Origin of the sequence: Thermococcus paralvinellae (assembly GCF_000517445.1) — an archaeon.
Taxonomy (GTDB): Archaea; Methanobacteriota_B; Thermococci; order Thermococcales; family Thermococcaceae; genus Thermococcus_B; species Thermococcus_B paralvinellae.
The window spans coordinates 1,064,851-1,120,519 of record NZ_CP006965.1; the positions used below are offsets into that span (position 1 = coordinate 1,064,851).

Genomic DNA, 55,669 nt, shown 5'->3' on the forward strand with positions numbered 1-55,669 from the left:
TCCATAAACTCCTGGGATATTTGCTTTCTTCAAAGCTTCAATTGCACTATTTCTGCTGACTTCCTTTTGAGCCTCCGCTTTTATCAACTCTTGCTTAGCTTTCTCCAGCTCAGGAACAACTTTTTGAAGTTTCTGCTGTTTTTCCTCAAGTTCTCTCTCAGCCTTTCTAAGTCTCGCTTCACTTTTCTGCATTTTGCTCTCTATCTCCCCAAGTTCAGCTTTTTTCTCATCAATCTTTGTCTTAAGCTCTTCTATTTTGTTCTTTAGGGTTAGTCTTCTTGCGTTATTTTGGACAATTTTACTTTTCAGTCTTTCTATTTCTTCCTCAAACTTTCTTATATCACTTTCTTTCATGTAAAAGTCACGCTTTGCATTTTCAAGCTCTTCTGTAACCTTATCGAACTCCTGCTTTGCTATAGTAAAGTTCTTATCAATCTCACCAAGCTTTATAATCAGCTCATTTCTTTCTTTCTCTTTCTCCTCTATTTCCTTGAGCAGCTTTTCCTTCCTCTTGCTCCATCTCTGTATTGCAGATTTGCTTTTTTCAATTTCCTCTGAAATCTTCTTGAGTTCCTCTTTACTTTTAATGAGTCTTCTCTGGCTTTCCTCAATTTCCTTCTTAGCCAGCTCAATGTTCCTTTTTGCCATCTCAATCTTTGATCTTACATCACTTATCTTTCTCGTAAGCTCTAAAATGCCATCTTCACTTTTTTCCTCCAGCTCCTTTTCTATTTTAGCTAATAGGTTCTCTTTTTCAATTATCTCCTTTACAATTTCTTTCAATCTACTCTCGACCTCTTTAGTTTCCTCTTCTATCTGCTTGTCTCTCTCTTCACTTTCTTTAATGAGCTTTTCAAGTCTCTTAATTTCTCCTACAAGGAGGGTAACCTTGGCTTTTTCTAGCTTCTCCTTCAAATCTAAGTAGCGTAATGCATCGTTTCTTTCCTTCTCTAATTTGTCCAACTGCCTTTTGACTTCATGTATAAGCAGATCCACCCTTGCAAGATTTTCTTCTGCCTGCTTGAGCTCCTCCATAGCCTTCTTTTTCTTTGCATCATACTCGGCAATTCCAGATATCTCATCAATTATCATTCTCCTCTCAAGCGGAGACATTTTGATGAACTTTGTAATATCACCCTGAAGAACCAAGTTGTATCCCTCAGGCGATATCATTGCAGCGCTCAAGATATCGAGAATATCACTTCTACTTGTTCTTTTACCATTAAGCCAGTATGTACTCCTTCCATCAGGATAGACTCTCCTCTTTATTACAACCTCATCCTCATCTACTGGAAATCCTCTATCTTCATTGTTAAAATAAATTGCAACTTCAGCATATTTAGCTGGAGGTTCCTTTTTAGTCCCTGCAAAAATTAGATCGCTTATCCTTGTGGCACGCATTGCTTTAGCAGAGAGTCCACCAAGAACAAAGAGTATAGCATCCCCAATATTACTCTTCCCACTTCCATTAGCACCAACTATTGCCGTGAATCCCCTAGAAAAAGGAACAACCACTTTTTTGTTACCATATGATTTAAATCCTTTCATCTCAAGCTTTTCAATGTATGGCATCTCATACACCTAAGGGGAAAGATTGGAATAGAGGCTATATATAGCTTACTACACTACATAACACTACAATATTGGAATGTCATGGAGATAATAAGACCCCTATCCCTCAACAATTCGTTTAAGAAGAGCAATCACCCTCTTGTCCAGTCCTTCACTAATACTCACAATAAATCCAGAATTATTCAAAAGTGCCATGTCTCTAAGCTTTCCTGTAAATTTCAGTGCCGCTTCAAGACCCCGTTCCATCATCAAATATTCGAATGCATCCAAAACTATTATTGGTGATTCTCTCTCTATTATTTCCCAAACTTTTTGCTCAATAACATATAACTCCGAAGGGGAGACAGCATTGGGATGATCCACCTTACTTACCCAAATCCAAAAAGAGTCATCTTGCTTATTTGGAGGGTTTCTACTTATTAGAACTTTTTTCCTATTAGGGAACCTGTTTAAGATTTCTGGCACCCTGGAATAATGAACTACTTGGAAAAGTGAATTCTTTTCTTGACATTTCTCATCATCAATGGAATTCATGTCTGCAATAAACATCTTGAACATTATCCATCCCTCTCTGGATATAGGTCCAACTTATATTGATTTTAACCTAATAGAATATTGACACTTATTGGAACATACAGATTTTAGGAATAGGACATCTTGCCAATAATTGATTAAATTCCAAATTTATAAAGCTTTGCCCTTATTTTTCAGTAAATGTATGCCCAAAAATATAGAAAAGATACAAGTTTTAACATAATATTGGTCATTCCTTTCTTTCACATAATTCTAACAAAACACCATTGACACTTTTTGGGTGAACAAACGCTATCTTTGCACCGCCTGCGCCAATTCTTGGCTTCTCGTCAATCAGCCTGAACCCTTCCTCTTTAAGCTTCTCCAAGTGTTCTTCAATGTTTTCAACGCCAAGAGCGATGTGATGAATGCCTTCCCCTCTCTTAGCAATGAACTTCGATATTGGAGAATCCTCACTTGTCCCTTCTAAAAGCTCAATTCTGCTTTCACCAACCTTAAATACAGCAACTCTAACTTTTTGGTCTGGAACTTCTTCAATCTCAGCAACTTTCAACCCAAGCTTTTCCCAAAGCTTTACTGCCTCATCCAAATTCTTAACGGCAATACCAACATGGTCAATTTTCTTTATCATACCTTCACCCCCAGAGTTTCCTCCAAAACAACCTCAGCAGCAGAGTAAGGATCAATTTCTCTTTTTACGATTTTATCAATGAGTTTTGAGAGCTCTTTATCTCTGAGCTTTTCACTAATTTTCCTCGCAACGGAGTCAGAAACAATTGTCTTTATCTCCTCCTCTGCCCTAAACTTCTTTTTTCTCTCAATTTCCCCACTCTCTTCAAGGAATTTCTTGTGCTCCTTTATTGCTTCCCAGAGGTCTTTAATGCCTCTCATAGTGACTGCAACTGTCTCAACTATCGGCGGCCTCCATCCTCTTTTCTCCCACTTCTCCTTTTCAAGGTCAAGCATCAAATTGAGCTCAAAGAAAGTTGCATCTGCTCCCTCTTTATCAGCTTTGTTTATGACGAATATATCTGCAATCTCCATTAAACCCGCTTTGATTGCCTGAATGTCATCTCCTAAGCCGGGAACGGTTACTAACACTACAGTATCAGCTGTTTTAACGATATCAATTTCAATCTGCCCAACACCAACAGTTTCAACAAAAATAACATCACATCCATAGGCATCAAGGACTTTTATTGCATCATTTGTTGCTTTTGCCAGTCCACCCAGACTTCCACGAGTAGCCATGCTTCTGATGAAAACTCCAGGATCCGTTGAGTGCCTCTGCATTCTAATCCTATCGCCAAGCAATGCACCACCAGTGAACGGGGAGGTGGGATCAATGGCAATGACTCCAACTATTAAGCCTTCATTACGAGCTTGTTTTATGAGTTTGTCAAGGAGTGTTGACTTCCCAGAACCAGGAGGGCCAGTAATGCCGACAATATAAGCATTTCCAGTGTACTTGTAAATTTTTTTCACTATTTCACGGGCCTTTTCTTCATCATTCTCAACGAGAGTTATTAACCTTGCAGTTGCCTTCTTATCTCCCTTGAGCATCCTCCCAATTAAGTCGTCGATCATTTGCATCACTTGGTTTAATTATCCAGCTTAAAAATATAAAGTTTAGGATTATGTCTCCTCCTTGAATCTCTTTAGGTTCTTAACACTCTCGTCTATGAACTCTATCACCTTATTCAATGGAGTTCCAGGACCAAACACTTCGGCAACACCCATCTTTTTGAGCTCTTCCGCGTCATCAGGTGGGATTATTCCCCCAGCAAAAACAACTACGTCCTCGTTAATCTTCAAACCTCTCTCTTCGAGAAGCTTGAGAATCTTAGGAATAAGAACCATATGAGCTCCAGATAGGATGCTTATGCCTAGAACTGCGGCGTCTTCTTGGATAACTGTTTCTACTATCTGCTCGGGAGTCTGCCTTATACCGGTGTAGATGACCTCGAAACCTGCGTCACGTAGTGCCCTCGCAACCACCTTAGCCCCCCTGTCATGGCCATCGAGGCCTGGCTTAGCTATTACAACTCGAACTTTTGAACGCTCGACCATTTCCCTCCACCAAGTTTTCCCTACTCTCTGTTCCTATTTAAAAGTTGTCAAAACTAAAGGTTCAACTTTACATTGGATATTTTGTCCAGGGATTTGGAAAGTACAAAGTTTACAAAATCTGAACATACATGTTCATAATATGGCAATGGACAAAAAGAATAGATGGCATTTCTAACCTCAAATCTCGACAAATATTCACCATGTTTAAGTCTTAAACCAAAAAGCATTTAATTGACTCGGCATCTACAATATGCAGGTTTTTAGAATGATAGACCTGCACACCCATACTCAATATTCTGATGGCATTGGAATGATTAGAGATAATGTTGCTGAAGCGGAGAGAAAAGGGCTTAGGCTAGTTGGTATAAGCGATCACATTCACCATTTCACTCCCAAAAAATTCAATACATACATTTCTGAGATTGAACAGATAAAGAAAGAGAGTGAAATTACTGTTCTAGCTGGGATTGAAGCTAACATCTTCACAACAGGCGTTGATATAACCAGCGAAATGGCAAAAAAGCTTGATTATGTTATTGCTTCCGCCCACGTATGGCTTGATCCTGAAGGAATTAACGTGTATCTTGATTTAATTAAAATAGCAATTCAAGACGAAAATGTAGACATAATTGGACATTTTGGAAACGTTTTCCCCTATATCGGATACCCAAGCTATGAGGAGTATTTAGAAATTGTTGAGCTCGCCGAAGAGTACGGCAAAGCCTTTGAAATCAGCTCCCGCTACAGAGTTCCAGAGCTGGATTTCATTAAGCTGTGCATCAGAAGGGGAATTAAGCTGACATTTGCAAGTGATGCCCATATTCCCAGTGATGTTGGGGCTATTAGGTGGAGCGAAAAGGTCTTCAAAAAAGCTGGTGGAACAAGGGAGGACTTGCTATTTTCAGAACTGCTTTAACGGAAATCCCAGCTTTTTAAGCTCGAGCACAACTTTAATTGGCAAGCCGACAACATTGTAAAAGTCTCCATGAATCCACTCTATGAAAATGGCAGCTTTTCCTTGGATTGCATAGGCTCCAGCTTTGTCTAAAGGCTCTCCCGTGCCTACATACCACTCAATTTCTTCCTCACTAAGCTCCCTAAACTTAACTTTCGTGACTTCAAAGCCGGTAATCTCCTTTCCTTTGTGGATTATGCAGTAGCCTGTGATAACCTCGTGAACCTTTCCGCCTAATAGCTTAAGCATTTTCTTTGCTTCTTCTTTATCTTTGGGTTTCCCAAGGACTTTGTTCTCAAGGACAACTATTGTATCAGCTCCAACAACAGTGCCTCCCGTTCTGTTGTACACTTCCCACGCCTTTCTCCTTGCGACTTCAATTGCCTTCTCTCGTGGGTTTTCCCCAATAACGTTTTCATCAGCGTTACTTGGCACTACCTTAAAGTTCTCAAAGAATCTCCCCAAAATTTCCCTTCGTCTTGGGCTTTGAGATGCTAATATGAACATCGAAAGGGACTTAAGAACTTAGGATAAAAACCTTTCGGGCGATGATGACAATTTCGCTAGCTGAAGGTGATGACTACCCTCGCAACTGAGCTCTTGAAAATATTAAAATTCAAAGGGAAGCCCAAATTTCAATTCCAGCTTCAAGCAAGCGCTTAAGCTCCCTTCCAATTGGTGTGTTCTTGTTCACCTTAACTATGCCCTTCTTTGAGGGCGTTGCTGTGAACACATACTGCTCTCCACCGAAGAACTTCAAAGGCTTCTTTGCATAATCTGATGAAACTCTCAAGACAATCTGCTTCTTCTTTTCTTCTACCTCAACTGGTATCTTCTCTTTTGGCATCTCCTTCATCTTCTCTTCAAAGCTCCTCACGTCAATGCTTATGCCCAATCTCTTCTCAATCTCTGTGATTCTTTTGCCCTTCTTTCCAATTATTGCCGGAATGTCAAACTCATCTGCATAGATCACTGCTTTGTGCGGGCTTACAAGCTCGACTTCAGTATAAACATCTGGCAGGAATTTTTTGATTTCTTGCTTGAGCTTCTTCTCTGCTAATTTCATAGCTGGTGGCTTTTCCTTCTTTTTCACTGGAACAACACTTATCTCTTCACCGTAGGTGTAGATTTCATATTCAAGCTCTCCGGTCTCAAAGTCTCTGACTTCAATTACTGGTCTTGCCAAGTCTTCCTCCGTCATTCCGCTTGGCACCTTAACCTTATACTCAAGCGTCAGAACCTTGTCAACTTTTCCAGCCTTGATGAAAATCACTGTATCAACTATCTGCGGTATCATACCCAATTCAACCCTTCCAATGAAACGTTGAATTGCATCAATAGGCTTAGTGGCATGAACCACACCAACCATGCCAACGCCAGCTAATCTTAGGTCAGCGTAAATTTTGAAATCACTTGTTTTTCTCATTTCGTCGAATATCGTGTAATCTGGTCTGACTAGGAGCAAAACATCTCCTGTTTTTTCCATTCTGCCACCAAGAGCTGTATATTGAGTTATCTCCTCGCTTACTTGCAAGTCTCTCGGCTTTTCCATTGTCTTAACTATTTTACCCATTGAGGCATAGTATTCAGCCAAAGCTTGGGCAAAGGTTGTCTTACCTTCCCCAGGAGCACCTGCAATAAGTATCCCTTGGGCTTTGTCTGTTAATCTTTCCAAAAGCTTATCTGAGAGCTCGTAATCTTCAATGCTGAGCTTTGTAATTGGTCTAACCGCTGTAATTTCAATTCTGTCAGCAAATGGTGGCCTTGCTATCACAATACGATAGTTTCTGAGCTGAACAACAGTTGCTCCTGGCTCATCAAGTTCAATGAAAGACTCCGGATCTCTCTTTGCCCTTTCAACTATATCATCTGCTATTTCCTCAAGCTCCTCGTCCGTTAGTGGTTCATCTCTAATTGGAACTAAACGCCATTCACCAGGCTTTCCTTTCTTGGCTAATGGTCTTATTCCCGCCTTAAGATGAACACTCATGGTGTGTTCGTCAAAGAAGTCTTCCAAGCGATGTTTAACCTCTTTTCTGCCTGTTAGATAGACAACCTCAATTCCCTTGGCTATGGCAATATCCCTTTGAACTTGATCTCCGGTAATGAGGACTGCATTAAGCTCTCTCGCGACTTCTCTGACCATGTGGTCTATTTCTCCCGCCTTTGCTCTTCTAATCTGCCAGAGTTCTGGTCTCTCTCCATAAAATTCAAGCAAAATTTTATTTTCATCTGCCATCTTCCTTAGCTTCTTAAGCTCCTCCAGTCCCACATGTCCTATTGCTTTGCCTTCGTTAGCTTGATGTTCAATCTCAGCTATAACTGCTTCTGGAATGATTACTTTAACTTTCTCACCTAGACTCTCTAAATATTGAGTCAACCTCCCGTCTACAATCACACTTGTATCTGCAACGAATACTTTCATGATCTCACCTCGCAAGCCGTAATTATCTTGACTTATAACCTTTGTCATTCTCTATGGCTAAAACTTCATAAAGGTTTAGGAACATAGGGAATAAAGGTGAGAGAATGGGAAGATTGATTTCAATTGTTTCAGGTAAAGGAGGAACCGGAAAAACAACCACCACAGCTAATCTTGCGATTGCTCTTGGCAAATATGAGCAAAAAGTTTGTGCTGTTGATGCTGACTTGACTATGGCAAACTTAAGTTTGGTTATGGGTCTTGATGACGTTGATGTCACAATTCATGATGTTCTTGCAGGAGAGGCAAAGATAGAAGATGCCATATACCCTACCAAATACGAGAATGTTGAAGTTGTTCCTGCAGCAGTTGATTGGGAAAATGTGATAAAAGCTGACCCTAGAAACTTGCCCAAAGTTATAGGACCTCTGAAAAATAGATTTGATTTCGTTTTAATTGATTGTCCCGCAGGTCTCCAAATGGATGCTATGAGTGCAATGCTCAGTAGTGAGGAAGCAATTATAGTTACAAACCCTGAAATATCTTGTATGACAGATTCAATGAAAGTAGGTGTTGTATTAAAAAAAGCAGGCTTAGTTATATTGGGATTTATCCTAAATCGTTATGGGAGAAGTGAAAATGACATACCCCCAGATGTCGCTGAAGAAGTCATGGAAATACCCCTTTTAGCTGTAATCCCAGAAGATCCTGCAGTTAGGGAAGCCACACTTGAGGGGATCCCTGTTGTTGCTTACAAACCAAAGTCTAAAGGAGCAAAGGCATTTCTGCAATTAGCAGAAAAAATAATTGAAATTGGAAAATGGGTGAGTCAAAAGTGATAATAGTCTTTACTGGAACTGCAGGGAGTGGAAAAACTACAATAACCACTAGGTTTGGAAAATATTTGGCTGAGAAGGGATATGAGGTTGGTTATGTGAACTTGGATACAGGAGTCAAGAAGCTGCTCTACAAACCCGATATAGATGTGAGAAAAACTATAACTGTTGAGAAGATAATGAAAGAAGGCTATGGTCCTAATGGAGCAATTGTGGAGAGTTATGATAGATTAATGCCACATATTGATGAATACATTGCTGGTATTTTAGAACTCAAGCAGAAAAAAGATTATGTTATCATTGATACGCCAGGGCAAATGGAAACATTTCTTTTTCACGAATTTGGAGTTAAACTGATGGAAAATCTGCCAGAACCACTTGTTGTCTATTTATTCAGTCCAGAAATTTTAAGGAAGCTACATGACTACTGCTTTGTCCGTTTTTTTGCCTTAATGATTGATTTAAGGCTCGGAGCAACAACAATTCCAGCAATGAACAAAATTGATACCATTGATGACTTAGAGAGGCATAAAAAGTACATTGAGGATTTGGAGTATTTAACAACTAGACTAAAACTTGATCCTTCAACGCATGGGTTATTAGCTTACAAGTTATGTACATTTCTACCAGAAGTTTCTCCACCTATCAGGATCTTGTATCTTTCTGCAAAGACTAGAGAGGGATTTGAAGATTTAGAAACTGTTGCGTATGAGCACTATTGCACTTGTGGAGATTTAACTTAGTTCATGCTATCCTTAATTTCTCCGTTTGCTTTTTCAAAAACTTTTTAGTTTATTGAAAACGTTTGCAAAGAGAAAAGAAAAAATCTTTTCTACTTCAACTATATATCCTACCATCCTTGGAGGTGAAGGTGTTGTGTCTAATAGCAGGAGGGATAGGGAAGAGTCTCAAAGAACGGATTGTCAAGATGATTTTAGCAGGTAAACACAGAGGAGAAGACTCTTTTGGTGTTTGGACAGATGAAGGGGTTTTAAAAAGCAATGACTTTTCTATGATTTATGAAATTCCAAATGGAAAAATAGCACTTCTTCAGTGTAGATTGGCTATGACAGGATCAAAAGACTTTACTCAGCCATTTTATAACGAGTTCGTTCTTGTCCATAATGGGGAGATTTACAATCACGTCCAAATTAGGGAATATTTAGAGAGACGGGGAGTTTCATTTGAAAGTAACGTTGACAGTGAAAGTATTCTGAGACTTTTGGAGTTTTTAATTCATGAAAAAAAGATGCCTTACATTGAGGCAATACAGAAAAGTATGAAAATACTGAACGGCGATTACGCAGTTGCTTTTTCTGATGGGAAAGAAATTTACCTTTTCAGAGACCCTATTGGAATTAGACCCTTATATTATTCACCAAACGGCTTCTTTGCCTCTGAGAAGAAGGTCTTATGGAGCATTGGTGAAGACGCTATTCCAGTAAATCCAGGTGAGGTTATTAGGCTTTCAAAGGGAAAAGTTGAGAGGTTTAAGGTCTTTGATGTCCTTGAGCTGAGAGATAGTTTCTTTCCCTACGAGAGAGCAAAGCAATCACTAATTAAAAGCTTGGAATATTCCGTAAAAATAAGGGCAGGAGAAAAAGTTGGGGTGCTGTTTTCTGGAGGATTGGACAGTTCACTTTTGGCTTTACTCTCATCAAAATATGCTGACGTGACATTATATACCGCCGGAGCAGAAGGAAGTCAGGACTTAGAGTGGGCACGCAAAGTGAGTGAGACTCTGGGATTAAAGCTGAAAGAATATATTTTTGACATTAATGATGTTGAAGAAGTTATTCCAAAAGTAGTCTTTGCTATTGAAGAGCCAAATCCAATGAACTTAGCAATTGGAATTCCTCTCTACTTTGCAACAAAACTCGCAAAAGAGGATAACTGCAAACTCTTGCTTAGCGGACAAGGGGCTGATGAGCTTTTTGGAGGCTACTTCAAATATCTTGAAAACCCAAATCTTATGGAAAAGGACCTAATTGAACTTGGAGAAAAAAATTTGGCAAGAGATGACAAGATTGCAATGATTAATGGCGTTGAAGGTAGATTTCCATTTCTAGACCTGAACGTTGTTAGAACTGCACTAAGAACACCCATTGAGTTCAAAATAAGAAATGGAATTAGAAAAGCAATTTTAAGAGAAGTAGCTCTTGAGTTGGGCTTGCCCAAAGAGGTGGCATATAGAGAAAAGAAAGCCTGCCAATACGGAACAAACTCACAAAAACTACTACAAAAAATTGCAAAAAGAAATGGGATGAAAACTAGAGAATTTGCAGAGAAAGTGTTCAGAGAGGTATTTAAACGCTAATAAACGTTCTTAAACTCTCTCTAACTCTAGTAGATGCAGAAAGCACTAAGCATTTGCTCTAATAAACAATTTCAGAGTTAAAGCGATGATTTCATGAAAAAAGCTTAAATATAAGGCTTTCGCAAGAATCAGAGAGGGTGAGAGACAATGATGTATAAAAAAGTTTTAATATTGCCTTTCATATTCATGCTCATCCTCTCTCTACTTCCAAAATCACAGGCTGCAGAAATGAGGATTGTAATTTTCGTGAGTGACAATGAAGCAGACTCTACCTTAGCTGAAAGTGTCGCGAATATAATCGAGGCTGATGCTGTTATCAAAGTTCCATGGGGCGTCTATAATCCCGAGTATTCTGCTGAAGTATTGAAGTACGCTCCTGATAAGGTTATAATTATCGGAGGACCCACAGCAGTCTCTATTGACTACGAAAAAGATTTCGAAGAGATAGGAATCCCATATGAAAGATGGTATGGAAAGAACAGATACGAGACCAACTTAGCTGTTGTCCAGAAGCTTGAAGAGGAATTTCCAGAGGAGTTCTCTCAAATAGAAGCAGTTTACATTGTACATGGCAGAGATGTCCTCAGCATGCTTATGCAGAAATGGGCTGATAAATTGCCCAATACAGCCAAATATAAATCAATTTGGGTCTTTACAGGAGATGGGTATGAGAATTTGAGCCTTCAGGTTCTTGATGAGATACTTAAAGCATCACACAGACGTCCATGGGTGGAGATAATAGTAACCTCAAGATTTGTTCAGTTGGCTCATAAAGAAATTCCGAAACCTCTATTTGATGTTAATACAGACGCTATAACTAGTTTTCTGCGAGAAAGAGGATATGAGGTAAGCGTTGGAAACTATACACAGGAAGTTGATTTTACTGTCAAATATGCTATTCCTGGGAAGGATTTCGTCCTCGAAACGTTGAAATTAGCCGATAACAAAACACAAACAGCAGAAAAGTTCCTTGACGGTCTTGACAGACCAGAAGCAAAGAGAAGACTAGATATGGCTAAAGAACAGATCGCAAAAGCTTGGAAGCTCTACAGCTTAGGTAATTATCAGGAAGCTTACCTTCTTGCTGTTGCTGCAAATAGAAATGCAGACTTTGTAATAAGCATTTCAGCTAAAGAGTGGAACAAAATAATACAAGGAAGGCCTGAAATACGATTGAAAAAAGAATTGCTAAGACTTGAGACCAAAGTGAAGGTGCTAAGAGAATTGGGCATAGATGTCTCAGACATTGAAGACACGATTAGTGAAATCAAAGCTATCTTAAATAAGTCCGTTCTCTCCCCTGAAGACTACAAGAATCTTCTTGAAAAAATAGAAGAAGCCAAGGAAGAGCTTAGAGAGGTGTTCATTGAAGAGAAAAGAAATATAAGGCATACGCCAGTTGAATACGTACAGGAGAGGGATGAAAAAGACAAACATCCAAGAAAGTCAAGACCATAAGGATAACTTTTTATCCCTCACTCTCCTATTTTTGCTGAGGATTGAAATATGAGAATTCTAATGGTTGGCCATTATCCCCCACATACAGGTGGTATTGCTAATCATCTCGACAATTTAGTTAGAGAACTTAGGAAAAGACATGAAGTCCATATCCTCACTTATGGACCAGTAGTCCCTAGAGAGTTCGAAAAAGAGTTTGTCCACCAAGTTAAACCCCCAAACTTTTTTGGAATTAGGGGGATAAGTTTTACCCTATTGGCATCTAAGAAAATTGAGAAACTACATAGGGAACATGGATTTGACTTAATTCATGCTCATTTCATTGGTACAACTAGTTATGCTGGAATATTAGCCAAGGAGAAAGTCAGAGTTCCAGTTATTGTTACAGCACATGGCAGTGACCTTGATTTCATGTCCAAGCTTCCATTGGGCACATATTACGTGAAAAAAAGCCTGAGCGACGCAGATGTAGTTATAGCAGTTAGCCATTATTTGGCTAAAAAAGCTCTTTCTCTTGGTGCAAAGAATGTGTATGTTGTTCCAAATGGTGTAAAAGAGTTCAAGCATAAAAAAGATAAGCGAAGATATGTAACCTTTATTGGAGCGCTGAGACACTATAAAAGCCCAGAAACAGTTCTTAAACTAGCTGAGGTTTTTCCAGATGAAAAGTTTCTGATTGTTGGGGATGGCCCACTTAGAAATATTTTAGAAGAAAAAGCTCCTCCCAATGTCCAATTTTTAGGCTATCGAAGTGATATAGAGAATATTCTTTCAAAAACTAAAATCTTAATCTTGCCTTCGAAAAGAGAAGGATTCGGGCTTGTTATAATTGAAGCTAATGCCCTGGGAGTCCCGGTAATTGGTAGGAAGGTTGGAGGAATTCCAGAACTAATTAGAGAAGGTAAAAATGGGGTTACATTTGAGGAATTCGAGGACTTGACTGAGAGGTTTCAAGAACTGCTAGCTCTGAAAAAACAACGTAAAATTGGAAGGTTTGGAAAGAATATTTCTAAAAAATATACTTGGAAAAACATAGCAAGAAAAATCGAAGAAATTTATGAAAATACACTATGCTCTCCTTGAGACATATTAAAGATAATGGCCTTCTCCTAACAGAACTTAATAGGGAACAATCTTTTTAGCTCTCTCATTGAATACTTAAATGCATAATCAAACCTGTTCACCATGAGAAACACCAAGAGTATTTAACTTTTTGATTAAATAAACATTTGGGAGTGAGAACATGACAGTTGTAATAAACATGAGAGATGGATTTGATAAGAGAAAAATCAAAATCGCTGCAAAGTTCATTAGAGAGGGTAAACTTGTTGCCTTTCCTACCGAAACAGTGTATGGACTAGGAGCCGATGCATTAAATGAGGAAGCTGTTAGGAGAATTTTTGAGGCAAAGGGCAGGCCAGCTGATAATCCTTTAATTGTACATATAGCAGATTTTGATCAGTTATATGAGCTAGCTAGAGATATTCCTAGAGAAGCTAAAATTTTAGCGGAGTATTTCTGGCCCGGACCTTTAACTATAGTATTGCCAAAAAAGAGCAATGTTCCTAAAGTTACAACAGGCGGACTCGACACTGTGGCAATAAGAATGCCTGCTCATGAAATTGCCCTTGGTCTAATTAGAACAAGTAGGAGACCAATAGCAGCCCCTTCAGCGAATATAAGTGGCAAGCCTAGTCCTACTTTGGCAGAACATGTAGTGGATGATTTTTATGGAAGAATAGAGTGCATAATTGACGGAGGAGAAGTGAAAATTGGCGTTGAGTCCACAGTTTTAGATTTAACGACAAAACCACCAACTCTTTTGAGGCCCGGTGGTTTACCCTTAGAAGAGATTGAGAAAGTTATTGGGAAGGTAAAGATTCATCCTGTAGTAAAAGGCAAGGCTGTAGATGTTGCAAAAGCTCCCGGAATGAAATACAAACATTATGCTCCAAATGCTCAAGTAATTGTAATTGAAGGAAGCCGAGAAAGAGTCAAAGAGAAAATTAAGGAGCTTTTAAACGAATACAAAAGAGGAGGAGTAAAAGTTGGTGTTATGGCCACAGGAGATTTTTATGAAGCTGATGCATATATAAATTTGGGAAACAGTGAAGAAGAAATAGCGAAAAATCTCTTTAGAGCCTTGAGAGACCTTGACAAGTCTGGGGTTGATGTAATTCTTGCGGAAGGAATAGAAGAGAAAGGCCTCGGATTGGCAGTTATGAATCGTCTTAGAAAAGCTGCTGGATATAGGATTATTAAGGCATAATCTTGAGAAACTCGCTAAAGTTTAGGATAGTAGGAGAAAGAAAGCAAATTCCTAAGTATACAAGAGTGAAGAATTTTATTGATTTACTCTTGTTCTTCTGTATCCCCTCCTTCTTGTGTCTCCCAAAAAGAAAACCTCTTCAACAAGTCCTTTCTGCTTCAGAATTCTCAATGCATAGCGAACAGTTCTTTCCGAAAGAGACGTCAGACGGGCAATTTCCTTAGAAGAGAGTGGTCTCTCACCTAAGCTTTCAAAAACTCGTATAGCTGAGGTAGGTAAAGCAAACTACATCCCCCCTCATCTCCACCACCACTGAAAATTAAAAAAGAGAGGTTATAAAGTTTCCGATTAAGGCAAAGTAAGTCATTCTCTCGGCTTAAGTGCAACTCTTGGAAGTGGGATATGGTAAGGTATCTTCATGTCCTTGGCGGCAACCATCAAAAGTGGGGCAATTTCATTTGTTATGAAATTAACAATCTCGGCAAATATCTCCGGCTTAACTTTCTTTTCCTTCTCCCAAAGATCAAGAATTTCATCAATCTGCTCTTTTTGAGGAGGCAAGTAGAACACCATCCCCTTAACTACTGCACTCGCAATCTCGGGGCGATAGTTTATTCTATACTCAAAGAGCACTTCAATCCCATTTATCTTTCCAGTAGGCATTCTTAATTCTCCAAGCCTAACATCTTCAATTTGTGGAGAGAGATTAACCTCAACTCTACCAATTGCTCCACCTTTCTTTTCAATCTCTATTTTTGTAATGTTTATTCCCAACACTGGCATCTTTTTCACCACTTCAACTTCAACTGATGCTTATAAAACCTTATTGGTTCTCTTAGCTAAAAGTTAAAAGCTCACATGAGTAGTCTGGATTATGCCAAGAGAGAAAGTTGTTCGTGTCTGGGATGAGCGTGAAATAGTGTATCCTCCGAAAAGATGGCGTTATTTATGGGAAAAGCGAGAGAAAGCGCTACAGATTATGGAACGCTTAGCTCAGTTTGACCCTCACGTTTACGGGAGTGTTGCAAGGGGAGATGTTAGAAAAGATAGTGACATTGATATTGTTATTCCCTACAAAGTGCCAAGCTATCTAATTGAGCTTGCTCTTGAAGGGATACCAATTCAAGCGAGAAGAATTGTTATGGCAACCCCTTGGCATCTTATAAAGGGGCATATTGAAATTGATGAGGAAACAACTGTGACATTCTTCCTAACAAATCCAACAGATAAAGAGCTGGAATTTTACAAATGGGGTGGAATGGTTGATATCTGGGGGGTAAAAACCAAGCAGAGGGTCCCAGGAGTTAATAAAAAGCTGATTTTGATAATTCCAACAGAAAAGGGACATATTGAGAGGGAAGTTGTTGGAAGGGAAAGCGAGGTTGCAAAGATTTTAGGAGTTAGTGTGGAGCTTGTTAAGGAGAGGGTGCACATCCTAACTAGGAGAGATGCAATTGGGAGGACAGGAATTTACCTCAATGAAGAAGTCCCAGACTGGATGAGTTTTGAAGAAGCTTTAAAAATGATAGCTGATAGAGACCCAAACATTAGGAGGAAAGTCAGGGAGAGTGGGGGAATTTAAAGCAGTGCAATAGCCCTAACAGGACTTCCGGAGCCGTTTTTAATTTTAAGCGGAAATGCAATGAAAGTAAAGTTTTTCCCACTCAGCTTTTCAAGGTTTGTCAAGTTTTCAAAAATTGGAATCTCAGCAGAGAGAAGAGTTCTATGGACTTCTTCGTTACCAATGCTCATTCCATCTGTCCCAACAGCTTTAATCTTAGCATTGACTAAAAACTCAGCAAGCTCTACACTTAGCTCTCTGCCTCTAGAATAAAATAGTACAATCTTGCCTTCTAAATCTGTTTTAGGGACTTCTTCAATAGTTATCTCACCTTGACCATCAGAAGCGTCAATAACAATAGCTTTTCCAAAGAACTTTTCAAGAGGCAAATCATCTATTGTTTTTCCTCCTTTTATGAAGTGTGCTGGAGCGTCAACATGAGTTCCGCTGTGTTCTCCAAAACAAAGGAAATTCATGTAATATCCGTCTTTTTCAAGGCTTGTCCATTCTTTAATTTTAATTTCTGGATCACCTGGATAGACTTCAAGCTCTTCGCTCAAGGTTTTTGTTAAATCTACTATCATATCCTCCACCAATCAATTTTTAACTTCTAAGCCTTAAAAGTGAGCGGGTGATGTTATGGACTGCACAAAAGATTACTGCGTCAAAGATATTAACTTGGCTCCAGAAGGAGAGAAGAAAATTGACTGGGTTTCTCGCTTTATGCCCGTCCTCCAGAGTATAAGAAAGGATTTCGAGAAAGAAAAGCCGTTTAAAGGTGTTAAGATTACTGCTTGCTTGCACTTGGAAATGAAGACTGCTTTTCTCCTTCTCACGCTGAAAGCAGGTGGAGCGGAGGTTTCAGCAACTGCAAGCAATCCTCTAAGTACTCAAGATGATGTTGTCGCGGCTTTAGCTAAGGCTGGTGTTAAAGTTTATGCAATAAGAGGGGAAGATAGAGAGCAATATTATGAATTCATGCACAAAGCCCTTGACATAAAGCCAAATATCCTCATAGATGATGGAGCAGACATGATAAGTGTTGTCCACAGAGAGAGACAAGAACTCATTGACAATATTTGGGGGGCAAGCGAGGAAACGACAACTGGAGTTATCCGCTTAAGGGCGATGGAAAAAGATGGAGTGCTTAGATTCCCAATCATAGCTGTCAATGATTCCTATACAAAGTACTTATTCGACAATCGCTATGGAACTGGTCAGTCAACGTGGGATGGGATAATAAGAACTACCAACCTTCTTGTAGCGGGCAAAAACGTCGTTGTTGTTGGCTACGGCTGGTGTGGAAGAGGAATAGCAATGAGGGCAAGAGGGTTTGGAGCGACAGTCATAGTGGTTGAAGTTGATCCAATTAGAGCATTGGAAGCAAGGATGGATGGCTTTTTGGTCATGCCGATGAAGGAAGCAGCTAAGATTGGAGATATATTCATAACGGCAACCGGTGATATAAACTGCATCCGCAAAGAGCATTTTGAAGTTATGAAAGATGGAGTGATTTTAGCTAATGCTGGGCATTTTGATGTTGAGATTTCAAAACCTGACCTGGAGTCTTTAGCTATTGAGATCAGCAATCCAAGGCCTAACATAACCGAATACAAGCTCAAAGATGGGAGAAGATTATACTTGCTTGCAGAAGGGCGTTTGGTAAACTTAGCGGCAGCAGATGGACATCCAGCTGAGATTATGGACATGAGCTTTGCTCTGCAAGCTATGGCGGCTAAATACATCAGGGATAACCACGAGAAGCTTGAAAATAAGGTCTACGTTCTGCCGAGAGAAATTGATGAGATGGTAGCGAGGATTAAGCTCAAAGCTATGGGAATCGAGATTGACCAGCTGACAGAAGAACAAAAGAAATACTTGGAAAGCTGGGAGCACGGGACATAGTTAAGTTTTGTTCTTGTTCTTTTATAGTCTAAAGACCTAAAATGTTTCCAATAATCCAAATGACAACTGCACTAAAAACCATACCAACTGCTATCCCAACAGTTCTGAGCTTGGGGTATTTTAGTTCAAAGAGTCTTTGAAATCCGGAAATGGACAGATCAAATAGCAAGAACACAAAGAACCACCATAAAAATAAATAGGGCAAACTTAAAGATAGGATATTTCTGAATAGCAGTGTGAGAATCCCTGCTACAAGGAAATACCTTCCCATACGCTTTAAATATTCCAACCTTGAACACCTCCCTCAATTATGGGGTCCTTTATCTTCAGGGTTAGTCTAAAACAGAGTTGTATTATTTTTAATGCTGCCTCTTTTTTCTTCCATATAAACAAAGGGGATAACAAGGATTCCAATTATTCCGGCTATCAGAAAGTCTCTGCTGTATTGGCCATATCCAAGAATCTTTGTAAGTATGCTCCAAATAAACTCAATAGATACCGCAAATAATACAGCAATAGTAACTTTGAGCTTCTTTTTTTGAGCATAATAGAGAATTGCCAAAGGTGCTAAAAAGAATGCTGAGGCAAGTAAAATTCCTCGAATTAATTCGAACGATAATTCCAAAAATGTGGATGGTTTATGAACAATAATATCACTATACCCTATTGTCAGCATGAGGAAGAAGGAAAATACAAAAAGCTTTCTCACGTCTACCTTTCTCATATTGTTCACCTCATGAGCCGTGATAAACACAAGCTGTGCCCCACTCTAAACAATTGCTATCAACACACCATGCACAATTAACAACTACACATGCTAGACATACAAAGCAACCTATCTTATGTATTATGCAGGTAGCACAAATTGCTCCACAGTTTCCTGCTTGCATACAACACCTAATAGCTTCATTCCAATTATGGACACAGCAATATCTCTCACAATATTCATTTACTCCACTACAATCGGAATTTGTGGAACATTCATGAGCACAAGAACTCAATGGAGTAATGTACCCATTTGTGCTTAGTGTCTGAGTCGTTACTTTGTTTTCCTCTAAACTGAACAGATATGCCCTTGTTTTGACTCCTTGTACGGGTTTTGAGAATTCGTAGTAAGCTATTACGTGCTTGCCATCTTTTAAGGGGATCCCCATGGCAAGCATTGTTATCTTCTCCCCATTATAATCTAAGGTGTGCTTCACTATTTTAACGTTCTTGTATTCAATCTCCTAGGGTTTTGCCAACCCTCTAATATCCTTGCTTAATACAGCCTTAAAGAACACATGAATCCTTGACCAATTCTCGGCCTTTCTTTCTAAAGGCTTAACTTCCCTAAAAGGATTCACACAGCCCTTAACTTCTGGAAGCTTTGGATTGTTCAAAGCATACGCTGCATACGCTCCAACCACCAATAATACTACAAAAATGACCAACAATGTCCTCTTCCTCATTCGCCCCCCCCAACGGGTTATCATATAACATTTGCAACTAAAAAATATAAAAATTTCGTGAACCAAAAGTTTAAAACTTTACAAAATTCAGAAAGAGACAAATATTAAACCAAAAATAACTATGGAAAGTAATGATATCAAAATAAATGCAGACACTTTCCGCTGAGAAAATATTAAAACGCTTAATGTATTAATTTTCAAACATGAGCATCAAACCTAACTGGTATTCTGCCCTGAACAAATTCCTCAAGGATTGGAAAGACAAAGACTTTGTCGAAGCCGCTTTGCTCACTGGGAGTTATGCTGTTGGACTACAAACCAAGTACTCTGATGTAGATGTTTACATCGTGCTTTCTGATAAAGTTGACTGGCGTGAGAGAGGGAACCTCGTTATAGATGGCGTTTTGATTGAATACTTTGCAAACCCAGTAAAACAAATTAGACATTACTTGGAAAAAGAATTCAAGCAGAATATAAGAAGCACTGCAAGAATCATCACAATTGGCAAAGTTCTCTTCGATAAAACTGGTATAACTAAGGAGCTCAAAAGAGAAGCGTTGGAATACATGAAAAAGCCCTTTGAGAAGCCTGATGAAGTCTGGGTAGAGACTGCTAAATACTTCCTCTGGGACATGCTTGACAGCCTAAAGGATGCAGAAGAAAGAAACGACCCAAGCTTTAGCTACCTTTATCACCTAACGCTTAACAAAGCCCTTGAGATTTATTCGAAGTTTTTATGTGTTGAAATTCCACCAACAAGCAAAGTTTATCGCCTCTTTACCGATGAGAAATTTAGAAAAGCCTACATGTTTGAAGAATTTCCAAACAAAGAATTTGTTAAGCTATTCCTGAGTGCTATGAAAAGTAAGGAACTAAAAAACCTCGAATTACTCATAGAGCACATCTTTGACAAAATGGGTGGCTTCAACATTAATGGCTGGCAACTGAGAACAAAAACTGAAGTATAAGTCAGCTGACTTTAATTCTCTCGACGAGTCTTCTTTAATTTCTTAACTTTTGAATTTGGGGTGCTTCAACTTTGTAGGAGCATTTGTGAACATTGTAAAAAATTTTATATACACCAATGTATACCTCGTGGCGGTGATATCCATGAAGAGATTTTCAGCAATTTTGTTAATAGCCATAGTGTTGTTCAGCATGCCATTGGCATTTTCCCAACCAAGACACAAGATAGACTTTTCAAAGCCACTTTATGCAGAAGACGTACATATTGGCAAGAAGATAACCGTCGATTACATCCCCAGAGCTGGAACTAGAGGACGAGGTGGGCCCCCAAGCTCAACTACAACCTCAGCAGCCACCGGCATTTTAGGTGAACCTGTTGCCGGAGAAAAATACGCAATCGTGATTGGAATTGCAGATTATCCAGGTACTTCAAACGACCTGCAATACACAGATGATGATGCGCTATTAGTCTATGACACTCTTGTCAACGTCTATGGATTCAAGCCAGAGAACATAATCCTCTTGATAAACATGAGTGCCAGCTTTGATAACATCTATAATGCTATTATGACGCTTAAATCAAAAGTAACCCCAGATGATGAAGTTGTCTTCTATTTCAGCGGTCACGGTTCAACTGGCAGAGCAGCCGATGGGGACAGCGAAGTAATTGACGAAGCAATTGTGGTTCACGATGGAAATCCTGATGGGCAGATATTGCTCATCTGGGATGGACAGCTCAAGGCATGGTTTGAAGACTTCCCAACAAGCAGAGTGATTTTCATCTTTGACAGCTGTTACTCAGGTGGAATGACTGACCTAGCAGCAGACGGCAGAATAGTAGCCATGGCATCTGGAGAAAGAGAGTTCTCACTCGAAAGCGCTGAGTGGGGCCACGGACAGTTCACCTACTACTTCTTCCTTGAAGGCATTAACCTTGGCTATGCAGACGTTTATGACCATGACGGAGACCCAACAACTTCAGATGTCACAGTTGAAGAAGCATTTGACTATGCCTACGCAAACTGTGAGCAGCAGACACCAGTTATAGCGGATTTATTCACGAATGATCTGCTACCTTGAGCAATATTTTTATCCCTCTTTTCTTAACTTTTTATTTGGTGTTCTTGATGATATACAAAGCCAAATTTGGGACTCCTAAAAGAGGGTGGATTATTCTGGTTCATGGTCTTGGAGAGCACAGCGGTAGATATGAGAAGCTAATAAACATGCTTGTGAGCGAGGGATTTGCTGTCTATACCTTTGACTGGCCTGGGCACGGAAGGAGTGGAGGGAAAAGAGGACATGCAACAATTAAACAGACTATGGAAATAATTGACGAGATTATTGAGAAAATTGGAGAGAAGCCATTTCTCTTTGGACACAGCTTGGGTGGATTAACAGTCATAAGATATGCACAAACACGACCAGATAGGATTAGAGGAGTTATAGCTTCTTCGCCAGCTTTAGCAAGGAGTCCAAAAACACCTATCTTTATGGTGGCTTTAGCAAAAATTTTAGGAATCATTGCACAAAGCTTGACTTTAAGCAATGGAATTGATCCAAATCTATTGTCACGAAACAAAGAGGCTATTAGAAAATATATTGAAGATGAACTCGTGCATGACAAAATTTCAGCAGCTTTGGGGAAGAGTCTGTTTGAAAATATGGAAAAAGCACACAAAGAGGCTGAGAAAATCAAAGTTCCAATATTAATTTTAGTAGGCACTGAAGACATCATAACGCCTCCGGAAGGAGCAAAAAGGTTGTTTGAAAAGTTGACAGTTGAAGATAAAACATTCAAAGAGTTCGAAGGGGCGTATCATGAGATTTTTGAGGATCCAGAGTGGGGAGATGAGTTCCACAAAATTATAATCGAGTGGCTAAAAGAGCGTGCATAGAGATTATGCAGGGATTTTAATGCTCATTGACACATTTCCAACTTTCCTTAAGCATTGGGATGGCACTATAAAAAGCTGGTTGCGGTATATTCAAGAGTATCCAGAGCTCTTTGAGAAAATTAAGTCGGACTATGAGCGATACAAAATGGACTGGAGGGAATATCTAAAGCTCCTCACCAAGAGAAATACCGACGAGCTTAAGCTTGCGTATGAGAGTCTGCTGAAAGTTCTCCCAGAGGTGAAGAGGAAAATTAAGATACTCTTTGACGTCAAAGACTACAACATTGTAGTCTATGTTGGTCTTGAGAACGGAGCCGGATGGGTAACCGAATTCATGGGAAAGCCCTCAATTCTTTTCGGCCTTGAAGCTATTGCAGAGCTTAAATGGTATGACAAGCTTGAAGGACTGATTGCTCATGAGTTTGGACACTTAGTTCACTGGCTTTTACGAGGAGAAGACATAGAAAAGCTCGAAGATGAGCAGATAATATGGCTCTACACGGAAGGATTCGCTCAGCGCATTGAAGATTTAATTACCAGCAGACCTTGGCACTTTGAAGAAGAAGGATGGTTCAAGTGGTGCGAAGAACATGAGAAGCTCCTTAAAGAAGAGTTCTTGAGGAGGGTTAGAAAGGGAGAAGCTTTGAATCCATTTTTCGGCTCATGGTATCAGCTTTTTGGAAAACAGTTCTTAGGTTACTATCTTGGTTATAAGTTTATCCTAAAGCTTGAAGAAAAGTTTTCCTTAGAAGAGATCGCTAAGCTAGAAAAAGAGAAAATTAAGGAGGAAATCTTAAAGTTCCTGAGGGACTAAATGTTTTCTCTCAAATCAATTATATGCTCAAGCTCTGGACCGGTCTTTATCAATGCCACAGGAACGCCGACTTTATCTTCAATCTCCTCTATGAACTCCTTTGCCTTCTTCGACAGTTTGTCGTAATCTGTTATGCCAAAGGCTTCTTTATCGTATTTGTCAAGCATCGTGATCGCAAGCATTGTAGCTCCGTTAATCTTTGCAGAATATCTTGCAAATTCAAAGTCAAACCAACCAACTCTCCTCCTTCTTCCCGTAACTGTTCCGTATTCAACTAACCCCCTTCTCTCTGCCTCTTCCATTGGCATTTCTGTTGGGAATGGCCCAGCTCCTACTCTCGTTGGAAAGCTCTTGAAGACAACTACAACATCATCAACCCTTGTCGGCCCAATTCCAACGTCGCTTGCTATTGCTGAAGCTGAAATGTCTTTTGAAGTTACATAGGGATATGTGCCAAAATACAAGCTCAGTCCAAAGCCCTGTGTTCCCTCAACTAGAACGAGCTTTCCTTCATCTAAAGCGTCATTTACTTCCTGAGCAACGTCTGTCAAATAGGGCTCAAGCTCCTTAACGTCTTTAGCTTGTCTTGCCTTCCTCATTACGCGGTCAGCATTTGCTGGACCACAACCACTTCCGGTCGTACCTATCTTTCCATGCAGATACCCGTTGGTTCTATCAAGCTCCTTGTGATGTGGCTCAATTATTGCACACCTATAATCTATGCCAACCCTCTTGACAACATCGAACTCCTTGAGCTGCTCAAGCTCATGGAAGAAAACCTCTGGGTCAACCAAAACTCCAGCTCCAACCAAAAGCCTTGCTTCCCTGTTCATAAAACCCGTGGGCAGCTGTCTAACTGCGTATTTTTTCCCGTGTATAAAAACGCTGTGTCCTGCGTTTGTTCCTACTCCTCCGCGTGCAATGACTTCTGGTTTATCATGCAGAGCAAGATAGGCAATTACAGAACCTTTCCCCTCATCTCCCCATTGTCCGCCAACAACAATAACACTCGGCATAGCTCTTACCCATAAATAAGTCAATAACACACTTAAAACAGTTTCGGAAAAATGAAAAATTAACAAGAAAATGTTAAATCTTAATTCTTATTAGAGGCATTGCCAATCACCGCTGCATGTAGAATCCAATCTCATGGTGTGTTTTTCCGATGATAACATAGCTTGATGGGACATTATAGAACTTCCGGGCCATTTTTCTTGTGCTGTATCTGTCAATTCCAGCAATCAATATTATGAAGTTCTCACCGTTCCAAGGGTTTCTTATTACTTCAATGACTCCCAACGGATACTCCTCCGGGATCTCTTCATTTAACGAAAGCTCTTTTATTGAGTCTCTCACAAAAAAGGCTTCAAACTTATTGACGACAACTGGTGCTCTCCTCAGCCTCCACGTTTCATTGAAAATGAAGGATATTGGCAATTTACTGGCAAGTTTCTCAGTAATTTTATTTGCTGCAGGCCCTCCAATTAGGAGTAGATTCTGCTTTAAATCTTCATCTGTCAAATTGGTGTCCGCTTTAATGAGGATTGTCGGTTTTTGAGGGTAAAAACCCTTAAACCGCTTTTCTAACGTGTCTTTAAGTTCAAATGCCGTTTCTTTATCGTATTCATTTCCTTCTCTAAGAGGATTCTGCGTTCCGTAGACAATAATAATCTTCCCCATGTAGTAAGCTCTATCCACAGCCCATTTGCTTGTAACTGGAACTTTCTGCTTGAAATAATCAGTTATATTCCCTGGAGTTGCCCACTTATGCATATGTTCAGCCAGAGTTGGCAAATAATCTTCAAAAGTTTCATTTGGCTTCTTGATTTTCTCAAAGTTTTCATATTCTTTAACAAAATCTTCTAAGAGGGGAAAATTCCATGACGAATACCACAGCACTCTATATTTCACAACTGCTGGACTTATGTTTGAGTTCATTGCCAAGTAGACAGCAAATGCCTCGGTTAATGTTTCAGCGAAATAGGCATACTCTGAGCTGAAATGATACATGTCATAAGTAGTCAAAATTGGAAACTCGTTTTTAGCCTCCGATAGATAGTAGCTCACATTTTCAAAAAGTTTCAGGTTTCTCTGCATGACTGGATTTATGAATTGATGAGAGAACTCATGAAATGCCGTAATAGCTTGAAACTGGATTGAAAAATTGTTTAAATTCTGTAGAGCAGTTCCAATATAGTATAGTGTGTCGTATCTGCGCCAGCTATGAGGATGGATCTTCAGAGAGTAAGAAAACTCAATTCTGTAGTTTTCATATATATAACCAAAGAACTCTCTGAATTTTTCGGGGAATTCATTACCAAACAGCTCTCTTAAGGGACTTACAGCTTTTTCATACTCTTCTCTGTGGGCATTATAGAATTTCATAAAGTTACTCTCTTTAGCAAAGCTTACCAAGGCTCTGAGCATATCACTTAACAATGGATCGTCTTCACTTTCATTTCCTAGATACGGAAGCGAACTTAGCTGGTTGCTCCAGCTCATTATAGAGTCATCTCTCACATACAAAGATAAATCTCTAGGAAATGCTTCCCTTATTAAATAAACCGCCTCATGCTCTCTGTAAGGTGCGAAATATGTTAGTACGTCCTTAACATAGCTTTGGGGTGCGATTATAAAGTAATCACTTCCATTAAATGCCAAGATATACACCACAGCGAACAGTTCAAGATTAGGATTTATCTCGACAATCACTTCTGGCTTTTCCTGCATGCCATATGTCAACTGTGATAGCAGGATAAGACCAACAAGAATCAATACTGTCTTGTGCATGCCTACCCCTCCAGATAAAATTGAATGTAAAAACCGCTTTCCACATAATCTCCGCTCTCAATGAGATAGCTTATCGGTTTCTCAACAAGCATCTCCCTTGCAATCCTTCTCGTGCAATATCTATCAATACCAGCGAGAACCATTATGAAATTGTTTCGATTCCATGGATTCCTTATAACTTCAAAAATTTGAAGTGGATAGGCGTAGGGAACAATTGAATTCGCCGAAATTTGAGCAATGGAACCATTGAAGAATTGGAATGCATAAAATTCTTGGATATTGCTTAGATTTTTCTTTATTTCCCATCTTTTTTCATTAAATGCAAAATTTAGTGGTAGCGCGGGAGAGATCCTCTTGGCTATCTCATTAGCAACAGGCCCACCAATTAGGATTAGATTTTGCTTCAAGTCATCTTTCGTTAGCTCTTTGTCAGATTTAACAGTAATAATTGGTTTGATAGAGTACTTCCCCCAAGCTACTGAATTCTCCAGCATCTTCTTAAGCTGAAATGCAGTTTGTTTGTCATATTCAACCCCAATCCTATCTGGATTCTGAGTTCCATAGACAATTATTATCTCACCCATTTTGTAGCTCCTGTCAAGAGCTAAAAAACCAGTTATTGGAGTTCTCTCCCAGAAGTATTTTGTAACATTATTTGGAGTTGCCAACTTCCTCATGCGCTCTGGCAACTGAGAAATATAAATATCCAAAGTTTTATTCATCTTTTCAATATCAACAAGGAAATCCCCAACAAGAGGGTATCCAACTGCGGCATCTTGTAAGATACGCCATTTTGAAAATGCTGGATAATCCGAAAGGATAATATAATTAGCCACAGCCTCAACTAAGTTCTCCTCTATGTAGCCATAGTTAGTGTAGAAGTGTCCATCATAGGTCGCGTATGCCCATTCATTTTTGGCTGCTTTGAGGTAGTAGTCAACACTCAGAAGCTCTTGAGCGTGCTTGTATATGATGGGATCGACAAAAGTGTGGGTGAATTCATGGATACCAATCCAGGCATAGTAAAAGTTAGCTTGGGGTGTTGAGCTGATATGAACTGCATGTCCGATATAATAGGCTGTATTGTCTAGGATTGCCGCATGTTCACGAATAGCCAAACTATATGAGAGTTCAACTTTATACTCTTGGTAGCTTTTGTTAAAGAGGGAATCAAGCTTAAGGATGTATTCTGGCTTTAATGCTTTTTTGCTTTGATTTATCGCTTGTTCATAATCTCCTTCATGGAGCTTATAAAAGTGTATGAAATCTGATTCCTTTGCAAAGTGAACAAGTTCCTTCAAAAGTCCGCTCAATAACTCATCGCTTTCATTTCCCAGATATCTCATTCTAAAAAGCTGATCAGACCACCGCCGTATGCTTGTATCACGAAGATGCCAAGGTAAGTCCCTAGGAAAAGTTTCCCTCATGAGATAGACCGCTGGATGCTCTTTATAGGGAGCAAAATAAGTAAGCACATCCTTGATGTAATTTTTTGGCGCAATAATGAAATCATCACTTCCATTAAAAGCTAAAATATAAACCACAGCAAACAATTCAAGGTTGGGGTTGATTTCTACCACAACTTGAGGTTGCTCTTCAGCTTTGATGAGGGGTGTTTGAGAGACAAGCAAGAGAAAGCACAAAATTAATGAAGCTTTCTTCACACTTACCACCGTATCAAGTTTAGAAAGTTAAAAATAAAAGTTTTATTGCAAAGGGTAAAGAATAAAACTCGAAAATACGAATGCTCTTAGGTGTTTAAAATGATAAAAAACAAGCTCATTGTGGTAACTGGTGGAGCCGGCTTCATAGGCTCACACATTGCCGAAGAGCTCAGCAAAGATAATGATGTTATTGTTATTGACAACCTTTATTCGGGAAAAGTTGAGAATGTGCCAGAAAACGTAAAATTCATCCAAGCCGATATCAGGGACTATGAGAGCATAGCTGAGATTATGAGTCAAGCTGATTATGTCTTTCATGAGGCAGCACTTGTGAGTGTTGTCGAAAGCATAGAAAGGCCAATTTTAACCGAAGAAATTAATGTTTTGGGAACGCTAAATATCCTGAAAGCTTTAAGCGAAGGGCATGGTAAGCTTATCTTTGCCTCATCTGCCGCTGTATACGGTGACAATCAAAATCTGCCTCTGAAAGAGGATGATAAGCCCAGACCTCTGTCGCCCTATGGGGTTACAAAAGTCTCTGGAGAATACTACTGCAGAGTTTTTTACGAACTTTATGGAGTCCCAACAGTAGCTTTGAGGTATTTCAACGTCTTTGGTGAAAGACAAGGATACAACCAGTATGCTGGAGTTATAAGCATCTTTATCAACCGTGCTTTGAAAAATGAGCCGCTGATAATTTTTGGAGATGGGAAACAGACGAGAGACTTCATTTATGTTAAAGATGTTGTTAAAGCAAACATCTTAGTTGCGGAGAAGGAGAGAGCAAACGGAGAAGTGTTCAATGTTGCTCGTGGTGAGAGAACGACAATCCTTGAGCTGGCTATGAAGATCATTGATGCAACAAATTCCTTAAGCTCAATAATCTTTGATAAACCAAGACCCGGCGATATAAAACACAGCCAAGCTGATATAAGTAAAATCAAGAAGCTTGGATTTAAACCAGAGTACTCTCTTGAGGAAGGACTTTTGAGAACGATTGAGTGGTACAGGAGGCAAAAAGCATGAAAGTCTTGAGCATAACCCTAAGCTCCAAACTGTCGTCCTTTCTGAGGAGAAAGCTTGTTAAAGCCGTTGAAGAGTTCTCAAACAAAATTGAGGCTGAAGAAAATTTAATTATTCTGCCAAAGAAAGAAAAAGCCGAATTTGGAACATTCCTATGCTCAAGCAGCATAATAGCGGGGAAGCATATAGGGAGAACGTACTATGAAGGACTCATATTCTCCACATCACGGAGATTTGAAAGAGAAGCAGAGATTACGGCAAAGGAACTGCTCCTTGAACCAAAAGAATACAGGGTGGAGGTTGACGTAAACGGAGCTGGAACCTTAAAATTGCCTGGCTTCAGATTGGAAAACGGCATTTTAATCCTCTACATACTACCCAAATACATTTTTGAATTCTCACAAGAGAATCTAACACTGGCAACTCAAGAAGATTATGCCCAGATAACATTTTCTCCGCTAGAATATGGATTTAGAGGGGAAGTTTCTCTGAGTCTGAATAAGGCGAAAGAAGTTAGAGTTCTTCTCAAGGGAAACAAAGCCGAGGAATTTCTGTTCTGGGATAATGAAAGCGGTTCATTCACCTATAACTTTATAGATGAACCGCTGGTAATTATCTCACATGAGAAGCTCATAACACCAAAAGAATTTGCCAGAAGTCTTGGAAAAGTCTCAATAATTAGCGGACACGGAGAATTTGGGATTGTAGGAGAAATGGTGCTGCCTCTAAAGAAAGAGGTAAGAGAAAGCATAAAGCTGGCGGTTACTTTTTAGGAACCTTGAATCCCATTGCTTGTTCTTGCTGTATCTTTTGAGCTTTCTGTGCCAAATCTTGGAGTTTTTGCTCAATCTGCTGTAATGCATCTTGAGTCTTCTTTATTGCATCTTCGTATTCCTTGATTCTCGCATCTAAGTAAGCAATTGCATCTTCTAAGCTTTTCTCAATTGCGTACCCAGCTCCAATGCTGACAATTGCGTGCTTTTTGTCAACTATCATGCCCTTTAGAAATGAGCCTGCTCCAACTGGAACCAATATCTCAGGCTTTTCGTCTTCAACCTTTTTAAGCTCTTCAAGGGTTTCCTTTACTGCTCTAAACTCATTCATTCCAAGAGTTAAGAGCTCTAAATTCTGAGCCAAAAGCTGAGCTTGAGCCTGTAAGAGCTGATACTCATAAGCCAACCTTTCAAGCTGCTCCTGATTCTGCGCCATTTTCACCACCAAAGAAAAATTGAAGAGTTGCCTTTTAAGGGTTTGCATGATAAAGCTATACAAAAAAGAGGAACAGAAGTTAAGCAAGCTCTAGGCTAAGTCTCCTAACTACGGGATCTTCAGCTTCCTCGGGGTTAATTTCCTCAATGCTCTCAATCAATATCTTTGTCCTCTTTACCCTGTGCTTGCTTCCAATTTCGGAATAGATGAGCTCAACAACGTCCTCTGGCTTTACAGCTCTGTATTCCTTTGTGAATTTTTGCTTTTTCCCTTCTCTTTCGAAAATTCCCTTAACGCGATAAACTTTAACCTCCATCCTGCCTCACCCCAAAAAGCCCAGTGCTTCCTCAATCTTAACTATTTCAGGACCAGTTGTGAGATGTCCGACAACAACTCCAAAGGAATTAGCTAACATACATGAGCCGACAAATGGAACACCTTGATTTGCAGTGCCAAGATAAATGTCAACTTTGAATAAATCTCTCAGCCATTCGAGTTCCTCTTCAGTCGTCTCAGGGTGAACTAAGCCACCTTTGTTTGTAACGACACCAACACTTCCAACGGCGTGGAACTCAGCTATAACACCGCGCTCTACTTCCACTCCTAAGATATCCTCAAGCTGCTTCGCTTCTTCTCTTGTGAACTTTGCACTCACGAGAGCTGCTTTGTCATTAGCTAGAATCAAGTTGCCTAAAGCAGTTAGCTTGCTCAAAAAGGGCTCAACTCTAATATCAAGGTCATGTTCCTTTAGAGCTGCATTAATTCTCTCAAGTTCAGTATCCCAAATGTAATAGGGGACAACAATGGCGTTTGAGTTTCCAGCAGCAAAAATTCCAATGATTCTTGATTTCATAATGCTTGTTTCAATAATTGGGACTTTTAAAACTTCCCTCAAAACATTGAGCTTCTTTTCTTGAAGGCCCTCTCTAACCAAGAGAACTTTATCCGTAGCGACACCAAACACACCCAGATAGGGGGAATTTTCGAAGTCAAGTCTTTCTATGTGCATTTTCCACCACTCACGAGAAATAAAAATTTAAGAAATCAGCTCTCCGTTGCCTGTTCTTCTGGTTTCTTTTCTTCCTCCTTCTTTTCCTCAGTCTTCTTTTCTTCTTTCACTGCTTCCTTTACTGTTTTCTTTGCCTCTGGTGGGAGCTCAACGTAGGCAACTCTGACCTTACCTTTTCCTTCAACCTCTTCCTCGACTACCTTAACTTTAACCCTGAGCTTGCTTGGAGGCTTCTCAATTCCTCTTTCCCAAATCTTTTCGTTAACTTCTGGGGCTATGATAACCTCTTCAGCTTTTGCATGTCTTGCAACAAACTCCCTAACGAACTTGACTGCCCTTGGTGCTCTCTTCCATCTTGGGGCAATCTTCTTGATTTTCTTTATTGGAACTGTGAAAATAACCTCATCCCCGACCTTAATCGCCATTTTTCATCACTCCTTAAGCTTTGTTCTTCTCCAGTATCTCCTCTTCGGGTGAGTTATAACTCTTCTGTTTGTCTTCACGATAACCCACACAGGAACTCTCCTATTCTGCTTAGCAGCCTTCGCCAAGCGAAGCTTCTTTGCAAGAGGCTTGTTCCTTGCCATCTCTATCCCTCCCAAAGTTATCGTAATAAGTCCTAACCAAGCTTGAAGCTTAAGCTTATTTAAATCTTCCCATTAATTCAGAGCTAACATTTCAGTTTCCTTTTATAAATCTTGCTTCTTCCATCCCAGAACTCTCGACTGATAGTGCCTCTTCGGGAATATTGTCAATGGGTCTATTCCCTTAAGCCTCAGAAGGTGTCTCAATTCAACTTCATAGTCGCTCTTTTCCAGCTTTTCACTCTCTCTAATTTCAACGATGAAGAGTTTTTCTGTAAGCTCTCTTATTGTTTTGTAGCCTAACCCAAGTAGAGGTCTTATATACTGAACGTTAAACCTATCTTCAAGGCTCCTTGTCTTCCTCAAATCTAAAAAAGGAACCCTATCATCTCTTCTCGTGCCGTCGCTTATTCTCTCAACCTCCTCACGGCTTGCGATCTCTTCGAGAGCTGTTTCATGGATAAACTGAATTGCGTTGCTTGGATGTCCATCCCTAATGCACATCTCGGCAGCTTTTTCTAAAATTTTCCTATCCAAAAACACAACCTCATGGTTAAAGCCTAACCTATCGGCAGTTTCCTTTGCATATTTCCAATTGTCAAGAAGACCAAAGCTTATCGTGATTAATCTTACCTCATAACCTAATTTTTGCAGAATCCAGGCAGCCAATGAGGAATCTTTACCCCCGCTGTAGAGGTGATAGACTTTCATCTTCCTCACGGCAACCTTTAAAAGCTAAACCCTTATAAACTCTTTTGCCTCTTTGCGAGAGGTTGGAATTTGGGGTGAGAGAGATGGAGAAACGTCTACCTGGAAAGGTGAGAAGAGCTATAAGAGCTAAATATTATGATATTCAGCCTAAAGCTTGGATTGGAAAGAAAGGGTTAGAGGAAAGTGTGATTAACGAAATCAACACTCAGCTTAAGAAAGATGGTATTCTCAAAGTGGAAATAAGAAAAGGAGCACTTATTGCAACGGGAATGGACAGAAAGCAGATAGCTGAGAAGGTTGCTGAGCTGACTGACAGCGAGCTGATTGAAGTGAGAGGCAAAAGATTTATATTATTCCGTCCGAGAGAGGGATGGGAAAAGTATTTAAGGAAGCTTAAGCTTAAGGAACTCTCAAAGGAGAAGCGGGAAGAGAAACCCGTTAAAAAGGTCAAGCTCGATATTGCTCAATTTAGGAAGAAGTTCAAGAAAGGGAGGGGTTAAAGATGGCGACAGTTTATGATGTTCCCGGTGATTTGCTCGTTGAGAGGGTTGCTCAAAAGTTGAAGGAGATACCTGAGATCAAGCCACCAGAGTGGGCTCCATTTGTCAAAACAGGAAGACACAAGGAAAGGCTTCCAGAACAAGAAGACTGGTGGTATTATAGGGTTGCTTCAGTCTTCAGAAAGATATACATTGATGGCCCTGTTGGTATTGAAAGACTTAGGACTTGGTATGGAGGAAGAAAGAACAGGGGTCATGCTCCAGAGAAGTTTTACAAAGGAAGCGGAAGCATAATTAGAAAGGCTCTTCAGCAGTTAGAAGCAGCTGGATTCATTGAAAAGGTTCCAGGTAAGGGAAGAATCGTCACGCCTAAGGGAAGAAGCTTCCTTGACAAAGCAGCAACAGAGCTCAAGAAGGAGCTTGAGGAAGTTATTCCAGAGCTCAAGAAGTACTAAACTTCTATTTTTACTTCTCATTCCTAACTTTAATACAATGTTTGAATTTTCTAGTTGCAATAACTTTTTAACTATCTCGCCATAAATCCTCTTGGCGAGGTGATGTAAATGGCCGAGGATATTGAAGAGATTAGAAAGAGAAAGCTCATGGAATTACAGAGAAGGCTTGCTGAGCAGCAAAAAGCCGAAGAAGAAGCTGCAAGACAACAGGCAGAACTTGAAGCACAAATACAAGCAATTCTCAGAAGAATATTAACTCCAGAGGCCAGAGAAAGGCTTGCTCGGGTTAAGCTTGTCAGACCAGAACTTGCTCAACAAGTTGAGCTTATATTAGTTCAGCTTTATCAGACAGGACAAATTAGGGAAAAAATTGATGATATGAAGCTTAAGAAGATTTTAGCTCAGATTGATGCGAGAACAAGGAGGGAATTCAGAATTAAATGGTAACGAGAGTTACATTAGTCAACTCTGGCATCCTTAAAATTTATATACCTTTTGTGTGTAAATAGATAAGGCGAGTGAAAGGATTATGGAAATCAAAAGAATCATAAAAGAGCTTGACTTAAAAGGCGAAATCAGCTTAGAGACCTGGAAGCCTATCTCTGCCAAGAGAAATAGTGATGGGACAATTGACATCCTGTATCGTAATTTGTTGCTGGGAAACGAAAGGGATCCTGTGTTCCTCTGGGTTTATGTTAACGTGGTCGAAGATGAAGAAATTGATGTTAGAATTTTGGAAAAGATGACATTCAAAAAAGAGGACTTACTCTGGATAATGAAATTTGTCTCAAAGTTTGGTTAATTTTATATAGTATGAGTTTATTAACCGTAACCCGCAGATGGGGGTGTCAAAGTGGAAAAGCGTAGGATATGCCCAGTTTGTGGTTCAACTGAATTTATTTATGATCCTGAGCATGGAGAAATCGTCTGTGCAAAGTGTGGATTCGTCATAGAAGAAAATATAGTGGATATGGGACCAGAATGGAGAGCGTTTGACGCTTCACAGAGGGAGAAGCGTTCTAGAACTGGTGCACCTGAGAGCATCCTTCTTCATGATAAGGGTCTTTCAACTGATATTGGAAGTGATAGAAATATCACCGGATTAATGAGAGAGAAAATGTACCGTCTGAGGAAGTGGCAGAGCAGGTTGAGGGTTAGTGACGCAGCCGAGCGTAATTTAGCCTTTGCTTTAAGCGAGCTTGATAGGATTGCTTCACAACTCAAGCTTCCAAAACACGTTGAGGAAGAAGCCGCAAGATTGTATAGAGAAGCAGTGCGAAGAGGACTTATTAGAGGAAGATCAATCGAGAGCGTTATTGCTGCCTGCGTTTATGCTGCATGCAGATTGTTGAAAGTTCCAAGGACTTTAGATGAGATTGCTGATATTGCGAGGGTTGATAAAAAGGAAATTGGAAGAAGCTTCAGATTCATTGCCAGAAACCTCAACCTGACTCCAAAGAAGCTCTTTGTCAAGCCGACAGATTACGTGAATAAGTTTGCTGATGAACTCGGCTTGAGCGAAAAAGTCAGAAGGAGAGCCATAGAACTCTTGGAGGAGGCTTATAACAGGGGTCTGACGAGTGGTAAGAGCCCAGCGGGGCTTGTTGCAGCTGCATTGTATATTGCTTCACTGCTTGAAGGGGAGAAGAGAACTCAGAGAGAAGTTGCAGAGGTTGCAAGGGTTACTGAAGTAACCGTCAGAAACAGGTACAAAGAATTGGTAGAGAAGCTTGGGCTCAAAATAACAATCTAAACTTTCTTTTATCTACCCACCAGATTGGATGCTCACTACTAATGCTGATAACAGTACTAAGTAACTATAAAAAATTATAAAAAATTATAGAAATAAAAAAATCACCTTTTTATAAACCAGCTCTCCAAAGTTGACTGCTTTCCAGCCTTCATTGCTTTCTTCAGCCTTTCTAGGCCATTCTTTACCCTTTCCTCACTGAAGTCATGCTCATCACAGAGGAACTTTAAAATGCCCTCCTCATCTGGCATCTTCCAGACAAGCTTGTAATCATCCGTGACAGGTGGATTTAGGAAGAACTCCTTAATTGCATATAAATCAACGTCGCTCATCTTTTGATACTTCTTTAGGGGATCTTTTGAATACTTGACTATTTCCAGAGCTTTCTTTGGACCAACCCCCTTGATTCCTCCTGGATTATAATCAGTTCCAACCAGAATAGCGAGTTCTATGAGCTTCTCCCTGTCAATCTTCAGTTCTTTTAAAACTTCCTCCAAAACAATTAGCTCTGGCTTCACTTCAACATAAACATCTTTTCCAGGAAGCTTTCTTCTGCCTGTTATTGTCAAATTCCTAACAAGCCTTGGTGCTCCAAACAAAAGTGAGTCATAATCCTGAGAAGCTGAAGCCCAGACTTTACCTTTTGATGCCATGTAGGCCGCTTGAGCCTCACCTTCACTTGGAGCTTGCACCCATGGAATGCCCATAAGGTCTAACAACTTTTTAGCATCCTCTATCAGCTGCTCATTCACCCGTGAAGCTCTCTGGGCGTATTTCTTTGCTTCCTCCAAGTCTCCTCTTGCTAACGCCTCCTGCCACTTTTCCTCAGCTTCTTCCCTCGCTTCGGCTCTCTTTTCAAGCTCCTTCTTCTTGAATTCTGGTGGCTTTCCATCAAATACATAAGCTGGTTTTATTCCCACTTCCATGAGATTTATCGTCCTGTAGAACAGCCCAGAGAGGTGTGAAGTTATTCTTCCTTTAGAGTCCATGAGAGGTGTCCCATCTCTTTGTCTGATGATAGAGAGGAACTGATAAATTGCATTCAGGGCATCGATGGCTATTTTCCTTCCGTTTAGGTTTTCAATCTCAATTTCCTTCCTTGGAATGAGCTCGCCTATCTGAACTCCCATCACTCCTCACCTATCCTAATGTATAGATACCCTAACACAAATATAAGTCCTGCGATTGCAAAAAGCTTTAGGGCATCCAATTCCTTGAAATCAGAAGCAACGACAAGCTTTTGAATAAGGGCAACTATTCCAACCTCCAATATGTGGGTTAGGCTAACACGGTGCTGCCTTAAGTAAATTATCAGGATTCTGTAAGTCTCTATGAGGATTATCGTAACGAGGACATTTGCAATCAATAGCTTAGGCTCAGCAACTTTGTATGTGAGCTTGAAGTTCAAATAAATGGAATACACTGTAAGGTAGAGTATGAAAAACAAGAATACCATAACCACCATATCAAAGCATATCTCAAGGGTCTTTCTAAAGGCCTTATGAACCTGCGTATATTGGGCGACTTTCTCTTCTTCCATCTTTGCCATTTTCATCAGCCTACCGGTGTGCTCATCACCCCTCAGATGAGGGGAAGGGTCATCATCACTTTTATTTTCCCAGTTTAATTTTAAAACATTGCTCTCCAAATTAGCGTATGAGCATGTTGCCCAAAGCGATTTTGGAAAGCTACTGATGACCTGCAAATGCACATAAATTTTGATTACTCTTCAAAGTTTTCAATTCTTGATTTTCATGCATTTTGAAATTTGGAAACTTTTTTTAATACTTACTTTTTTCAAAATAAATTTTACTATTATAAAACACAAAATTTAAATAACCTAATGTCATAACAGTTATGAAAGAATAACTCTTCAGGTGACATGGTCATGAATAGAAACTACAAAATTGTCATTATAGCTTTAATATTCATTTTCGTTTTTATCCTTATATCTCTCATATCTTCATTGATTATCCTCAAGCGACAATTCGCGACCAGTGCGCAGCAATAAAAGGTTTTTCTCTAGGTTACATACCGACGTCTAATCTTAATACATCGTTTGTCATTGGAAACTATATTGTAGTATCAACCCAAATCAGGGTCCCCTTTCGTACCCTTATGTGAGAGAGTGCATATTCCACGGAGATAAGATAATAATTGAGGTATACATTGATAACTGCTTTGTTCCATCTTCAGAAAAAAGTGAAAGTGTTTGTCCTCTTTATGGGCATGAAGGAAGTTCTTCCGTTCTTATTGTGGGAGCTAAAAACTTTAATAAGTTCAATAAGATTCGTGTAAATATCTATACAGGATACGAGCTTGAAACAGCAAAAGTAAACAATTTAAAGCTTGAAAAGACCGTTGAATTTGATATAAGGTTTTATAGTACAATGTTTAGAAGTCTAATTGTAGTGATTGCGTTTATTTTTGTCAGAATAATGAAATTACTGTTTCAGAGATTACCATGAGATAACTGTGGAAATCTCTCAATCCCTCTTGTTCAATTACTGTTCAAAACCCATGGTTTATTTAACAAGTGCCGATAGGACAATCGGCAAATTGATAAGAGAAAAGTTATAACTGATTTTTCAGATTAACCTTTGTAAAGTTTATTGGGGTGAAGGAAATGAGTATTGAGGCACTATTCAAGCCAAAGAGCGTTGCCGTCATTGGAGCTTCTGGAAAGCCAGGGAAAATAGGTTATGCCATCATGAAGAACCTCATTGAGTATGGCTATGAAGGGAAAATATACGCAGTCAATGTCAAAGGTGGAGAAATCGAGATAAGTGGGAGAAAATTCAAGGTTTACAAGAGTATTCTCGATGTTCCTGATGAAGTTGATATGGCTGTTATTGTTGTCCCAGCCAAGTTTGTTCCTCAGGTTGTCGAGGAATGTGGAAAGAAAGGAGTTAAGGTGTTACCCATTATAAGCTCAGGATTCGGTGAGCTTGGACCAGAAGGCAAGAAAGTCGAGGAACAGCTTGTAGAGATAGCTCACAAATATGGTATGAGAATTCTCGGTCCAAACATCTTCGGTGTTGTTTACACACCAGCAAAGCTCAACGCAACCTTTGGTCCAACAGATGTTATGCCTGGCAACTTGGCCTTGATCAGCCAGAGCGGTGCTCTCGGTATAGCTCTTATGGGATGGACAATTCTTGAGAAAGTTGGTCTCTCAGCAGTTGTCAGCATTGGAAACAAGAGTGACATTGATGACGCTGACCTCTTGGAATACTTCAAAGACGACGAAAACACAAAGGCGATCCTCGTCTACATGGAGGGTGTTAAGGATGGTAGAAAGTTTATGGAGGTTGCAAAAGAAGTCAGCATGAAAAAGCCAATCATAGTCATTAAGGCCGGAAGAAGCGAGAGGGGTGCAAAGGCAGCAGCATCACATACAGGAAGCTTGGCAGGTGCTGACAGCATTTACACCGCAGCATTCAAGCAGAGTGGTGTTCTGAGAGCATTAACAATTGGCGAAGCCTTTGACTGGGCGAGAACACTCAGCAACTTACCAGAACCACCGGGAGAGAACGTCGTCATCATCACAAACGGCGGTGGAATTGGAGTCATGGCAACAGATGCAGCTGAAGAGGAAGGACTAAAGCTCTATGACAACTTAGAAGAGCTCAAAGTCTTTGCAAACCATATGCCACCCTTCGGAAGCTACAAGAACCCGGTTGACTTGACCGGTATGGCCGATGCTAAGGCCTATGAAGGTGCTGTTAGAGATGCTTTAGCCCATCCAGAGATGCATGCAATAGCTGTTCTCTACTGTCAGACCGCTGTTTTGGATCCAAGAGATTTAGCAAGAATAGTCATTGATGAGTACGAGAAGAGTGGAAAGAAGAAGCCAATAGTCGTCGCAATTGTTGGTGGAATTGAGGCAAAGGAGGCAATTGATATACTCAACGAGAACGGCATCCCAGCATATCCCGAACCAGAGAGAGCCATCAAGTCATTAGCCGCTCTGTACAGATGGAGCAAGTGGAAGGCAAGCAAGAGGAAAGAGTGATTTTCTCTTTTTTTCTCAATCTCTTACTTCTTGTGAAAACACTTAATAACTTCCCATGCCAAATTATTCTAAGGGAGAAGTATGTTAATCGGTTTAATCTCAGACATCCACTCCAACTGGGAAGCTCTTCAAGCTGTTTGGAGAGAAGTAAAGAAAGCAGATGTAATCTTCTGCATGGGTGATTTAGTTGGCTACGGCGCAAATCCTAATGAAGTTGTTGAATTCTTCAGGGAGCAGATGAAAAAGAGAGAAATTCTCTGTGTGAGAGGAAATCATGATAATGCTGTTGCTTTTGGGACAGATTGGGGGTTTAATCCCTATGCTAGAGCGGCTGTGAGATGGCATCAGCGGGTTATGAGCATTGAGAACCTCAAATTTTTAAGAAGATTGCCGATAAGACAGCTCTTTACTGATGATACTGGAAGGAGCTATCTCATAATTCATGGTTCTCCGAGAGCACCTTTGGACGAGTATTTGTTTCCTTGGTTCCCAGACAGCGAGCTCAAAGATGTTCTGAGCTATGTGAAGCAAGATGACTTGGTCGTTGGGCATACCCATATGCCAATGCTCAGGGAAATTGAAGGAAGGAGAATAATAAATCCAGGGGGTGTTGGACAACCGAGAGACGGGAATTGGAAAGCAGCATATGCTTTCATTGATACGGACACTCAAGAAGTCATTTTTGAGAGGATTGAGTATGACGTCGACAAAGCTGTGAGAAAAATAATTGAAGCTGGATTACCCAGGTTTTTGGCTTACAGACTTTATGAAGGATATTAAACAGGAAAGAGATCAAGGAGACTGGAGCTTTTCTTTTACAGTCCTCAATCTTCTAAGCTTAGACTTAACTGCCAACTTTGAAGAGTCAATTATTATCACTTCTCCAATGCTTTTGACGGCACTTATTGGGATTAAAAGCAGCCCCTCGTGGTCAGTGACAAATTCACTTGTATCTAAATCTTCATCTGGTTCAGCTACAATTACAAGCAAATCACCAGTTTCTTCATCAAAGCTCAAATCGTAAACCCATCCAAGTCTTATCCCTGTATCTGTAATGAGCTCAACATCCCTAAGCTTTGAAGCCTTTATCTTTACCATCTTTGCCACCTCAGAATTTTAAACTATACTATTAGTCGGGTTTTTTGTATAAAAATCTTTTCTGCATGAGCAAAAACCGAAAAGTGAAATGAAAAATAAAAAGCAAATTCCCACTTAACCTGTGAAGTAATCCATCTCCTTTCTCTCTTTAGGTGCTTTCCTGCTCTCTTCGAACTGTTTATAATACTCAATCATGTATTTTGTAACACTCGGCCTTATCTTCTTCATAGCTTCTTCAAAGTCCTTCCGCGAGACCTTGAGCTTTTCAAGGAATTCTTCACTTTGTTCTTCAATGAGCTCTTTTGGTGTCTTTGCCACTACTCTTCTTAAAGCATTCATTGCTGCCTCTCTCACAAGTGCTGCTATATCGGCTCCAGTATATCCCTCAAGCTTCTTGGCAAGCTCTTTTAAGTTTACATCTTCCGCTAAGGGCACTCTCCTCGTGTGGACTTTTAGAATCTCATATCTTGCTTTTTCGTCTGGTGCTGGGACCAAGATCAAGCGGTCAAATCTTCCTGGCCTGAGCAGTGCTGGATCTAGAATGTCAGGCCTGTTGGTTGCTGCAATAACAACAACGCCACTATTCTCTTCTAACCCGTCCATCTCTGTCAACAGTTGGTTAATTATCCTATCGGTTACCCTGTTTACATCGCTTCCCCTCATTGGAGCAATTGCGTCAATCTCATCAATGAACACTACCGTTGGTGCAGCTTGCCTTGCCTTCCTAAAGATCTCTCTTATTCTTTTTTCGCTTTCTCCTACCCATTTGCTTAAAACCTCTGGACCTCTGATTCCAATGAAATTGGCCTCACTCTCTGTTGCAACAGCTTTAGCGAGCATAGTTTTACCTGTACCTGGTGGGCCATAGAGGAGGATTCCCTTTGGTGGAGTTATTCCCAAGCGCTGAAAGGCCTTTGGATACTTGAGCGGCCATTCGACAGCTTCTCTAAGTGCCTGCTTCACATTTTCTAGTCCTCCAATATCCTCCCAATGCACATTTGGAACTTCGAGCATTACTTCCCTTAAAGCAGATGGCTCAACCATCTTCAAAGCTTCATAGAAGTCTTTTTTAGTAACTTTAAGTTCCTGAAGAACTTCCGGTGCAATCTTTTCTTCTTCTGGATTAATCTTGCCCTCTTGGATTAGCCTTCTCAGAACGACCATTGCAGCTTCTCTAGCTAAAGCTGCCAAGTCCGCTCCAACGAATCCGTGCGTCTTTTCAGCTAATTCATCAAGCATCTTATCAATCAGCTTGGCCTTAACTTCACGGTAAATTTCCCCGTCACTCTTGAGAATTTCCTTTATCTCTTCTTCATCTCTGGCTTTCTCAACTTTCTTGATGATTCCCTCAAGCTTCTTTTTATCGAAGCGCTCTTCTTTGAGGAAGTCTTTAAGAACCTTCAAAACTGACGGCTTATCGTAGTCCGGCTCAAGAGGCATTCCTCTTGTGTGAATCTGGAGGATTTCTTTTCTACCCTGCTTGTCTGGAACTCCAACTTCAATCTCTCTGTCGAATCTTCCTGGTCTTCTTAGAGCTGGATCAATTGCATCAGGTCTGTTTGTTGCGGCTATAACGATGACTTTTCCCCTTTTCTTCAGTCCATCCATTAAAGTTAAGAGCTGACTAACAACCCTCTTCTCGACTTCTCCGGTAACCTCTTCTCTCTTTGGTGCAATTGCATCAATTTCATCAATGAAGATTATGCTCGGAGCGTTTTCTTCAGCTTCTTTAAAGACCTCTCTTAAGCGCTCTTCACTCTCACCGTAGAATTTGCTCATGATTTCTGGACCGTTGATGGCTATAAAGTGAGCATTTGTCTCATTCGCCACAGCTTTTGCAAGTAAAGTCTTACCCGTTCCCGGCGGGCCGTAGAGCAAGACTCCCTTAGGTGGCTCAATTCCAAGACGTTCAAACAGTTCCGGGTGCTTCAACGGTAGCTCAACCATTTCCCTAATCTTCTGAATCGCATCCTTGAGGCCACCTATGTCTTCATATGTAACCTCTGGAACCTTCTCTTCCCTAACTTCGACTGCTTGGGGAAGAACTTCAATTTCGGTGTTGTATGTTATCTGAACTATTCCCTTGGGATTTGTGTTCACAACAATAAACTTTAATTCACCAAAAGCCAATGGGAGTGCTTCAAAGAACCCCCTAAAGAACTCATCGAAAGGAGAACCTGTATAAAATTCTTCTCTTCCACTTGCAACTATAATGTCGCCTTTCACAACTGGTCTGCCAAGAAGGTTCTGCTTAATCATGTCTCCAGGAATTTGTATAAAAACTCCCTTTTGAGCTGGTGCTAGAACGACTTTCTTTGCTTCTTTGACTTCAGCTCTTCTAACAGTTACATAATCCCCGATGCTGACCCCAGCATTTCTCCTGATGTAACCGTCCATTCTAATTATGTCTAACCCCCTGTCATCTGGATGAGCATTTGCAACAATTGCAGCAGTTGTTCTTTCTCCCTCAAGCTCAACTATGTCTCCAGGTTCAACTCCCAGTTCACGCTGATATTTTCTGTCAAATCTAACTATCCCTCGCCCTACATCTCTTTTCAGAGCTTCAGCAACCCTAAGTTTGATTTCATCTTTAATCTCGTCCTTTTTTCCTAAAATCATCTTTACACCTCCTTTGGTGAATCTCAATGGCTTCCTCCAACGTTAAATTACCCTTAGCAACTTCACGTGCAAGTTCAGATGAAATTGTAATTCTACCTCCACTCATAATTCTGCTTCTGCTCTTTATATGCTCAATCTCCTTTTTAGTTGGCTCGTTTGTGTAAATCAATTCTCCAATTTTAACTTCTCTCCCTTCCCTTAAAGCTATGTTGATTGATGCAACTATATCTTGAACTTGAGAGCCTTCAACACCGCCCACCTTAGGTGTCGTTCCTCTCTCGTTCACGAGAATTACTGGATAATCATCACCTAAAACCCTTGCAAGAGCCTTGAGCATTAATATACGGTGCCTTTTTGCTCCATGCCCAATCTTGATTTTTGCTTTTGGATACTTCTCGAGAAGTTCGAGGATTACATCCACATCCTTGGGGCTCTTCAAATGGTAAACCTCAACTATTCTGTTATCACCAACAACTGCAACTCCAGGCCTCTCTCCAGGATCTATTGCAATAAAAACCTTTCTGAATTTCTTCCTCCCCTCAAGTCTCGCTAAAAGCTCATCTATGAAGTTCTCGTTCTTAACGATTATCTTAACTGGAAAGTTGACTTTATCATAATCCTCTTCACTTGTCAGAACAACCTCAACGTCAAAAGGAATTTTCTCATCTAAGCGAAGGCTGTAAAAAGGGATTCTATACTCTTTAAGCACCTTTGAAGCGATATAGTACACGCGAGCATTTCTTGTTACAATCGCAACTCTCATGGTTTGAGATACGCAGTTAGGTGTTAAAAAGGTTGAGGGAACAAGGTAAATCAAAGTGCTTACCTAAAGCTTTTTTATTAAAAGACAGAGCTTTTTATGGTGATGGTATGGCATTCCTAAAGGTTATTCCACTCGAAGAAGCGTTGAAAGTTATCAATTCATTTCCCTTAGAGCCCAAAATTGAAGAGATAAAGCTCGAAGAAGCCTTGGGAAGAGTGCTGGTTGAAGACATAGAAAGTCCAATTGATGTTCCTCCATTCGATAGGGCAACTGTTGATGGGTATGCTGTAAAAAGCAAAGATACATGGAAAGCAAGCGAAACAAATCCCGTAAAATTAAAAGTCGTTGGGGAAATAAACGCTGGGGATACCCCAGAGATAGAGCTGAAAGATGAAGAAAGCATTTACATTTCAACAGGTGCTCCTCTGCCAAAGGGGGCAGATGCTGTTATTCCCTTCGAGGAAGTTGACAGAGAAAACGAGTGGGTAATCATATACAAGCCAGTATATCCCGATTATGGAGTCATGAAAGCTGGAGCAGATATACCAAAAGGAAAGCTTCTATTGAAGAAAGGGACAAGACTAGGCTTTAAAGAGACTGCTCTGCTTTCTGCAGTGGGATTTGAAAAAGTCAAGGTTTTTGCAAAGCCCAAAGTTGCTGTGATAAGCACGGGAAATGAAATTATTTTACCAGGTAAAAAGCTGAAATATGGCCAGATTTATGATATAAATGGCAGGGCAGTAAGTGACGCTGTAAGAGAGCTCGGAGGGGAGGCATACTTCTTAGGAATAGCAAGAGATGACAGAGAGAGCTTAAAAGAAAAGATACTTGAGGGGCTGAAGTATGACATTATAATCCTTTCAGGAGGAGCGAGCGGAGGAATTAGGGATTTAACAGCATCAATAATTGAAGAACTCGGTGAGATAAAGGTTCACGGAATAGCTATTCAGCCGGGCAAGCCAACAATAATCGGACTTATAGAGGGAAAACCCATTTTTGGTCTGCCAGGATACCCAACAAGCTGTCTGACAAACTTCACTCTGCTTGTAGCACCGCTCATCAAGAAACTTCTCGGTCAGAGTCAGGAATACAGAAAAGTCAAGAAAAGACTTGCTCACAAAGTTTTCTCTGTAAAAGGAAGAAGACAGTTCTTGCCAGTGAGGATTGAAAATAATAAAGCCGTGCCGATACTAAAGGGAAGCGGTGCTGTTACGAGCTTCATTGATGCAGATGGATTTATAGAAGTACCTGAGAACGTTGAGATACTCGACGAAGGAGAAGAAGTTGAGGTGATATTGTTTGGTGTTTGAATTTTGCTTTATCATTTTATCAATCTCACTAACAAATGATTTTTAAACTTCTCCTTCGCTTTAAATTCTTAGGTGAATGCTATGCTTGACATAAAGCTCATTCGTGAAAACCCCGACATTGTTAGGAGAGATCTCATAAAGCGCGGTGAACTTGAAAAGCTTAAATGGATTGACGAAATTCTTGAGCTTGACAAAAGGTGGAGGGAGAACCTTAGAAAGATTAACCAGCTGAGAAGGGAGAGGAACAGAATAGCTGTCGAGATAGGCAAAAGAAAGAAAGCCGGAGAACCTGTAGATGATTTACTTGCAAAGAGCAAAGAGATAGTTAAGCAAATTGAAGATATTGAAAGAGAAAATGAAGAGATAAAGAAGAAAATTGACTTTTACCTTTGGAGATTGCCAAACATAACTCATGAAAGCGTTCCAATAGGAAAGGACGATACGGAAAATGTTCCGATAAAGTTCTGGGGCAAGGCAAGAGTCTGGAAAGGTCACCTCGAGAGCTTCCTTGAGCAGAGCCAAGGAAAGATGGAGTATGAAGTTCTGGAGTGGAAGCCAAAGCTTCACGTTGACTTACTCGAGATTTTGAGAGGCGCAGATTTTGAAAGAGCTGCAAAGGTCAGCGGTTCAAGATTCTACTACCTCCTCAATGAGATTGTAATCTTAGACTTAGCCTTAATTAGATTTGCTCTTGATAAGCTAATTGAGAAAGGATTCACACCGGTTATTCCTCCATATATGGTCAGGAGATACGTTGAAGAGGGTGTTACAACCTTTGACGACTTTGAAAACGTGATCTACAAGGTTGAAGGCGAAGACTTGTATCTAATCCCAACAGCAGAGCACCCATTAGCCGGAATGCATGCCAATGAGATAATTGACGGAAAAGATTTACCACTCCTCTACGTTGGAATCTCACCGTGCTTCCGTAAAGAGGCAGGAACTGCAGGAAAGGACACAAAGGGAATTTTCAGGGTTCACCAGTTCCACAAGGTTGAGCAGTTTGTCTATTCAAGACCAGAAGAAAGCTGGGAGTGGCATGAAAAGCTCCTCCAGAATGCTGAAGAGCTGTTCCAAGAACTCGGAATTCCTTATCGCGTAGTCAACATCTGTACTGGAGATTTGGGCTACGTCGCCGCCAAGAAGTACGACATTGAAGCATGGATGCCTGGTCAAGGAAAATTCAGAGAAGTTGTCAGCTGTTCAAACTGTACTGACTGGCAGGCGAGGAGATTAAACATTAGATTCAGAGACAAGACTCATGAGAAGCCGAAGTTTGTGCACACCTTAAATTCAACAGCAATAGCAACCTCAAGGACAATAGTTGCCATTTTGGAGAACTTCCAAGAGGAGGATGGAACAGTTAAGATTCCAAAAGCCCTATGGAAGTACACAGGATTCAAAGAAATTGTACCAGCAGATAAGAAAGAGAAATGCTGTCAAGGTTGACTTTTGTTCTTAACTCTCTCCTCAAGCCTTTTCCTTCGTTTCTCCTTCTGCTCTCTCAAATAAGGATGCCTCATAATGTGTCCGCATTCAAGACACTTGATAACAACATGCGGCATCCTCTTCTGCCTCAGCCTAACTTGAGCATTAACTCCTGGCACTAAAAACGAATGGCATCTTTTACAGTATCGCCGCTTCCACTTTCTTGGCATTCTCACTTTAGCTTTCTGCTGCACAGCTAGAGCTATTTCAACATATCTATTGGCTAATTCCTTATCATAAGGAAAAACCCTCTCAGCTAATGTGAAAAGAATGTTAATTCTCTCTAGAGCAATTTTTCTCTTCTCTCTCTGCTCCTTCTTTCTCAAAAACTTCTTTGACATTTCAACCACTTCACTCCGGCTTTACCATTTTAAGCTTTCCAAAGAAGGGTTCATAAAGGTGGCCTTCTGCAATTAATCGTTCTATGATTTCTTTAGCATAGGCCTCTTTAAATCCATATTCAAGCAACGCTCTATAAAATTCCTCTCTAGTGACAATCCCATCAATAGACGTTGCTTCCAAGTCCATGAAGATACTCAGTGCAGTATTTGCCCTCTTATCCCCGCTAATGTATCTCTCATAAGTTCCCACAGCCCTCAATATGACTTTTTCTGGCAGTTCATTCATCCATAAATCGAGAATCTCTTGATTTATAAGCAAGACATCATGGATAATGCCTGTATCAATTTTCCCTTCAAATCTACCAATCGAACCTAAAATATGAGCGCTCAAAAGGTAACGTGTGTTTGTTTCAAATATCATGCCCTTGAGCCTCAAGGCATCAAATTTTTCACCATATTCATGGCGGTTCTTCATTATCCAGCGCTCAAATCTGTCCCTGAATTTTCTCATAACTTCATCCCCAGCACTAAGTGAGGCTATTTTCTCCCTTTCTTTGAAGATTGTTATAATAACATTTGGAATCAAATCTTCGAGTTCTCTATTTCTCTCATAACCAACAGGTTCATTGAGGATGAATGGGGTTTCAGATGAGTAAGCTAATGGATCATCTGGTGATAATAGGCTGTATTTCTTTGGTGTCAAAAATACAGCATTTTTGTTTTCAAAATGTTCAATAGCCCAGTTTGGGGCAGGAATTTGTCTTGTGAGGATTTTCTTGTTGTATGGGACATAGTATTTCAGGTTTGTATTGTTAGGATCAAAGAGAATGAAATCTAAATCGAGCTCTGACTCAACAAAAGTTTCTTTGTTATCTTTCCTCAGCTGTAACTCTCTTGGAAAAAGGGATGATAAATAGTGCATAGCTTCCCAAACTGATAGAATAATTTTTTGCTCATCCTTGAATACTGAAAAAGTAACTCCTTCCCCCCAGTTCTTTTTTGCGCCTACAATTATTGGAGAGGCAAAGAGAGAGTAGATTATCGCTTTCTCAAAGTCATAGTTGGCATATATAGTTTTCATGAACAAGTCCTCAAGTTCTCTCTTGCTTAGAGCCATTTCCTCATATTCGAGCCAGTAATCAGAGTAATCTGCACTCTCAAGAGATTCAACATGGACCATACGCAGGTTTCCATATGAATAGCTGTCGATAATTCCGCTGACTTTTACGTATTCTCCGCTCTTAAATTTGGCATTAATTTCACTTTTTTCGGTGATTTTGAGAACAAGATATGTTCTTAACTCAGCCTTTTTAAGTTCGCTTGGGGAAAGAGGCGAGAGGATATAGTAGAGAGCATCCTTTGGAGCATAAGGTGGCTGTCTAAGAAGTAAAAAGCCTTGAACTTCAACAAGCTCACCATTCTTTAAACCCTGGATTTTGCTCTGGAAATCTCTAACCCTTTTAGCCGGCGTAAGCTTTTCCCGCCTCCCAGCAAACTTTAGAAGTTTAAACGCATAATCCTCCATCAAACTTAACATTTACCGAAATGTTTATAAATCCTCCTTTGAAGGTATGTATCGGTACGGCGGTCATAGCGGCGGGGTTACACCCGGTCTCGTTTCGACCCCGGAAGTTAAGCCCGCCAGCGATCCCGGGTGTACTGCCCTCCGAGAGGGGGCGGGAAACCGGGGACGCCGCCGGCCACTCAAACTGTTTTTCTGTTGAGTTTTTAGAGAATCCAGCGTACTTTAGCGAGTAAGCATTTGATTCTGCGAAAGCAAAGTCTGTTAGGGAAAGGTTTAAAAACTAAATTCTCCTTTGCTATCTTGACAGCTCGATGAACGATGAAGTTTGGAGGGATGTGAAATGGCAAAGCCAAGTTATGTAAAGTTTGAGGTTCCAAAGGAGTTGGCTGAGAAAGCCCTTGAGGCTGTTGAGATTGCAAGAGACACTGGAAGAATAAGGAAAGGTACAAACGAGACAACAAAGGCTGTTGAGAGAGGACAAGCAAAGCTCGTTATCATTGCCGAGGACGTTGACCCAGAGGAGATTGTTGCACACTTACCACCACTCTGTGAGGAGAAGGAAATTCCATACATTTATGTTCCAAGCAAGAAGGAGCTTGGAGCTGCTGCTGGTATTGAAGTTGCAGCGGCAAGCGTTGCTATAATCGAGCCTGGTAAGGCTCGTGAGCTTGTTGAGGAAATCGCTATGAAGGTTAGGGAGCTTATGAAGTGAGCTCCCTCCTCCTTCCCTTTACATTCATATTCATCGAAAGATTTAAAGGTCATTGGGTGAGGTTTTTTATAGCTATCATAGAGGTGTGAGGAATGAGCGACGAAGGATACGCTGCTGAGGTTATTGAAATCGTCGGAAGGACTGGAGTTACGGGTGGCGTTACTCAGGTTAAAGTTAGAGTTTTAGAGGGCAGAGATAAGGGAAGAGTTATCAGAAGAAACATTAAAGGCCCAGTGAGAGTTGGTGACATTGTAATTCTTAGAGAGACCGAAAGAGAAGCAAGAGAGATTAAGGCAAGGTGATGTAAATGGCAAGGTGGAATGTCTGCTCATACTGTGGAAAAGAATTCGAACCGGGAACAGGAAAGATGTTCATCAGAAACGATGGCAGGGTTTTCTTCTTCTGCTCAAGCAAGTGTGAAAAGTACTTCCTCATGGGCAGAAACCCAAGAAAGCTCAAGTGGACAAAGGCATTCCAAGAGGCAAAGCTCCAGAGAGCAAGAAGCAGAAGAAGGTGAGCTTTTTGTTCTTTATTTTTTAATCCACTAACAGTATTACGTTCCTAAGTAGTTATAAAATTCTATAGGAATAACACAACTTTGTTAAGTATCGCTCATCCGAAAATCTTAAATATCTCCAGTAAGTTTATATCAAATTGAAATCCTCCTTGGGGGGGGCGAATGCAAAGATGGGTAATTTTGTTTGTAATTGAACTGTGGATACTAAGTATTTTTGAAAGTGTAGCAGCATACTCTTCTACATACGATGTTGTTCTATGGGACGATGGGCCATCATTCTATGACACAAGGACAGTTGGCTCTTGGCCGCAAAATGTACATTTGTAATTAAAGGAGAGCTTGTAACATACTCAACGTCTTGGTATCAGGGAGAAGGATGCACCGAATTGTTCATACCATTTTTGGGATACTTTATTTTCAGCCAAGCGATAGGGACTGTAGAGAACAGCGCTGGATTTCGTGATGTCTCGTATTTCAGCAAAGTATCCTTTGTAAAAAGTTTCTACTATCCCTATCCCAGAGATGGTCCAAGCTCTACACTAACAGTAGGATGGCACTACAAACACTATTACTATGGGTGAAAATCTGAGGAGGTGATGACAATGAGAAAAAGCATCCTTATATTGTTGATTACTATTTTAGCAATCTCGGGAACTGTGGCAATTACATTAGCGTACAATCCTATGCCCGCTTCCGAAAAAATAGCTGAACGAATCAATACAATAGAGAAATATTCATTCACAGAAATTATTCAAAGCAATCAGTATTTCGGCAAAATTAAAGAAGTAAATGGCTCGAAGGAAGCGATCATGAAGTTTGCATATAAAAGTAGTGGAAAGAGATGGGGATGGATAGATCTAAAAACAATGTCAGCTGAAGTATTTGAAGAGTACTACATAAATGGCACACTTGTTATGAGAACATATGCAAAAGTAGAAAACGGCAAATTAAGCGGATATGTCGAGCTAGAAGATGGCAAAAAGTTATCTTTAACTCAAGTACTTGAGGAAAACTATGGTATTACACCAGAAAAAGCTGTCGAAATGTTTATGCACAACCACCCACTAGCTGCACTTAACTCTAAGCTTAAGCACAACATATTAATACCAGTAGAACCATCTCTTAAAGACAAGCTATTAATGACATTAGGATTAAAAGAAACAGTCTACATGTACAAGTTGCCTTCAGAGGGGAACATGGAATGGAAAATCATTGTTAAAGGGGATGGTACCCCACAAAAAATTGAACTGATATCCCATGATTCTACCGTTCCAGGTGTTGTAAAAGCAATTATCAAAATTAACCCTGCAAATTAATAAGTTTTTCTTAAGCTTTTTATTATTTTAGACCAAAAAGCATTTTAACACTTCATGCTAAGCTCTTCTGGTGTTGCCAATGGCTGACAATAAGGTTGAGCGCACATTAGTAATAATAAAGCCAGATGCCGTTGTTAGAGGATTAATTGGAGAAATCATCTCGAGATTTGAAAGGAAAGGTCTTAAAATTGTTGGGATGAAGATGATTCACATTGATAGAGAGCTGGCAGAGAAGCACTATGAGGAACACAAAGGGAAGCCATTCTTCAATGCTCTCATTGACTACATAACAAAGGCTCCCAGTATTGTTATGGTCGTTGAAGGCCGTTACGCTATCAGCGTTGTGAGAAAGATGGCTGGTGCAACTGATCCAAAAGACGCAGAGCCCGGAACAATTAGAGGTGATTTGGGCTTGGATGTTGGAGATGCAATTTACAATGTTGTCCATGCAAGTGACAGCCCAGAGAGCGCAGAGAGAGAAATAAGCCTCTACTTCAAGCCTGAAGAAATTTTTGAATATTCAAAAGCTGCCGACTGGTTCTACAAGACGCACTGGGATAAAGAGAAAGGGGAGTGGATTGAGTAAATTTTCTTTTCTACCAAACTTTTAAAAGCCATTTTTTTAAATTAGCTTGGAGCCTACACTAAGTTGACGCTCATTTAATAATTTGACAAAACGACAAGAAGGTGGGGAAAATGAAAAGAATTAGGCAACCAATTATAGCTGTTCTTGGTCATGTTGATCACGGTAAGACGACTCTGCTTGACAAAATCCGTAAAACAAATGTTGCTGGTAAGGAAGCGGGAGGAATAACCCAACACATAGGTGCAACTGAAGTTCCTATTGATGTTGTTAAGCAAATTGCTGGACCTCTCTTAAAGCTCTGGAAGGGCGAGATAAAGCTTCCTGGCTTGCTGTTCATTGACACTCCCGGTCACGAGGCATTCACAAGTTTGAGAGCGAGAGGTGGTAGCTTAGCTGATTTAGCCATTCTCATTGTAGACATAAATGAGGGTTTTCAACCCCAGACCATTGAGAGCATTGAAATCCTGAGAAGATATAAAACGCCTTTCATAGTCGCTGCTAACAAGATTGACAGAATCAAGGGCTGGAAAATTCAAGAATGGGAACCATTCTTAGTAAACATCAAAAAGCAAGATCAGAGAGCTGTACAGGAGCTTGAAACAAAGCTCTGGGAGCTTATTGGAAAGTTTTATGAGATTGGCTTCCAGGCGAACAGGTTTGATAGGGTTCAGGACTTTACACGTGAGTTGGCTATCGTTCCAATTTCAGCCAAGTATGGAATAGGCGTTCCAGAGCTTTTAGTCCTCATAGCTGGTTTATCTCAGAAATACCTAGAACAGAAGCTCAAGATTGAGGTCGAGGGTCCAGCGAGAGGAACGATCCTTGAGGTTAGGGAGGAGCCGGGATTAGGAACAACTATTGACGTCATAATCTATGATGGAACCCTTCATAAAGACGATACCATAGTGGTCGGTGGAAAAGATAAGGCAATTGTAACAAAAATCAGGGCATTGCTTAAGCCAAAACCCTTGGATGAGATTAGAGATCCAAGATTCCGCTTTGATCAAGTTGATGAAGTTGTTGCAGCAGCGGGTGTTAAGATAGCAGCTCCAAACCTTGAAGAAGCCTTAGCAGGTTCACCAGTGATAGCATGCAGGAGCGAAGAGGAAATCGAGAAAGCGAAGCAGGAGATTCTTAACCAGATTAAGAGCGTTGTCATAAGTACTGATAAGGTTGGTGTAATAGTTAAGGCTGATACCCTTGGAAGCCTTGAAGCGTTAAGCAAAGAGCTCCAAGAGAAAAATATCCCAATTAGAAAAGCTGATGTCGGAAATATAAGCAAAACCGACGTCATGGAGGCTTTAAGTGTAAAAGAGGAGAAGCCTCTCTACGGCGTTGTCCTCGGATTCAACGTCAAAGTTAACGAAGATGCAGAGGAAATTGCGAAAGCCAAGGGTGTTCCCATCTTCGTTGGAAACATTATCTATAAGATAATTGAGGACTACGAAGCATGGGTAAAAGCGGAAGAAGAGAAGAGGAAAAAAGAACTGCTAGCTAAGACAATATTTCCAGGTGTTATAAGACTGTTCCCAGATGAGCGTTACGTCTTCAGGAGAAGTCATCCGGCAATAGTTGGTGTTGAGGTTCTTGAGGGGAGAATTAAGCCCGGCTATACATTGATAAAGCAAAACGGACAGAAGGTCGGAACAATAAAATCTATTAAATCCAAGAATGACTTCCTCCAAGAGGCAAAGAAGGGAGAAGCTGTTGCAATAGCCATAGATGGAGCAATAGTGGGCAGGCATATCCATCCCGGAGAGATTCTCTATGTTGATCTAAGCAGAGACGACGCGATAAGGCTCGTAAAGGAGCTTAGAGACATGCTTGACGAGACCGATATAAAAGCTTTAAAAATGATTGCAAAGGTTAAGGCAAGAGAAGACCCGTTCTGGGCGGCGCTTTGATTTTTTATTTTCTCATAGGTTATAAATCTCCGCCCTAACATCCCCTATAGTCTTTTTCTGACAGAGATTTTATGTATCTAATTCCTGTGCCTATTCCAACATCTTCAAAAGATCTTCAGCTTTTTCATCTGGCATATACACATTCCATGTCTTCATTTTTCGTCCTTCTTTCCAATAAGCCTTTCGAAATCCTCCAAGTCCCAGACCAGCCAGCCCTCCTCCCTTAACCTTTCCTTCCTCTCAATCCTTTTAGCAACCAATCCATAGCTTTTCTCCCAATCGTCCAGCCCAACTAGCCCACTTTTTCGCTCCAAGTCCTTCAAGATCCCCCTCGCTTCCCTCTCGCTCAGCTCCTTCCACTTCACCTCTACAAATAACGCCCTCTTTTCTCGCTCATTCAACGCAACAAGGTCAATCTCCTCATTCTTACGCCACCACTTCCCGATCTTCGTGAACTTAAATGGGAGCTTTCCCCTCCTGTTCAGCTCCCTGAGGAACTGCTCGGCAACCTTTTCGAAAACGAAGCCCAAATACTGGTTATACTCCTCCTCAAAGTTCTCAATATATCCGAACTCAAGAAGCTGAGAGCGGTTGGGGTAGACAAAGCGGAACCAGAAGTTAAAGTAGAGGTCGCTGAGGTAGTAGCGTGCGTTCCTCCTCCGTTCGGGTTCCCCAACAGGATGCCTCTCCTCGACTATGTGAAGGGTCTGGAGGTTGCTGAGATATTGGGAGACCGTCGAACTTGGCAAACCCGTAAAGCTCACTATATCGCCGAACTTTGTCTTGCCAAAGGCTATTGCCTTGAGTATTGCGAAGTAGCGCGCCGGCTCTCTCAGTTCTGTTCTAAGCAAAAATTCCGCCTCATCAAAGAGGGGTTTATTTGGCTGGAATACCCCTTCAAGCTTCTCTCCAGCGCTCAGCCTGAACTGAACCTCCTTTATATAAGCCGGGATGCCATCTGTTATGCCGTAAATTCTAACGAGTTCTTCCCAGCTTTTTTCAGGGAAAAACTCGCGCAGATGGAAGAATTTTAAGGGTTCAAGCTTTATTGAGAGAGTTCTCCTTCCATAGAGCGGACTTTTGTATCCGAGAACTTGGCTTTCCATGATGCTTATTGAAGAACCTGTGAGGACGAGCTTAAGGTTTTTTGAACTGTCCCAAATCTTTTGAAACTTTGAGATTATTGCCCTGTTGGACTTAATAAGGTTCGGAAACTCATCTATTATCACAATGACATTTGAACCATCAAGAAGCTCGAAAAGCTCCTCCCACGAGAGTTCTGCCTTTGCTATGATGGGATTTCCAAGAACTTCAGCAGTTAATTTCCTGAACATCAGAAGATTTTCTTCTTCAAGTGTTTCTTCGGCGAAAAAATAAATATGGTTAAGACTCTTCACGGATTTTTGAACGAGAGCGGTTTTTCCCACTCTTCTGCGTCCGTAAACAATTATAAGCTCCTTTCTTCTGCTGATGTATGCTTTTCTCAATGCCTCAAGCTCATTTTCACGGTTCACAAATTGTTCATACATGATTATGATAATCAAGCCTGAACTATTTAAACTTTTCTCACCAGCTTAACAACAGCCTCAACGTGCGGCGTATGCGGAAACATATCGATTAAAACAGCATCTTCAATCTGGTAAGCCTTCTCTAAGTGTTTCTCATAGTCAAGCTTGAAAGCCTTTGGATTACAGGAAACATAAATAATGTTCTCAATGTTGCTCTTTACCAAGAGCTCCGCAACTTCCTTAAGCCCTCTCCTTGGAGGATCAACTACAACAGTATCGTAATCTCCGATTGGCGTTTCTTCCGCCTTCCCAATTCTAAAAACCGCATCAACACCGTTGAGTTCAGCGTTTTTGTTCGCCATCTCAACTGCAAAGGAATTAACTTCAACTCCCTCAACCTTAAAGCCCCTCTTAGCAAGCCAGATTCCAAAGGTTCCAACTCCCGAATATAAGTCTAGAACTTTCTCACCTTCTGTGAAGCCCTCAACAGCTTTCAACAACAAAGGCAGGGCATAAGAATTTGCCTGGAAAAAACTGTTCGGGTGAATTAGATAAACCACATCCTCAATCCTTTCGCGGATGTAAGGTTCCCCAGCTATAAGGTGTGACTCTCCTCTTGGGTCATCTCTTTCATCGGCTTTAAAGCTCCAGTAGAGGGAATCTGCAAAGGAGAAGTAGTCCCTAAAAGCTTCCGCAAGCTTTTCATTCGGCTTAATGTGGGCTATAAGGTTTATCATGACCTCGTCTGTAGATTTGCCCTCTCTAACGCTCAAGTAGTGAACATCTCCACTTTTCCCTTTTAAATCCCAGGCTTTAAGATTCTCTTCCTTCATAAACTCCTTTAAAGTCCTCAGATAATCCCAAGTTTTGTTTGAGAAGACAGGGCACTCTTTGACATCAACGATGCTTAAGGGTTTGGCATACTCCTTAAATCCAATTCCATGAGTCGTTACAATGAAGTTACTTGAATTCCTGAATCCAAAGAGTCTTGGTGAGCCTTTGACTTCAGCTTCTATGCCAGTAATTCTCCTAAAGGTTTCCTGCTTGAGTTTTAGCTGTTCCTTATATTTGATGTGCTGCCACAAGCAGCCTCCACACTTTCCAAAATGCATGCATCTTGGAGTCTGTCTGAGTTGAGAAAACTCAGTAACTTCAAACCTCTCAGCTATAATCCTCCCAAATCTCCTTCTTGTTTTGTAAACTTTCACAAAGTCTCCAACAACAGTATAAGGGACATAAATTGG

General features: G+C 40.4%; 62 protein-coding genes, 1 rRNA gene and 2 pseudogenes (2 of these 65 running past the window's edge). 34 read left to right on the forward strand and 31 right to left on the reverse strand.

The annotated features are described in order from the left end of the window. The 5 genes from smc to TES1_RS05910 form a co-directional block, all read right to left on the reverse strand. Window positions 1-1,572, reverse strand: partial view of a chromosome segregation protein SMC gene (gene smc / locus TES1_RS05890; RefSeq protein WP_042681053.1) — the start only. It extends 1,956 nt beyond the left edge of the window; only the first 1,572 of its 3,528 coding nucleotides appear in the window; its start codon is at window positions 1,570-1,572; the stop codon falls past the left edge of the window. Between the two features lie 99 nt (window positions 1,573-1,671). Then, complete coding sequence (locus TES1_RS05895) at window positions 1,672-2,130, reverse strand: DUF835 domain-containing protein (RefSeq protein ID WP_042681054.1); 459 nt, start codon at window positions 2,128-2,130, stop codon at window positions 1,672-1,674. Between the two features lie 205 nt (window positions 2,131-2,335). Continuing rightward, window positions 2,336-2,737 carry a methylmalonyl-CoA epimerase gene (gene mce, locus TES1_RS05900; RefSeq protein WP_042681056.1) on the reverse strand — a complete coding sequence of 134 codons (402 nt, stop codon included), beginning with the start codon at window positions 2,735-2,737 and terminating at the stop codon, window positions 2,336-2,338. After that, on the reverse strand, window positions 2,734-3,693 hold the full coding sequence (meaB, locus tag TES1_RS05905; protein ID WP_042681058.1) for a methylmalonyl Co-A mutase-associated GTPase MeaB: 960 nt from the start codon (window positions 3,691-3,693) through the stop codon (window positions 2,734-2,736). The genes mce and meaB overlap by 4 nt, the downstream gene beginning before the upstream one ends. A 48-nt stretch (window positions 3,694-3,741) precedes the next feature. Next, complete coding sequence (locus TES1_RS05910; RefSeq protein ID WP_042681060.1) at window positions 3,742-4,176, reverse strand: cobalamin B12-binding domain-containing protein; 435 nt, start codon at window positions 4,174-4,176, stop codon at window positions 3,742-3,744. A gap of 250 nt (window positions 4,177-4,426) precedes the next feature. Between TES1_RS05910 and TES1_RS05915 the strand changes: the two genes are divergently transcribed. Further along, window positions 4,427-5,092 (forward strand): PHP domain-containing protein, encoded by a 666-nt coding sequence (locus TES1_RS05915; protein ID WP_227738462.1) that lies wholly within the window; start codon window positions 4,427-4,429, stop codon window positions 5,090-5,092. Here TES1_RS05915 and TES1_RS05920 read toward each other — a convergent pair. Next, window positions 5,078-5,638, reverse strand: coding sequence for a Maf-like protein (locus TES1_RS05920; RefSeq protein WP_042681064.1), 561 nt, complete (start codon window positions 5,636-5,638; stop codon window positions 5,078-5,080). The two genes, TES1_RS05915 and TES1_RS05920, sit on opposite strands and share 15 nt — an antisense overlap. A 109-nt stretch (window positions 5,639-5,747) precedes the next feature. Beyond that, window positions 5,748-7,556 (reverse strand): PINc/VapC family ATPase, encoded by a 1,809-nt coding sequence (locus TES1_RS05925; RefSeq protein WP_042681066.1) that lies wholly within the window; start codon window positions 7,554-7,556, stop codon window positions 5,748-5,750. 104 nt (window positions 7,557-7,660) lie between these two features. Here TES1_RS05925 and minD point away from each other — a divergent pair, with 104 nt between their 5' ends. The 6 genes from minD (at window position 7,661) to TES1_RS05955 (ending at window position 14,433) form a co-directional block, all read left to right on the forward strand. Beyond that, window positions 7,661-8,392, forward strand: a complete 732-nt coding sequence (gene minD / locus TES1_RS05930) for a cell division ATPase MinD (RefSeq protein ID WP_042681068.1) — start codon at window positions 7,661-7,663, stop codon at window positions 8,390-8,392. Then, the gene (locus TES1_RS05935; RefSeq protein WP_042681069.1) at window positions 8,389-9,132 is read left to right on the forward strand and encodes an ATP/GTP-binding protein; all 744 of its coding nucleotides are present in this window, start codon (window positions 8,389-8,391) and stop codon (window positions 9,130-9,132) included. Before minD ends, TES1_RS05935 begins: the two co-directional genes overlap by 4 nt. Before the next feature lie 131 nt (window positions 9,133-9,263). Beyond that, window positions 9,264-10,706, forward strand: coding sequence for an asparagine synthase (glutamine-hydrolyzing) (asnB, locus tag TES1_RS05940; RefSeq protein WP_042682758.1), 1,443 nt, complete (start codon window positions 9,264-9,266; stop codon window positions 10,704-10,706). A gap of 147 nt (window positions 10,707-10,853) precedes the next feature. After that, the gene (locus TES1_RS10725; protein ID WP_051408183.1) at window positions 10,854-12,164 is read left to right on the forward strand and encodes a cell wall-binding repeat-containing protein; all 1,311 of its coding nucleotides are present in this window, start codon (window positions 10,854-10,856) and stop codon (window positions 12,162-12,164) included. Between the two features lie 48 nt (window positions 12,165-12,212). After that, window positions 12,213-13,247, forward strand: coding sequence for a glycosyltransferase family 4 protein (locus tag TES1_RS05950; RefSeq protein WP_042681071.1), 1,035 nt, complete (start codon window positions 12,213-12,215; stop codon window positions 13,245-13,247). A gap of 160 nt (window positions 13,248-13,407) precedes the next feature. Continuing rightward, complete coding sequence (locus tag TES1_RS05955; protein WP_042681073.1) at window positions 13,408-14,433, forward strand: L-threonylcarbamoyladenylate synthase; 1,026 nt, start codon at window positions 13,408-13,410, stop codon at window positions 14,431-14,433. Window positions 14,434-14,508: 75 nt separating this feature from the next. Here the strand turns inward: TES1_RS05955 and TES1_RS10805 are convergent. Together TES1_RS10805 and TES1_RS05960 are read right to left on the reverse strand one after the other, a co-directional pair. Then, window positions 14,509-14,700 (reverse strand): annotated as a pseudogene (locus tag TES1_RS10805) (helix-turn-helix domain-containing protein); the annotation flags it as partial. 96 nt (window positions 14,701-14,796) lie between these two features. Then, window positions 14,797-15,216, reverse strand: a complete 420-nt coding sequence (locus TES1_RS05960) for a hypothetical protein (RefSeq protein WP_042681075.1) — start codon at window positions 15,214-15,216, stop codon at window positions 14,797-14,799. A gap of 91 nt (window positions 15,217-15,307) precedes the next feature. On the opposite strand from TES1_RS05960, the gene TES1_RS05965 reads away from it, so the two are divergent. Beyond that, window positions 15,308-16,015, forward strand: coding sequence for a nucleotidyltransferase domain-containing protein (locus tag TES1_RS05965; protein ID WP_042681077.1), 708 nt, complete (start codon window positions 15,308-15,310; stop codon window positions 16,013-16,015). On the opposite strand, the gene TES1_RS05970 is transcribed toward TES1_RS05965, so the two are convergent. Then, on the reverse strand, window positions 16,012-16,578 hold the full coding sequence (locus tag TES1_RS05970; RefSeq protein ID WP_042681080.1) for a cyclase family protein: 567 nt from the start codon (window positions 16,576-16,578) through the stop codon (window positions 16,012-16,014). The two genes, TES1_RS05965 and TES1_RS05970, sit on opposite strands and share 4 nt — an antisense overlap. A 55-nt stretch (window positions 16,579-16,633) precedes the next feature. On the opposite strand from TES1_RS05970, the gene TES1_RS05975 reads away from it, so the two are divergent. Further along, complete coding sequence (locus tag TES1_RS05975; protein WP_042681082.1) at window positions 16,634-17,899, forward strand: adenosylhomocysteinase; 1,266 nt, start codon at window positions 16,634-16,636, stop codon at window positions 17,897-17,899. A 28-nt stretch (window positions 17,900-17,927) separates the two neighbouring features. On the opposite strand, the gene TES1_RS10920 is transcribed toward TES1_RS05975, so the two are convergent. From TES1_RS10920 to TES1_RS11105, 3 genes are all read right to left on the reverse strand, one after another. Continuing rightward, window positions 17,928-18,188 (reverse strand): hypothetical protein, encoded by a 261-nt coding sequence (locus TES1_RS10920; protein WP_144080600.1) that lies wholly within the window; start codon window positions 18,186-18,188, stop codon window positions 17,928-17,930. Between the two features lie 48 nt (window positions 18,189-18,236). After that, entirely contained in the window at window positions 18,237-18,623 is a 387-nt protein-coding gene (locus TES1_RS05980; protein WP_042681083.1) for a hypothetical protein, read from the reverse strand. 505 nt (window positions 18,624-19,128) lie between these two features. Then, window positions 19,129-19,350 carry a hypothetical protein gene (locus TES1_RS11105; protein WP_227738463.1) on the reverse strand — a complete coding sequence of 74 codons (222 nt, stop codon included), beginning with the start codon at window positions 19,348-19,350 and terminating at the stop codon, window positions 19,129-19,131. A gap of 203 nt (window positions 19,351-19,553) precedes the next feature. On the opposite strand from TES1_RS11105, the gene TES1_RS05990 reads away from it, so the two are divergent. From TES1_RS05990 to TES1_RS06005, 4 genes are all read left to right on the forward strand, one after another. Further along, on the forward strand, window positions 19,554-20,318 hold the full coding sequence (locus TES1_RS05990; RefSeq protein WP_042681085.1) for a nucleotidyltransferase domain-containing protein: 765 nt from the start codon (window positions 19,554-19,556) through the stop codon (window positions 20,316-20,318). 142 nt (window positions 20,319-20,460) lie between these two features. Then, the gene (locus tag TES1_RS05995; RefSeq protein ID WP_042681087.1) at window positions 20,461-21,396 is read left to right on the forward strand and encodes a caspase family protein; all 936 of its coding nucleotides are present in this window, start codon (window positions 20,461-20,463) and stop codon (window positions 21,394-21,396) included. 47 nt (window positions 21,397-21,443) lie between these two features. Beyond that, window positions 21,444-22,214, forward strand: a complete 771-nt coding sequence (locus TES1_RS06000; protein WP_042681088.1) for an alpha/beta hydrolase — start codon at window positions 21,444-21,446, stop codon at window positions 22,212-22,214. Window positions 22,215-22,233: 19 nt separating this feature from the next. After that, window positions 22,234-23,028, forward strand: coding sequence for a DUF5700 domain-containing putative Zn-dependent protease (locus tag TES1_RS06005; RefSeq protein ID WP_042681089.1), 795 nt, complete (start codon window positions 22,234-22,236; stop codon window positions 23,026-23,028). Here TES1_RS06005 and TES1_RS06010 read toward each other — a convergent pair. The 3 genes from TES1_RS06010 to TES1_RS06020 all read right to left on the reverse strand — a co-directional run bounded on the left by TES1_RS06010 (window position 23,025) and on the right by TES1_RS06020 (window position 27,491). Continuing rightward, complete coding sequence (locus tag TES1_RS06010) at window positions 23,025-24,044, reverse strand: adenylosuccinate synthetase (RefSeq protein WP_042681091.1); 1,020 nt, start codon at window positions 24,042-24,044, stop codon at window positions 23,025-23,027. The genes TES1_RS06005 and TES1_RS06010 overlap by 4 nt on opposite strands. A gap of 106 nt (window positions 24,045-24,150) precedes the next feature. Continuing rightward, window positions 24,151-25,818, reverse strand: coding sequence for an S-layer protein (locus TES1_RS06015; protein ID WP_042681093.1), 1,668 nt, complete (start codon window positions 25,816-25,818; stop codon window positions 24,151-24,153). A gap of 2 nt (window positions 25,819-25,820) precedes the next feature. Beyond that, window positions 25,821-27,491 carry a DUF4932 domain-containing protein gene (locus tag TES1_RS06020; RefSeq protein WP_084340028.1) on the reverse strand — a complete coding sequence of 557 codons (1,671 nt, stop codon included), beginning with the start codon at window positions 27,489-27,491 and terminating at the stop codon, window positions 25,821-25,823. Window positions 27,492-27,581: 90 nt separating this feature from the next. Between TES1_RS06020 and TES1_RS06025 the strand changes: the two genes are divergently transcribed. Together TES1_RS06025 and TES1_RS06030 are read left to right on the forward strand one after the other, a co-directional pair. Next, a complete protein-coding gene (locus TES1_RS06025; RefSeq protein WP_042681097.1) occupies window positions 27,582-28,508 on the forward strand; it encodes an SDR family oxidoreductase in 927 nt (308 codons plus the stop codon). Then, the gene (locus TES1_RS06030) at window positions 28,505-29,278 is read left to right on the forward strand and encodes a hypothetical protein (protein WP_042681099.1); all 774 of its coding nucleotides are present in this window, start codon (window positions 28,505-28,507) and stop codon (window positions 29,276-29,278) included. The genes TES1_RS06025 and TES1_RS06030 overlap by 4 nt, the downstream gene beginning before the upstream one ends. Here TES1_RS06030 and pfdA read toward each other — a convergent pair. The 6 genes and pseudogenes from pfdA to TES1_RS06060 all read right to left on the reverse strand — a co-directional run bounded on the left by pfdA (window position 29,268) and on the right by TES1_RS06060 (window position 32,018). Continuing rightward, window positions 29,268-29,714, reverse strand: coding sequence for a prefoldin subunit alpha (gene pfdA, locus TES1_RS06035; protein WP_042681101.1), 447 nt, complete (start codon window positions 29,712-29,714; stop codon window positions 29,268-29,270). The two genes, TES1_RS06030 and pfdA, sit on opposite strands and share 11 nt — an antisense overlap. A 79-nt stretch (window positions 29,715-29,793) precedes the next feature. After that, window positions 29,794-30,030 (reverse strand): 50S ribosomal protein L18Ae, encoded by a 237-nt coding sequence (gene rpl18a, locus TES1_RS06040; protein WP_042681103.1) that lies wholly within the window; start codon window positions 30,028-30,030, stop codon window positions 29,794-29,796. 6 nt (window positions 30,031-30,036) lie between these two features. Continuing rightward, window positions 30,037-30,723: a translation initiation factor IF-6 gene (locus TES1_RS06045; RefSeq protein WP_042681106.1), complete on the reverse strand. Its 687-nt coding sequence runs from the start codon at window positions 30,721-30,723 to the stop codon at window positions 30,037-30,039. A gap of 155 nt (window positions 30,724-30,878) precedes the next feature. Continuing rightward, window positions 30,879-31,148 (reverse strand): annotated as a pseudogene (locus TES1_RS06050) (50S ribosomal protein L31e); the annotation flags it as partial. Between the two features lie 6 nt (window positions 31,149-31,154). Beyond that, window positions 31,155-31,310, reverse strand: coding sequence for a 50S ribosomal protein L39e (locus TES1_RS06055; RefSeq protein WP_042681108.1), 156 nt, complete (start codon window positions 31,308-31,310; stop codon window positions 31,155-31,157). 102 nt (window positions 31,311-31,412) lie between these two features. After that, window positions 31,413-32,018, reverse strand: a complete 606-nt coding sequence (locus TES1_RS06060; RefSeq protein WP_042681110.1) for a DUF7411 family protein — start codon at window positions 32,016-32,018, stop codon at window positions 31,413-31,415. 83 nt (window positions 32,019-32,101) lie between these two features. Here TES1_RS06060 and TES1_RS06065 point away from each other — a divergent pair, with 83 nt between their 5' ends. The 5 genes from TES1_RS06065 to TES1_RS06085 all read left to right on the forward strand — a co-directional run bounded on the left by TES1_RS06065 (window position 32,102) and on the right by TES1_RS06085 (window position 34,726). Further along, window positions 32,102-32,518 (forward strand): YhbY family RNA-binding protein, encoded by a 417-nt coding sequence (locus TES1_RS06065; RefSeq protein WP_042681112.1) that lies wholly within the window; start codon window positions 32,102-32,104, stop codon window positions 32,516-32,518. Window positions 32,519-32,520: 2 nt separating this feature from the next. Then, window positions 32,521-32,973, forward strand: coding sequence for a 30S ribosomal protein S19e (locus tag TES1_RS06070; protein ID WP_013467369.1), 453 nt, complete (start codon window positions 32,521-32,523; stop codon window positions 32,971-32,973). Between the two features lie 108 nt (window positions 32,974-33,081). Continuing rightward, entirely contained in the window at window positions 33,082-33,420 is a 339-nt protein-coding gene (locus TES1_RS06075; protein WP_042681115.1) for a DNA-binding protein, read from the forward strand. An 82-nt stretch (window positions 33,421-33,502) separates the two neighbouring features. Then, window positions 33,503-33,775: a hypothetical protein gene (locus tag TES1_RS06080; RefSeq protein WP_042681117.1), complete on the forward strand. Its 273-nt coding sequence runs from the start codon at window positions 33,503-33,505 to the stop codon at window positions 33,773-33,775. Window positions 33,776-33,826: 51 nt separating this feature from the next. Then, window positions 33,827-34,726 carry a transcription initiation factor IIB gene (locus TES1_RS06085; RefSeq protein ID WP_042681119.1) on the forward strand — a complete coding sequence of 300 codons (900 nt, stop codon included), beginning with the start codon at window positions 33,827-33,829 and terminating at the stop codon, window positions 34,724-34,726. A gap of 101 nt (window positions 34,727-34,827) precedes the next feature. On the opposite strand, the gene fen is transcribed toward TES1_RS06085, so the two are convergent. Together fen and TES1_RS06095 are read right to left on the reverse strand one after the other, a co-directional pair. Continuing rightward, on the reverse strand, window positions 34,828-35,853 hold the full coding sequence (gene fen, locus TES1_RS06090; RefSeq protein WP_042681122.1) for a flap endonuclease-1: 1,026 nt from the start codon (window positions 35,851-35,853) through the stop codon (window positions 34,828-34,830). Then, a complete protein-coding gene (locus tag TES1_RS06095) occupies window positions 35,853-36,272 on the reverse strand; it encodes a phosphate-starvation-inducible PsiE family protein (protein WP_042682763.1) in 420 nt (139 codons plus the stop codon). The genes fen and TES1_RS06095 overlap by 1 nt, the downstream gene beginning before the upstream one ends. Before the next feature lie 571 nt (window positions 36,273-36,843). Between TES1_RS06095 and TES1_RS06100 the strand changes: the two genes are divergently transcribed. The 3 genes from TES1_RS06100 (at window position 36,844) to TES1_RS06110 (ending at window position 39,518) form a co-directional block, all read left to right on the forward strand. Next, window positions 36,844-37,191: a hypothetical protein gene (locus TES1_RS06100; RefSeq protein ID WP_042681124.1), complete on the forward strand. Its 348-nt coding sequence runs from the start codon at window positions 36,844-36,846 to the stop codon at window positions 37,189-37,191. 158 nt (window positions 37,192-37,349) lie between these two features. Continuing rightward, entirely contained in the window at window positions 37,350-38,738 is a 1,389-nt protein-coding gene (acs, locus tag TES1_RS06105) for an acetate--CoA ligase alpha subunit (protein WP_042681127.1), read from the forward strand. A gap of 81 nt (window positions 38,739-38,819) precedes the next feature. Further along, window positions 38,820-39,518 (forward strand): metallophosphoesterase family protein, encoded by a 699-nt coding sequence (locus TES1_RS06110; RefSeq protein ID WP_042681129.1) that lies wholly within the window; start codon window positions 38,820-38,822, stop codon window positions 39,516-39,518. 12 nt (window positions 39,519-39,530) lie between these two features. On the opposite strand, the gene TES1_RS06115 is transcribed toward TES1_RS06110, so the two are convergent. The 3 genes from TES1_RS06115 to TES1_RS06125 form a co-directional block, all read right to left on the reverse strand. Further along, window positions 39,531-39,836: a PRC-barrel domain-containing protein gene (locus TES1_RS06115; protein ID WP_042681130.1), complete on the reverse strand. Its 306-nt coding sequence runs from the start codon at window positions 39,834-39,836 to the stop codon at window positions 39,531-39,533. A 114-nt stretch (window positions 39,837-39,950) separates the two neighbouring features. Continuing rightward, a complete protein-coding gene (locus TES1_RS06120) occupies window positions 39,951-42,455 on the reverse strand; it encodes a CDC48 family AAA ATPase (protein WP_042681131.1) in 2,505 nt (834 codons plus the stop codon). Further along, window positions 42,427-43,218, reverse strand: coding sequence for a RuvC family protein (locus TES1_RS06125; protein ID WP_042682764.1), 792 nt, complete (start codon window positions 43,216-43,218; stop codon window positions 42,427-42,429). The genes TES1_RS06120 and TES1_RS06125 overlap by 29 nt, the downstream gene beginning before the upstream one ends. Window positions 43,219-43,325: 107 nt before the next feature. Here TES1_RS06125 and TES1_RS06130 point away from each other — a divergent pair, with 107 nt between their 5' ends. Further along, on the forward strand, window positions 43,326-44,528 hold the full coding sequence (locus TES1_RS06130) for a molybdenum cofactor synthesis domain-containing protein (RefSeq protein ID WP_042681133.1): 1,203 nt from the start codon (window positions 43,326-43,328) through the stop codon (window positions 44,526-44,528). Between the two features lie 81 nt (window positions 44,529-44,609). Beyond that, window positions 44,610-45,977, forward strand: coding sequence for a serine--tRNA ligase (serS, locus tag TES1_RS06135; protein ID WP_042681134.1), 1,368 nt, complete (start codon window positions 44,610-44,612; stop codon window positions 45,975-45,977). Here the strand turns inward: serS and TES1_RS06140 are convergent. Continuing rightward, window positions 45,968-46,357, reverse strand: a complete 390-nt coding sequence (locus TES1_RS06140) for a ribonuclease P protein component 4 (protein WP_042681136.1) — start codon at window positions 46,355-46,357, stop codon at window positions 45,968-45,970. The genes serS and TES1_RS06140 overlap by 10 nt on opposite strands. A 10-nt stretch (window positions 46,358-46,367) precedes the next feature. Beyond that, window positions 46,368-47,882, reverse strand: coding sequence for a hypothetical protein (locus tag TES1_RS06145; RefSeq protein WP_042681139.1), 1,515 nt, complete (start codon window positions 47,880-47,882; stop codon window positions 46,368-46,370). Between the two features lie 55 nt (window positions 47,883-47,937). On the opposite strand from TES1_RS06145, the gene rrf reads away from it, so the two are divergent. From rrf to infB, 9 genes are all read left to right on the forward strand, one after another. Beyond that, window positions 47,938-48,059 (forward strand): 5S ribosomal RNA (gene rrf / locus TES1_RS06150). 163 nt (window positions 48,060-48,222) lie between these two features. Next, the gene (gene rpl7ae / locus TES1_RS06155) at window positions 48,223-48,594 is read left to right on the forward strand and encodes a 50S ribosomal protein L7Ae (protein ID WP_042681141.1); all 372 of its coding nucleotides are present in this window, start codon (window positions 48,223-48,225) and stop codon (window positions 48,592-48,594) included. A gap of 92 nt (window positions 48,595-48,686) precedes the next feature. Continuing rightward, window positions 48,687-48,896, forward strand: a complete 210-nt coding sequence (locus TES1_RS06160) for a 30S ribosomal protein S28e (RefSeq protein ID WP_013467393.1) — start codon at window positions 48,687-48,689, stop codon at window positions 48,894-48,896. Window positions 48,897-48,901: 5 nt separating this feature from the next. After that, window positions 48,902-49,111 (forward strand): 50S ribosomal protein L24e, encoded by a 210-nt coding sequence (locus tag TES1_RS06165; protein WP_042681144.1) that lies wholly within the window; start codon window positions 48,902-48,904, stop codon window positions 49,109-49,111. A 162-nt stretch (window positions 49,112-49,273) separates the two neighbouring features. Beyond that, entirely contained in the window at window positions 49,274-49,438 is a 165-nt protein-coding gene (locus TES1_RS10970; protein WP_158505955.1) for a hypothetical protein, read from the forward strand. Next, window positions 49,414-49,692 (forward strand): hypothetical protein, encoded by a 279-nt coding sequence (locus tag TES1_RS10925; RefSeq protein ID WP_144080601.1) that lies wholly within the window; start codon window positions 49,414-49,416, stop codon window positions 49,690-49,692. Before TES1_RS10970 ends, TES1_RS10925 begins: the two co-directional genes overlap by 25 nt. 21 nt (window positions 49,693-49,713) lie before the next feature. Beyond that, the gene (locus tag TES1_RS06170; RefSeq protein ID WP_042681145.1) at window positions 49,714-50,427 is read left to right on the forward strand and encodes a hypothetical protein; all 714 of its coding nucleotides are present in this window, start codon (window positions 49,714-49,716) and stop codon (window positions 50,425-50,427) included. A 79-nt stretch (window positions 50,428-50,506) separates the two neighbouring features. Further along, window positions 50,507-51,013, forward strand: a complete 507-nt coding sequence (gene ndk / locus TES1_RS06175) for a nucleoside-diphosphate kinase (RefSeq protein ID WP_042681146.1) — start codon at window positions 50,507-50,509, stop codon at window positions 51,011-51,013. A 110-nt stretch (window positions 51,014-51,123) separates the two neighbouring features. Next, complete coding sequence (gene infB, locus TES1_RS06180; protein ID WP_042681148.1) at window positions 51,124-52,917, forward strand: translation initiation factor IF-2; 1,794 nt, start codon at window positions 51,124-51,126, stop codon at window positions 52,915-52,917. Between the two features lie 152 nt (window positions 52,918-53,069). Here the strand turns inward: infB and TES1_RS06185 are convergent, their stop codons facing one another. Further along, on the reverse strand, window positions 53,070-54,446 hold the full coding sequence (locus tag TES1_RS06185; RefSeq protein WP_042682766.1) for an ATP-binding protein: 1,377 nt from the start codon (window positions 54,444-54,446) through the stop codon (window positions 53,070-53,072). Window positions 54,447-54,472: 26 nt separating this feature from the next. Further along, on the reverse strand, window positions 54,473-55,669 hold the 3' portion of the coding sequence (gene rlmD / locus TES1_RS06190) for a 23S rRNA (uracil(1939)-C(5))-methyltransferase RlmD (protein ID WP_042681149.1). Its footprint extends 66 nt past the window's final position; only the last 1,197 of its 1,263 coding nucleotides appear in the window; its start codon lies beyond the right edge, outside the window — the gene reads right to left on this strand; it ends in the stop codon at window positions 54,473-54,475.

Coding starts and splice junctions, on each gene's coding strand:
- TES1_RS05895 (WP_042681054.1), bottom strand. CDS start 2,130: ATGTTCAAGATGTTTATTGCAGACATGAATTCCATTGATGATGAGAAA.
- mce (WP_042681056.1), bottom strand. CDS start 2,737: ATGATAAAGAAAATTGACCATGTTGGTATTGCCGTTAAGAATTTGGAT.
- meaB (WP_042681058.1), bottom strand. CDS start 3,693: ATGATCGACGACTTAATTGGGAGGATGCTCAAGGGAGATAAGAAGGCA.
- TES1_RS05910 (WP_042681060.1), bottom strand. CDS start 4,176: ATGGTCGAGCGTTCAAAAGTTCGAGTTGTAATAGCTAAGCCAGGCCTC.
- TES1_RS05915 (WP_227738462.1), top strand. CDS start 4,427: ATGCAGGTTTTTAGAATGATAGACCTGCACACCCATACTCAATATTCT.
- TES1_RS05920 (WP_042681064.1), bottom strand. CDS start 5,638: ATGTTCATATTAGCATCTCAAAGCCCAAGACGAAGGGAAATTTTGGGG.
- TES1_RS05925 (WP_042681066.1), bottom strand. CDS start 7,556: ATGAAAGTATTCGTTGCAGATACAAGTGTGATTGTAGACGGGAGGTTG.
- minD (WP_042681068.1), top strand. CDS start 7,661: ATGGGAAGATTGATTTCAATTGTTTCAGGTAAAGGAGGAACCGGAAAA.
- TES1_RS10725 (WP_051408183.1), top strand. CDS start 10,854: ATGATGTATAAAAAAGTTTTAATATTGCCTTTCATATTCATGCTCATC.
- TES1_RS05950 (WP_042681071.1), top strand. CDS start 12,213: ATGAGAATTCTAATGGTTGGCCATTATCCCCCACATACAGGTGGTATT.
- TES1_RS05955 (WP_042681073.1), top strand. CDS start 13,408: ATGACAGTTGTAATAAACATGAGAGATGGATTTGATAAGAGAAAAATC.
- TES1_RS05960 (WP_042681075.1), bottom strand. CDS start 15,216: ATGCCAGTGTTGGGAATAAACATTACAAAAATAGAGATTGAAAAGAAA.
- TES1_RS05965 (WP_042681077.1), top strand. CDS start 15,308: ATGCCAAGAGAGAAAGTTGTTCGTGTCTGGGATGAGCGTGAAATAGTG.
- TES1_RS05970 (WP_042681080.1), bottom strand. CDS start 16,578: ATGATAGTAGATTTAACAAAAACCTTGAGCGAAGAGCTTGAAGTCTAT.
- TES1_RS05975 (WP_042681082.1), top strand. CDS start 16,634: ATGGACTGCACAAAAGATTACTGCGTCAAAGATATTAACTTGGCTCCA.
- TES1_RS05980 (WP_042681083.1), bottom strand. CDS start 18,623: ATGAGAAAGGTAGACGTGAGAAAGCTTTTTGTATTTTCCTTCTTCCTC.
- TES1_RS11105 (WP_227738463.1), bottom strand. CDS start 19,350: ATGAGGAAGAGGACATTGTTGGTCATTTTTGTAGTATTATTGGTGGTT.
- TES1_RS05990 (WP_042681085.1), top strand. CDS start 19,554: ATGAGCATCAAACCTAACTGGTATTCTGCCCTGAACAAATTCCTCAAG.
- TES1_RS05995 (WP_042681087.1), top strand. CDS start 20,461: ATGAAGAGATTTTCAGCAATTTTGTTAATAGCCATAGTGTTGTTCAGC.
- TES1_RS06000 (WP_042681088.1), top strand. CDS start 21,444: ATGATATACAAAGCCAAATTTGGGACTCCTAAAAGAGGGTGGATTATT.
- TES1_RS06005 (WP_042681089.1), top strand. CDS start 22,234: ATGCTCATTGACACATTTCCAACTTTCCTTAAGCATTGGGATGGCACT.
- TES1_RS06010 (WP_042681091.1), bottom strand. CDS start 24,044: ATGCCGAGTGTTATTGTTGTTGGCGGACAATGGGGAGATGAGGGGAAA.
- TES1_RS06015 (WP_042681093.1), bottom strand. CDS start 25,818: ATGCACAAGACAGTATTGATTCTTGTTGGTCTTATCCTGCTATCACAG.
- TES1_RS06025 (WP_042681097.1), top strand. CDS start 27,582: ATGATAAAAAACAAGCTCATTGTGGTAACTGGTGGAGCCGGCTTCATA.
- TES1_RS06030 (WP_042681099.1), top strand. CDS start 28,505: ATGAAAGTCTTGAGCATAACCCTAAGCTCCAAACTGTCGTCCTTTCTG.
- pfdA (WP_042681101.1), bottom strand. CDS start 29,714: ATGGCGCAGAATCAGGAGCAGCTTGAAAGGTTGGCTTATGAGTATCAG.
- rpl18a (WP_042681103.1), bottom strand. CDS start 30,030: ATGGAGGTTAAAGTTTATCGCGTTAAGGGAATTTTCGAAAGAGAAGGG.
- TES1_RS06045 (WP_042681106.1), bottom strand. CDS start 30,723: ATGCACATAGAAAGACTTGACTTCGAAAATTCCCCCTATCTGGGTGTG.
- TES1_RS06055 (WP_042681108.1), bottom strand. CDS start 31,310: ATGGCAAGGAACAAGCCTCTTGCAAAGAAGCTTCGCTTGGCGAAGGCT.
- TES1_RS06060 (WP_042681110.1), bottom strand. CDS start 32,018: ATGAAAGTCTATCACCTCTACAGCGGGGGTAAAGATTCCTCATTGGCT.
- TES1_RS06065 (WP_042681112.1), top strand. CDS start 32,102: ATGGAGAAACGTCTACCTGGAAAGGTGAGAAGAGCTATAAGAGCTAAA.
- TES1_RS06070 (WP_013467369.1), top strand. CDS start 32,521: ATGGCGACAGTTTATGATGTTCCCGGTGATTTGCTCGTTGAGAGGGTT.
- TES1_RS06075 (WP_042681115.1), top strand. CDS start 33,082: ATGGCCGAGGATATTGAAGAGATTAGAAAGAGAAAGCTCATGGAATTA.
- TES1_RS06080 (WP_042681117.1), top strand. CDS start 33,503: ATGGAAATCAAAAGAATCATAAAAGAGCTTGACTTAAAAGGCGAAATC.
- fen (WP_042681122.1), bottom strand. CDS start 35,853: ATGGGAGTTCAGATAGGCGAGCTCATTCCAAGGAAGGAAATTGAGATT.
- TES1_RS06095 (WP_042682763.1), bottom strand. CDS start 36,272: ATGGCAAAGATGGAAGAAGAGAAAGTCGCCCAATATACGCAGGTTCAT.
- acs (WP_042681127.1), top strand. CDS start 37,350: ATGAGTATTGAGGCACTATTCAAGCCAAAGAGCGTTGCCGTCATTGGA.
- TES1_RS06110 (WP_042681129.1), top strand. CDS start 38,820: ATGTTAATCGGTTTAATCTCAGACATCCACTCCAACTGGGAAGCTCTT.
- TES1_RS06115 (WP_042681130.1), bottom strand. CDS start 39,836: ATGGTAAAGATAAAGGCTTCAAAGCTTAGGGATGTTGAGCTCATTACA.
- TES1_RS06120 (WP_042681131.1), bottom strand. CDS start 42,455: ATGATTTTAGGAAAAAAGGACGAGATTAAAGATGAAATCAAACTTAGG.
- TES1_RS06125 (WP_042682764.1), bottom strand. CDS start 43,218: ATGAGAGTTGCGATTGTAACAAGAAATGCTCGCGTGTACTATATCGCT.
- TES1_RS06130 (WP_042681133.1), top strand. CDS start 43,326: ATGGCATTCCTAAAGGTTATTCCACTCGAAGAAGCGTTGAAAGTTATC.
- serS (WP_042681134.1), top strand. CDS start 44,610: ATGCTTGACATAAAGCTCATTCGTGAAAACCCCGACATTGTTAGGAGA.
- TES1_RS06140 (WP_042681136.1), bottom strand. CDS start 46,357: ATGTCAAAGAAGTTTTTGAGAAAGAAGGAGCAGAGAGAGAAGAGAAAA.
- TES1_RS06145 (WP_042681139.1), bottom strand. CDS start 47,882: ATGGAGGATTATGCGTTTAAACTTCTAAAGTTTGCTGGGAGGCGGGAA.
- rpl7ae (WP_042681141.1), top strand. CDS start 48,223: ATGGCAAAGCCAAGTTATGTAAAGTTTGAGGTTCCAAAGGAGTTGGCT.
- TES1_RS06160 (WP_013467393.1), top strand. CDS start 48,687: ATGAGCGACGAAGGATACGCTGCTGAGGTTATTGAAATCGTCGGAAGG.
- TES1_RS06165 (WP_042681144.1), top strand. CDS start 48,902: ATGGCAAGGTGGAATGTCTGCTCATACTGTGGAAAAGAATTCGAACCG.
- TES1_RS10970 (WP_158505955.1), top strand. CDS start 49,274: ATGCAAAGATGGGTAATTTTGTTTGTAATTGAACTGTGGATACTAAGT.
- TES1_RS06170 (WP_042681145.1), top strand. CDS start 49,714: ATGAGAAAAAGCATCCTTATATTGTTGATTACTATTTTAGCAATCTCG.
- ndk (WP_042681146.1), top strand. CDS start 50,507: ATGGCTGACAATAAGGTTGAGCGCACATTAGTAATAATAAAGCCAGAT.
- infB (WP_042681148.1), top strand. CDS start 51,124: ATGAAAAGAATTAGGCAACCAATTATAGCTGTTCTTGGTCATGTTGAT.
- TES1_RS06185 (WP_042682766.1), bottom strand. CDS start 54,446: ATGTATGAACAATTTGTGAACCGTGAAAATGAGCTTGAGGCATTGAGA.